This window comes from Paraburkholderia fungorum, assembly GCF_003610895.1.
GTDB classification, from domain to species: Bacteria; Pseudomonadota; Gammaproteobacteria; order Burkholderiales; family Burkholderiaceae; genus Paraburkholderia; species Paraburkholderia fungorum_B.
The window spans coordinates 56,845-107,119 of the sequence record NZ_MCAS01000022.1; the positions used below are offsets into that span (position 1 = coordinate 56,845).

At 61.5% G+C, this 50,275-nt stretch carries 35 protein-coding genes, 1 tRNA gene and 2 pseudogenes (1 of these 38 cut by a window edge); 13 read left to right on the forward strand and 25 right to left on the reverse strand.

Annotated features, from left to right (window positions below):
- Positions 1 to 755, reverse strand: the 5' portion of a protein-coding gene (gene map, locus BCY88_RS20645; protein WP_120346081.1) for a type I methionyl aminopeptidase. Its footprint begins 31 nt before the window's first position; only the first 755 of its 786 coding nucleotides appear in the window; it begins with the start codon at positions 753 to 755; its stop codon lies off the left edge, out of view.
- A gap of 402 nt (positions 756 to 1,157) precedes the next feature.
- Here map and BCY88_RS20650 point away from each other — a divergent pair, with 402 nt between their 5' ends.
- The 3 genes and pseudogenes from BCY88_RS20650 to BCY88_RS40810 all read left to right on the forward strand — a co-directional run.
- Positions 1,158 to 2,135 (forward strand): ferritin-like domain-containing protein, encoded by a 978-nt coding sequence (locus BCY88_RS20650; protein ID WP_120346048.1) that lies wholly within the window; start codon positions 1,158 to 1,160, stop codon positions 2,133 to 2,135.
- 122 nt (positions 2,136 to 2,257) lie between these two features.
- The gene (locus BCY88_RS20655; protein ID WP_120346049.1) at positions 2,258 to 3,562 is read left to right on the forward strand and encodes an Nramp family divalent metal transporter; all 1,305 of its coding nucleotides are present in this window, start codon (positions 2,258 to 2,260) and stop codon (positions 3,560 to 3,562) included.
- A 300-nt stretch (positions 3,563 to 3,862) separates the two neighbouring features.
- Positions 3,863 to 4,426 (forward strand): annotated as a pseudogene (locus BCY88_RS40810) (alpha/beta hydrolase); the annotation flags it as partial.
- 167 nt (positions 4,427 to 4,593) lie between these two features.
- On the opposite strand, the gene BCY88_RS40415 reads toward BCY88_RS40810, so the two are convergent.
- The 6 genes from BCY88_RS40415 to BCY88_RS20690 all read right to left on the reverse strand — a co-directional run bounded on the left by BCY88_RS40415 (position 4,594) and on the right by BCY88_RS20690 (position 10,713).
- Positions 4,594 to 5,106, reverse strand: coding sequence for a chalcone isomerase family protein (locus tag BCY88_RS40415; protein ID WP_120346050.1), 513 nt, complete (start codon positions 5,104 to 5,106; stop codon positions 4,594 to 4,596).
- 1 nt (position 5,107) lies between these two features.
- The gene (locus BCY88_RS20670; protein WP_120346051.1) at positions 5,108 to 6,319 is read right to left on the reverse strand and encodes an SAM-dependent methyltransferase; all 1,212 of its coding nucleotides are present in this window, start codon (positions 6,317 to 6,319) and stop codon (positions 5,108 to 5,110) included.
- 12 nt (positions 6,320 to 6,331) lie between these two features.
- Positions 6,332 to 7,189 carry a DUF1365 domain-containing protein gene (locus BCY88_RS20675; protein ID WP_120346052.1) on the reverse strand — a complete coding sequence of 286 codons (858 nt, stop codon included), beginning with the start codon at positions 7,187 to 7,189 and terminating at the stop codon, positions 6,332 to 6,334.
- Complete coding sequence (locus BCY88_RS20680; protein WP_120346053.1) at positions 7,186 to 8,490, reverse strand: NAD(P)/FAD-dependent oxidoreductase; 1,305 nt, start codon at positions 8,488 to 8,490, stop codon at positions 7,186 to 7,188. Before BCY88_RS20680 ends, BCY88_RS20675 begins: the two co-directional genes overlap by 4 nt.
- A 255-nt stretch (positions 8,491 to 8,745) precedes the next feature.
- Positions 8,746 to 9,912, reverse strand: a complete 1,167-nt coding sequence (locus tag BCY88_RS20685; RefSeq protein ID WP_120346054.1) for a transporter substrate-binding and LysM peptidoglycan-binding domain-containing protein — start codon at positions 9,910 to 9,912, stop codon at positions 8,746 to 8,748.
- Between the two features lie 42 nt (positions 9,913 to 9,954).
- Positions 9,955 to 10,713, reverse strand: a complete 759-nt coding sequence (locus tag BCY88_RS20690; RefSeq protein WP_120346055.1) for a hypothetical protein — start codon at positions 10,711 to 10,713, stop codon at positions 9,955 to 9,957.
- Positions 10,714 to 11,244: 531 nt separating this feature from the next.
- On the opposite strand from BCY88_RS20690, the gene BCY88_RS20695 reads away from it, so the two are divergent.
- Entirely contained in the window at positions 11,245 to 13,008 is a 1,764-nt protein-coding gene (locus BCY88_RS20695) for a winged helix-turn-helix domain-containing protein (protein WP_120346056.1), read from the forward strand.
- Positions 13,009 to 13,086: 78 nt separating this feature from the next.
- On the opposite strand, the gene BCY88_RS20700 is transcribed toward BCY88_RS20695, so the two are convergent.
- A complete protein-coding gene (locus BCY88_RS20700; protein WP_120346057.1) occupies positions 13,087 to 13,341 on the reverse strand; it encodes a DUF4148 domain-containing protein in 255 nt (84 codons plus the stop codon).
- 234 nt (positions 13,342 to 13,575) lie between these two features.
- Here BCY88_RS20700 and BCY88_RS20705 point away from each other — a divergent pair, with 234 nt between their 5' ends.
- Both BCY88_RS20705 and BCY88_RS20710 read left to right on the forward strand, forming a co-directional pair.
- Positions 13,576 to 14,844 carry an MFS transporter gene (locus tag BCY88_RS20705; protein WP_120346058.1) on the forward strand — a complete coding sequence of 423 codons (1,269 nt, stop codon included), beginning with the start codon at positions 13,576 to 13,578 and terminating at the stop codon, positions 14,842 to 14,844.
- A gap of 155 nt (positions 14,845 to 14,999) precedes the next feature.
- Entirely contained in the window at positions 15,000 to 15,407 is a 408-nt protein-coding gene (locus BCY88_RS20710) for a RidA family protein (protein ID WP_120346059.1), read from the forward strand.
- On the opposite strand, the gene BCY88_RS20715 is transcribed toward BCY88_RS20710, so the two are convergent.
- The 3 genes from BCY88_RS20715 to BCY88_RS20725 form a co-directional block, all read right to left on the reverse strand.
- On the reverse strand, positions 15,393 to 16,382 hold the full coding sequence (locus BCY88_RS20715) for a TraB/GumN family protein (RefSeq protein ID WP_120346060.1): 990 nt from the start codon (positions 16,380 to 16,382) through the stop codon (positions 15,393 to 15,395). The two genes, BCY88_RS20710 and BCY88_RS20715, sit on opposite strands and share 15 nt — an antisense overlap.
- Positions 16,383 to 16,660: 278 nt before the next feature.
- Complete coding sequence (locus BCY88_RS20720; protein ID WP_220669680.1) at positions 16,661 to 17,557, reverse strand: alpha/beta fold hydrolase; 897 nt, start codon at positions 17,555 to 17,557, stop codon at positions 16,661 to 16,663.
- A 61-nt stretch (positions 17,558 to 17,618) separates the two neighbouring features.
- Positions 17,619 to 17,762: a DUF3563 family protein gene (locus BCY88_RS20725; RefSeq protein ID WP_120346061.1), complete on the reverse strand. Its 144-nt coding sequence runs from the start codon at positions 17,760 to 17,762 to the stop codon at positions 17,619 to 17,621.
- A 212-nt stretch (positions 17,763 to 17,974) separates the two neighbouring features.
- Here BCY88_RS20725 and BCY88_RS20730 point away from each other — a divergent pair, with 212 nt between their 5' ends.
- Entirely contained in the window at positions 17,975 to 19,399 is a 1,425-nt protein-coding gene (locus BCY88_RS20730) for an aminotransferase-like domain-containing protein (RefSeq protein ID WP_183081413.1), read from the forward strand.
- Here BCY88_RS20730 and BCY88_RS20735 read toward each other — a convergent pair whose 3' ends face one another.
- From BCY88_RS20735 to BCY88_RS20755, 6 genes are all read right to left on the reverse strand, one after another.
- On the reverse strand, positions 19,400 to 20,281 hold the full coding sequence (locus BCY88_RS20735; protein WP_183081414.1) for a peptidylprolyl isomerase: 882 nt from the start codon (positions 20,279 to 20,281) through the stop codon (positions 19,400 to 19,402).
- A 2-nt stretch (positions 20,282 to 20,283) separates the two neighbouring features.
- The gene (locus BCY88_RS20740) at positions 20,284 to 22,026 is read right to left on the reverse strand and encodes a ShlB/FhaC/HecB family hemolysin secretion/activation protein (protein WP_120346083.1); all 1,743 of its coding nucleotides are present in this window, start codon (positions 22,024 to 22,026) and stop codon (positions 20,284 to 20,286) included.
- A gap of 68 nt (positions 22,027 to 22,094) precedes the next feature.
- Positions 22,095 to 24,098, reverse strand: coding sequence for a two-partner secretion domain-containing protein (locus tag BCY88_RS20745; RefSeq protein ID WP_404935710.1), 2,004 nt, complete (start codon positions 24,096 to 24,098; stop codon positions 22,095 to 22,097).
- A 329-nt stretch (positions 24,099 to 24,427) separates the two neighbouring features.
- On the reverse strand, positions 24,428 to 24,706 hold the full coding sequence (locus tag BCY88_RS39560; RefSeq protein WP_147408535.1) for a hypothetical protein: 279 nt from the start codon (positions 24,704 to 24,706) through the stop codon (positions 24,428 to 24,430).
- A 69-nt stretch (positions 24,707 to 24,775) separates the two neighbouring features.
- Positions 24,776 to 25,033, reverse strand: coding sequence for a hypothetical protein (locus BCY88_RS20750; RefSeq protein WP_147408536.1), 258 nt, complete (start codon positions 25,031 to 25,033; stop codon positions 24,776 to 24,778).
- Positions 25,034 to 33,166: a beta strand repeat-containing protein gene (locus BCY88_RS20755; RefSeq protein ID WP_259461464.1), complete on the reverse strand. Its 8,133-nt coding sequence runs from the start codon at positions 33,164 to 33,166 to the stop codon at positions 25,034 to 25,036.
- Between the two features lie 550 nt (positions 33,167 to 33,716).
- Here BCY88_RS20755 and BCY88_RS40420 point away from each other — a divergent pair.
- A pseudogene (locus BCY88_RS40420) lies at positions 33,717 to 33,942 on the forward strand (recombinase family protein); the annotation flags it as partial.
- A 118-nt stretch (positions 33,943 to 34,060) separates the two neighbouring features.
- Here BCY88_RS40420 and BCY88_RS20765 read toward each other — a convergent pair.
- The 3 genes from BCY88_RS20765 to BCY88_RS20775 all read right to left on the reverse strand — a co-directional run bounded on the left by BCY88_RS20765 (position 34,061) and on the right by BCY88_RS20775 (position 37,065).
- A tRNA-Ser gene (locus tag BCY88_RS20765) sits at positions 34,061 to 34,150 on the reverse strand.
- A 169-nt stretch (positions 34,151 to 34,319) separates the two neighbouring features.
- Positions 34,320 to 35,615, reverse strand: coding sequence for a serine--tRNA ligase (gene serS, locus BCY88_RS20770; RefSeq protein WP_120346067.1), 1,296 nt, complete (start codon positions 35,613 to 35,615; stop codon positions 34,320 to 34,322).
- A gap of 136 nt (positions 35,616 to 35,751) precedes the next feature.
- Positions 35,752 to 37,065, reverse strand: coding sequence for a replication-associated recombination protein A (locus BCY88_RS20775; RefSeq protein WP_120346068.1), 1,314 nt, complete (start codon positions 37,063 to 37,065; stop codon positions 35,752 to 35,754).
- Positions 37,066 to 37,475: 410 nt separating this feature from the next.
- Between BCY88_RS20775 and cytX the strand changes: the two genes are divergently transcribed.
- Positions 37,476 to 38,792: a putative hydroxymethylpyrimidine transporter CytX gene (gene cytX / locus BCY88_RS20785; protein WP_120346070.1), complete on the forward strand. Its 1,317-nt coding sequence runs from the start codon at positions 37,476 to 37,478 to the stop codon at positions 38,790 to 38,792.
- A 92-nt stretch (positions 38,793 to 38,884) separates the two neighbouring features.
- Here cytX and speB read toward each other — a convergent pair whose 3' ends face one another.
- Entirely contained in the window at positions 38,885 to 39,874 is a 990-nt protein-coding gene (gene speB, locus BCY88_RS20790; protein WP_120346071.1) for an agmatinase, read from the reverse strand.
- 170 nt (positions 39,875 to 40,044) lie between these two features.
- Here speB and BCY88_RS20795 point away from each other — a divergent pair, with 170 nt between their 5' ends.
- On the forward strand, positions 40,045 to 40,965 hold the full coding sequence (locus BCY88_RS20795) for a LysR family transcriptional regulator (RefSeq protein WP_120346072.1): 921 nt from the start codon (positions 40,045 to 40,047) through the stop codon (positions 40,963 to 40,965).
- 109 nt (positions 40,966 to 41,074) lie between these two features.
- Here the strand turns inward: BCY88_RS20795 and lolA are convergent, their stop codons facing one another.
- Both lolA and BCY88_RS20805 read right to left on the reverse strand, forming a co-directional pair.
- Entirely contained in the window at positions 41,075 to 41,803 is a 729-nt protein-coding gene (lolA, locus tag BCY88_RS20800; RefSeq protein ID WP_120346073.1) for an outer membrane lipoprotein chaperone LolA, read from the reverse strand.
- Between the two features lie 220 nt (positions 41,804 to 42,023).
- Positions 42,024 to 44,339, reverse strand: a complete 2,316-nt coding sequence (locus BCY88_RS20805; protein ID WP_120346074.1) for a DNA translocase FtsK — start codon at positions 44,337 to 44,339, stop codon at positions 42,024 to 42,026.
- A gap of 335 nt (positions 44,340 to 44,674) precedes the next feature.
- Here BCY88_RS20805 and trxB point away from each other — a divergent pair, with 335 nt between their 5' ends.
- The 3 genes from trxB to BCY88_RS20820 all read left to right on the forward strand — a co-directional run bounded on the left by trxB (position 44,675) and on the right by BCY88_RS20820 (position 47,256).
- Positions 44,675 to 45,673 carry a thioredoxin-disulfide reductase gene (gene trxB / locus BCY88_RS20810; RefSeq protein ID WP_120346075.1) on the forward strand — a complete coding sequence of 333 codons (999 nt, stop codon included), beginning with the start codon at positions 44,675 to 44,677 and terminating at the stop codon, positions 45,671 to 45,673.
- A 190-nt stretch (positions 45,674 to 45,863) separates the two neighbouring features.
- A complete protein-coding gene (locus BCY88_RS20815) occupies positions 45,864 to 46,622 on the forward strand; it encodes a Smr/MutS family protein (RefSeq protein WP_120346076.1) in 759 nt (252 codons plus the stop codon).
- Between the two features lie 13 nt (positions 46,623 to 46,635).
- Positions 46,636 to 47,256 (forward strand): trimeric intracellular cation channel family protein, encoded by a 621-nt coding sequence (locus BCY88_RS20820; RefSeq protein ID WP_120346084.1) that lies wholly within the window; start codon positions 46,636 to 46,638, stop codon positions 47,254 to 47,256.
- A gap of 109 nt (positions 47,257 to 47,365) precedes the next feature.
- Here BCY88_RS20820 and fliD read toward each other — a convergent pair whose 3' ends face one another.
- Complete coding sequence (gene fliD, locus BCY88_RS20825; protein ID WP_120346077.1) at positions 47,366 to 48,874, reverse strand: flagellar filament capping protein FliD; 1,509 nt, start codon at positions 48,872 to 48,874, stop codon at positions 47,366 to 47,368.
- Between the two features lie 360 nt (positions 48,875 to 49,234).
- Positions 49,235 to 50,275 (reverse strand): flagellin (locus BCY88_RS20830; RefSeq protein ID WP_120346078.1); only part of this gene is annotated, 1,041 nt, incomplete at its 5' end.

Below are 50,275 nucleotides of genomic sequence, written 5' to 3' on the forward strand. Positions count from 1 at the left end.
GGCCAGGGCGTCAACAGTTCGTAGCCCTCTTCGGTCACGGCAATCATGTGCTCCCATTGCGCCGACAGCGAGCGGTCTTTGGTCACGACCGTCCAGCCGTCACGCTGCACCGTGGTGCCGGCACGGCCCGCGTTGATCATGGGTTCGATCGTGAAGACCATACCCGGCTTCAGACGCACGCCCTGCCCCGGCTGACCGTAGTGCAGCACCTGCGGATCTTCGTGATAAACCTTGCCGATGCCGTGGCCGCAGTAGTCGCGCACGATCGAGAAGCCGTCGCGCTGCGCGACCTTCTGGATCGCGTAGCCAACGTCGCCTAGCGTGGCGCCCGGCTTCACCTCGCGGATACCGGCGAGCATCGCTTCATAGGTCGTGTCGATCAGCTGGCGCGCCACCGTGCTCGGGTGGCCGACGCAATACATGCGGCTGGTGTCACCGAAATAGCCGTCTTTGATAATCGCGACGTCGATATTGATGATGTCGCCATCTTCCAGGATTTCGCTACGGCTGGGAATGCCGTGGCACACCACCTGGTTGACGGACGTGCAGACGGTCTTCGGAAATCCCAGATAACCAACATTTGCCGGAATCGACTTTTGCGTCTTGACAATGTAGTCGTTGCACAGTGCGTCGAGCTCGTCGGTCGAGACGCCGGCCTTGACGTGCTCGCCGATCATCGCCAATACGTCGGCCGCGAGGCGGCCGGAGATGCGCAGCTTGGCGATGTCGTCGGGAGTCTTGTAGGTAATGGCCATGAATTCGGTCGAGGTGGGTCGATGATGACGATCGCCCAATTGTACAGAGGATCGCCAGACGGCCTCGGCAAACCGGGCCGGCCCTGGATCGCGGGCGGCTTTCCGCACGGCGCAAAGCGGTTCTCAGGGGCCATTCAGGGATCGGCTACGCCGAACCAGCCCGGCTCATGCTGCAAGCGCACACGGAAATCTTTTGTGATGTTTGCATCTGGCAGTCCATTCGCTCCGTAAAGGCGGTTGAGGACTCGGTTTCTTCCCCTGCATCGTTTGGTTCTTCGCGGAAGAACGGGGCCTCTTTTTGCTTGCGCGATTTGCGTTGGTGCATTGCCTGTGTAACTGCTTTCCGTGCGTGTGCGTCGCGAGTCCGTGGCATTGGCAGCGAACCATCTGAGGAGCATAGCCATGTCGGAGTCCAGCAATAAATCAGCAGAACTTATCGATGTATTTGACCGCCGGGTGGAACGGCGCCTGCAACGCAGACAATTTTTCCGCAACGCCGGCGGACTGGGACTGGGTTTGGTCGGCGGCACACTGATCAGTGCGTGCGGCGGTGGTTCCGGGTCGATCGCGTCGGCCCAGAGCGCGCCGACCGACCCGGAAATATTGAACTTCGCATTGAATCTGGAGTACCTCGAATCGCAGTTCTATACGTATGCGACGACAGGTTCGGGGCTGGCCGCGAGCATGACTGCCGGCGTCGGCACGATGGGCACCGTCATCCCAGGGCAGCAAGTGCCGTTCCAGGACCCCGTGGTGCAGGCCTACGCGAATGAGATCGCCAACGACGAACGCGAGCACGTCAACTTCCTGCGCAGCGCGCTCGGCAGCGCAGCGGTGGCGATGCCTTCGATCGACATCGGCGGCACCAATCCGAACGGCGCATTCTCCAACGCGGCGCGCGCTGCAGGGCTGGTCGGCGCGGGCGTCGCGTTCAACCCGTATGCGAGCGACAACAACTTCCTGCTCGGCGCGTTCATCTTCGAAGACGTCGGCGTGACGGCCTATAAAGGCGCCTCGCCGCTCATCAGCAACAAGACGTTCCTCGAAGCGGCAGCCGGGATTCTCGCGGCCGAGGCGTATCACGCGGGGCTCGTGCGTACGGTGCTGTTTGCGAAAGGCGTCGACACCGCGAGCATCTACACGGCCGCCAACGCGATCTCCGCCGCGCGCGACAGCCTCGACAACAACGGCCACGACGATCAGGGCATCACCGGGGCGACGGCCGGTTCCTCGAACATCGTGCCGCTCGACAGTAACGGGCTCGCTTTCAGCCGCGGCTATGGGAACGTCCTCAACATCGTCTATCTGACGAGTTCGGTGGCGACCAAGGGCGGCTTCTTCCCGAACGGCGTGAACGGTGTGCTCAATATGAGCGCCTGAAGCACGCACGCCGCAGTGCCCGCTGCACCGGCAACGGGGTCGCCGCGATGACGATCGCGCTCACCCGTTGGCGGGCCTTCACCTGCATTGCCTTGAACGCTTGATGCCGTACAGGAGCAGTCATGAACGAAGCGATGAGCCAGGCCGCCTTACCCCAGACCCTCACCGAGCAGACCTGTTTCGACATTCGCGAGACGCTGGCCGGACGCCGCCGCGGCCTGCGGGCGATGCTGCCATTCGCCGGACCGGCGGTGGTCGCTTCGATCGCCTATATGGACCCCGGCAACTTCGCCACCAACATTCAGGCGGGCGCCGGCTACGGCTATACGCTGCTGTGGGTAGTGGCGGTAGCGAACATCGTGGCAATGTTGTTTCAATCGCTATCGGCCAAGCTGGGGCTCGTGACCGGCAGCAATCTCGCCGAGTTGTGCCGCTCGGCGCTGCCGCGCCGTTGTGTGCTCGCCATGTGGGGCATCAGCGAAATCGCGGCGATGGCGACGGATCTGGCGGAATTCGTCGGCGGCGCCATCGGCGTTTCGTTGCTCACGCATCTGCCGATGATGCCGAGCATGCTGATTACGGCGGCCATTACCTATGGTCTGCTGCAGTTCGAGAAGCGCGGTTTCCGCCCGCTCGAACTGGCGATCGCGGCGCTGGTCGGCGTGATTGGCCTGTCGTATCTGGCGGAGTTGCTGATTGCACCGGTACATTGGGCGTCGGTTGTCAAGCACACGTTCACACCCGGCATACCCGACAGCAATGCGTTGACGATTTCGGTCGGCATTATCGGCGCAACCGTGATGCCGCATGTGATATTCCTGCATTCAGGACTCACACAGAATCGCGTGAAGCCGCGCAACGAAAGCGAGTGCACCAGGCTGCTGCGTTTTTCGAACATCGAAGTGGTGGCCGCGCTCGGCGTCGCGGGGCTCATCAACATGGCGATGGTAATCATGGCGTCGAGTGCGTTTCATGCCGGCCACGCCGAGATCGCCAGCATCGAAACCGCATGGCGCACGCTCACGCCGCTGCTGGGCGGCGCGGCGGCGGGTCTCTTTCTTGCGGCGTTGATCGCCTCCGGCATATCGAGTTCGGTCGTCGGCACGATGGCGGGGCAGATGATCATGCAGGGCTTCGTCGGCTTTCACATTCCCGTGTGGGCGCGGCGGCTGATTACGATGGTGCCGGCCTTCGTGGTGGTAGCTTGCGGCGTGGACGCGACGCGCGCGCTGGTGTTGAGCCAGGTGGTGCTGAGCGTGGCGCTGCCGGTGCCGATGATCGCGCTGGTGTGGTTCACGTCGCGGGGAGAGTTGATGGGCCGCTACCGGAACCGCCGTTCGACCACGATCGCGGCGGTGGCCGGCACGATCGCCGTGCTGGCGCTCAATTTCGTTCTGCTGCTGCAAATCGCCGGCATTTCGTCGTAGCCGCCGCTTCATGCGGATGCCTTGCCTGTTTTGATCGCGCCGCATGAACGCGTTCCCGCGTCTGCATCCGGTTGTGGGCTTATCGCGTACATTGTTCGAACGCTTATTGTTGAACAATTTCCGACGGATCCGCCCCTCATGCCTCGACGCCTGCTTACCCTGACCGCCGCCCTGGCGCTCGCTGCGCTGGGCGGTTGCAGCCCCGCCGGCGTGCTCAACGCCGCCGTATCGCACAAGAACTTCCGGGCCGAAAATGGTCTGGCTTACGGCAGCGCGCCGCGCCAGAAGCTCGATGTCTACATGCCCGGCGCCGCCAGTGCGCCACCCACGGGTTCGCACGGCAGACCCGTGGTCGTGTTCTTCTACGGCGGCAGCTGGCAGAGCGGTTCGCGTGACAGCTATCTGTTTGTCGGCGCGGCGCTGGCCTCGCGTGGCTTTGTCGCTGTGGTACCCGACTACCGGACGTGGCCGGAAATCACCTTCCCCGGCTTTATCGACGACGCCGCCGCGGCCGTGCGCTGGGCCCGCGATCACGCCGCCGAATTCGGCGGCGACCCGTCACGGATCTTCCTGATGGGGCATTCGGCCGGCGCGCATATCGTGATGCTGCTGGCCACCGATAATCGCTATCTCGCGGCGCAGCAGATGAGCAAACACGATCTGAGCGGCGTGATCGGCCTCGCCGGTCCGTATGATTTTCTGCCGCTGAAGGACGCAACGCTCGAAGAAATTTTCCCGCCCGAATTGCGCGCAGCGAGCCAGCCGATCAACTTCGTGAACGGTGACGAACCGCCTGCCTTCCTTGCAGCGGGCGAGCGCGATACGACAGTCGATCCGGGCAACACCGACCGGCTCGCGGCAAAGCTGCGCGCCGCCGGCGATACCGTTGAAGTGAAGCACTACCCGCGGATTGGACACGCGCTGCTGGTCGGCGCCATTGCGGGTCCGCTGCGCGGTTTTGCGCCCGTGCTCGACGATGCGAGCGCGTTTATCGACGCGCAAGTGAGTCACGCGGCGCAGCGCGACGCGCCCTACGGCGCGGTTCCGAGCAACTGCTTGCGTAAAGCCGGAGCACGCGTCGACGGATCGAGCCAGATGCCGAAGAACGCGCGCGCGAACGCGGGGTCGTCGAACTCGCCGGTCATCCGGTCGCCGGCATAAAAACGCACGCCCTTGTCCGGCAAATAGACCGCGCTGAGCTGATCGCCGGGACTGACATCCACGAACGCCTGCATCATGTCCGCGCGCCAGCGCGCCAACGTGTCGGCCGGAATCGGTGCGCTCGCGAGACGCTTGATCTCGTTCATGCCCGTATCGACGAACCGTTCGCGCTTGATGCCGCGCACATAGACGATATGCAGCGCGAAGCGTTCTTCATAGTCGATAGGTACGCGCTCGCTCCACATCTGCGCACGGTAGAGCCTGAAGCCGAACACGCTGAAATCGCCCTCGCCCACGAGCTTCGCGGACTGCACGTCGCCGAGCCAGTCAGCGCTGGCCGCAGTCGCCCACACCATTAGCACGAGAGCCGCGAGTGCGCGCATGTCAGTCCGCCGACGTGAGCACGAATTGCATCACGTCCGTGCGCCCTTCGTCGAAGCCGGCTTCACAGTAGGCCAGATAGAGTCGCCAGGTGCGCACAAAAATCTCGTCGAAGCCCTGTTTCTGGATCGCACCGAGTTGCGCTTCGAACGCACTGCGCCAACGGCGCAACGTCTCGGCATAGTCGGGCCCGAAAGCCAACGACGGGTACGCCGCGAGCTTGCCGCGCCGGGCTGCTTCAATAAAGCGCCGCGGACTCGGCAACATGCCGCCCGGGAAAATGAATTCGCGGATGAAGTCACTCGTCGCGCGATACGCGGCAAAGTGCGAGTCGTCGATCGTGATGGTTTGCACAAGCGCGCGTGCATCCGGCAGCAGACGTTCGCGCAAGATGCGAAAGTACGTCGGCCAGAATTTTTCCCCGACAGCTTCGAACATTTCGATCGACACGATGCCGTCGTACTGCCCGGTCAGCGTACGATAGTCCCGCAATTCGAGCTGCACGCGATCGCTCAATCCTGCTTCGCTTACCTGCTTCCGGGCGAATTCGAGCTGCGCCGCGGAAATCGTCACGCCATGCACGTGAATGCCCTGGCGCGCCGCATGCATCGCAAAGCCACCCCATCCGCAGCCGATTTCCAGAATGCGCATGCCTTCGCGCAAACCGAGCGTATCGATGATGCGCTGGTACTTCGCATGCTGTGCGTCTTCCAGCGATTGATGGAAGTTGCCGTGGAATACCGCGCTGGAATACGTGAAGGTCGGGTCCAGCCATTGCGCGTAAAACGCGTTGCCGATGTCGTAGTGCGCGTGAATATTGCGCCGGCTGCCCGAGCGCGTATTGGGCCTCAGCTTGTGACGCAGTCCGTACCAGAGTTGCGCAAGCCAGCCGCCATAAACCGTGCGTTGCAACGCGCGTTCGTTGCGAATGGCCACGCGCAGCAAAGCGGCCAGATCGGGCGTATCGACCCAGAAGGCGCGCCATGCATCGGCAAAGCCAATATCGCCCTTGCGCAGAATCGCGCCGCACGCACGCCAGTCGCGCAATTCCAGACGCGCGCCTGGCGCCGCGTGCGAATCGCCGAACACGCGCTGCTGACCGTCGGGCGTGATCAGCACCAGATGCCCGACCTGAATCCGTTCGAGCAGAGACAGAAACAAACGGCCTGACGCGGGGACGGTTCGAGGCCCGCTTAGGGTTCTTGAAAGCGCCATGGCTGGATCTCCTCAATCGGACGAAATGGGGCGCGCTGCGGTGGAGGGCTCGGCCTCGCCGGCAGCGGTGTGGTCGGTGGATGCGTCGGCCGTGCGGCCCGGCGCGGGATTCTTGCCGTAGAACGGCGCCTTTTTGATGGCGAGGCGCAACGCCTGCCAATGAATTCGCGCGACGACGCCGAGGGTCAGCATCGGTTGACGCATCAACGCGGCAAGTGCCGCCGAGCGCGTCAACGGCTTTAGACGGCCACCCACTGCGGTGCGGATCAGAAGCCCGTCAGCGTCCTTGTAATCGATCGAGACCGACACACTATTCGGCGTCTGCCTGACACGAAACTCGTAGCGCCCCTCCACGCGGCAAAACGGCGACACGTGCAGCACCTTGCGGCATTTGAGCTCCGTTTCAGCCGTGATCGGCGCATTCCCCGCGGCGCTCAACAGATAGCAATGGCGATCCCCGAAGGTGTTGCGCACCTCGGCCAGCAACGCGCGCAGACGATCGTCGCGGTCGTGGCAAAACCAGAAGCTGACCGGATTGAACGCATAGCCGAACACGCGCGGAAACGCTTGCAGCCAGATCTTGCCGTCCGCTTCGCCGATACCCGCAGCGGATAGTTGCGCGCGCATCCAGCTGGCGAGATCGCCGCCGTCACGCGGACCATGATCCCGTTGATGCAAGCTGAGCGGTCGCCAGCGGTCGATGCCGAACCAGCCGCTGTCGAGCGATGCCAGACGATCCAGATCGCAGCGCACATAAAACACCGGATACGAGAAGCGGTGATGCTTCGGCCGCAGGCGCTCGTGCATCACCTTGCCTGTCAGAAGCCAGGCGGCCGGATCAACTGCGGCTTTGACACGGGCGGGATTCATAGCCTGGCCCATGCCGGCGACACGTTGAAATCGGCCGCAACGCGCAGCGCCGATTTCAGACCGTCCTCATGAAAACCGTAACCCGTCCACGCGCCCGCGAACCACGTGCGACGCTTGCCTTGCAGCGACGGCAGCCGGTGCTGCGCGTCGATGGCGGCCAGATCAAACAGCGGATGGTCGTAGACAAAGCGGCGCAACTCCGTGCCCGGCGCGAGCTGCGCCACCGGATTTAGCGTGACGACGAGCGGCGTCCTGAACGGCAGCGGCTGCAACTGATTGACCAGATAGCTGACGCAGACCGGATGCGTGCCGTCGAGCGCGCGGCTCCCCAGGTAATTCCACGCCGACCACACGCGCTGACGGCGCGGCAGCAGATTCGCATCCGTATGCAACACGGCGACGTTCGGCTGGTAACGCACGGCGCTGAGCACGCTGCGCTCGTCCAGCCCGGCGTCGTTGCCAAGCAGGCGCAGCGAGGTTGGCGCGTGGGTGGCGAGCACCAGCGCGTCGAAACGCTCCGTGCCCGCGTCCGTGAACACGTCGACACCATCGGCATCGCGCCGCACGCCCCGGACGGCGGTACCGACGCGAACGTCGTCGAGCGTGCCGACAATGCGCCGCACATACTCGCGCCCTCCTCCAACCACCGTCTTCCATTGCGGCCGCCGATTCACCTGCAGCAGCGCGTGATTCAGGCAGAAGCGCAGGAACGTGGTGGCCGGGAAAGCGAGGATATCGGCGGTCGCGCTCGACCAGATCGCCGCCGCCATCGGCAGCAGGTAGTGCCGCTGGAACGCGGAACCATAGCCACCCGCCGTCAGCAGTTCGCCCATTGATGCGCGCGTTTCTGTCGCGAGTTCAAGATTGCGTTGCGCGCTGTCGTTGAAACGCATGATGTCGCGCAACATGCCGATAAAGGTCGGCGAGAACAGGTTGCGGCGTTGCGCGAACACGGTGTTCAGACTCGTGCCGGCCCATTCGAGACGGCCTTCGTCGAGCGAAACCGAGAAGGTCATGTCGCTCGGGTGCGACTCGACGCCCAATTCAGCGAACAGCGCGATCAGGTTCGGATAGGTGCGGTCGTTGAAAACCAGGAAACCCGTGTCGACAGGATGTGTGTGACCGTCGAGCGTGACGTCCACGGTGTTGGTGTGGCCACCCGCGTAGGCGGCCGATTCGAACAGCGTGACACGATGCTCGCGCGCCAGCAGCCAGGCACTGGCTAAACCCGAAATACCAGCGCCGATGACCGCGACCCGCGATCCGCGCGGTAGTGGAGGGGTCGGTGCGGGATGAGTCATGGGCGCGTCTCCAGGTCCAAAGAGCGCGCGGTCGGTTAGTTAGGTGTAGCGGGGGTGCGCGTCCTTGACGGGATTTACGCAGCGAGGAGTGAAATGGATGCAAACCGGGCGGTTTTTTGGGGGCAGACGCGCGCACGCGAACCCGGCACGACAGAGGAGACAGGAAATGGCAGGCGTGCGGCGTCTCCCGCCTGGCCGGTGAGGTGAGGTTTTTCCTGCCGGGTCGCAAGGGGCCCGGCAGGAACCTCTACCGCGTCAGCGCACCGGAATGATCAAGTGCTGGCCAATCAGGATGAGGTTGGGGTTCGGAAGGTTGTTGCGCTTCTGCACATCCACAAACCGCGCACCGCTGCCCAGCTGGCTCGCGGCAATGGCATTCAACGTATCGCCGGCGCGAACCACGTAGGTCTTCTCGCCGCCGGTCGCAGCGGTGGTCAGCACCTGGTCGCTGATGAAATATTTACGCAGCAGATCCAGATATGCGGGTGACTGCTTGACCTTCGCGATTGCGGAGTTCAGGTAGATCAGGAGCGCGCTGTCCTCCTTGCGTACGCCGATTTTGTACGCGAGGTTGGAGCCGTCCAGTTTGGTGACGGCGAACGTCAGGTCAGTACCCTTGATCTCCGACACGCCAAACGGATAGTCGTAGACAATGGCATCGACCTGATGCTCGTCCAGGAAGTGCGACATCCACGACCGCTGCCCCTCGATGCTCGCATCCGATAGTTCGACGATCTTGTTGTTCGGAAACGCTTTCTGAACAAACGCTTTCACGTCGGGATCGCCCTGCAGCACGCCGATCGTTTTGCCGGCCAGATCGGCCGCCGAGCGAACCGGCGAACCCTTGGCGACGATCAGCGAATAGCCGAAGTCCTCGACATAAGGAATTGAATAGACCACGCCGCTTGGGGTGTTGTCGGGGAAAGTCAAACCGTCCATGGCGACGTCGACAACCGCGTTGCCTTGCTTGTCGGTTTTGGTCAACTGATCGGGGACAGCCGGATACGTGTCCACGCCATGATGTGTGTCGACCGTGATGATCGAATGGTCGCCCGAGGTGAACTCTTTCTGTGCGAACAGCAGATTGGCGAAGTCGACGTTGAAGCCTTGCGGTTTGCCGTTGTCTTCCGAGTAGAACGGCCGCGACGGGTTTTCGACGCTGACGCGCACAACGCCGTTGCTCAGGATCGATTTCAGCGTGTCCTTGTTGGGCACGAATCCGTCCGGGTTGCCAGGGGGCGGCGTTTTTGCGTCGGTGTTGCCGGTGTTCGTGGCGTTGCCGATGTCCACCCCGTTCGCCGCGACGCCGTCTTTATCGGCGCTCTGGCTGCTGTTAAGAGGATTTTTCAGGCCACCCTCGTGGATATACCAACCGGCGGCCAGCAAGATCAGGAAAAGAACCGAACCCAGGATTTTCTTCATTATTTTTTGATCGAGTTGAATGGTCGAGTGGCGCGTGCCTGATTATTTGGGTGCGGCGGGCGAGCCGAGTTGCTGAGCGGGCGGATTGACCGTGCCCAACTCGGTGGCGGCCTTGGCTTGCTGCACTTCCGCGCTTTCCATCAGCGACGTTTCCATTTCGGAAAATGCCTTGTTGACCGAGTTCATCACGGAGTCGAGCGCGGCGTCCGTTTTGATTTGCGCGAAAGTATCGCTGGATTGCATCCCGGCAATCTTGTTCATCCGTTGCGCGGATTGCGACATATCCCAAAGTGCTTTGGCCCGATCGATCGCGTCGGAGAATCGCTTGAGTTCGTCCTGCACCTGCTTATAGCGCCCCTCACGAAACGCCAGCAGTTTCCGCATGGTTGCGAGCTGGGTTTCGAAACGCGCCGCGTCTTCCGGATACTGTTTTTTGAATTGCGCGGTCTTGTCTTCGAAGTTTTTCACTTCGGTGCGGAAGTCAGTGATGCTTTTCTTGAAGCGCTCCGCACCTTCCTGCTTTTCCGCCAGTTCGTTATAAAGCGTCTCGATCGGGTTCGACTTCGCCTCGTTCACGAACATCTTGACTTTCTGGTTCGCGAATTTCATGGCGAGCACGGGACCGAAGTTGATCGCCGCCAGCCCGATCACCGCGGCCAGGATCAGACCGACCAGGCCTTTGACCAGCAAGATCGCGAGCGGCGCGCCGATGGCGATGCACAGCCCGATAATCGACCACTTGATGACTTTGTATTTGGTGGAGTTCGTGGTCGTGCCTACGACCGAATTGCCAACTGACATGTGAATCCCCTTTTGAAACCTGTTTTACAAAACTGCTTTTGCAAACTATTCGGGACATCGTTGTGGCCATGCATTTGGCGCCGGTTTTTCGGACCGGCCGCGAAAACGCTGTATGACTTTACAGCCACTGAGGCGGCTCGGGAAGTGCCACTTATTTTCCACCGTCATTCAGCGGATCATGAACTCGAATCGGCCTGATGGCCCGGGATGGCCCATGTCGAATTCAGGCAGATTATTTATGACAAAAACATATCAAATTATTTTCTAATTGCTTTCAATTTGAACATCCGCTGTGAATGAATCGACGCATGCGCGAGAGAAAATACCTGTCGATTATGTGCGCGGCATGAGTCCGGGACACCGTATCGCAAAGACCGGCCTGATGGTTAAACGCTGCGACCCTGGCCGTTGCATTCGTCAAACTGACCGATCGCGCCTGGGTCAGGAAAGCGCGGATACCCTCAGACGCACTCCGCGTGAACTAATATAAAGTCCGAAGTCACCCGCGGGTTCAATCGCCCTGGAGCGCAGATGAAGACGTCCGGACTCGTCAGGTTCTCCGACTTCGAACTCGACATCGACCGCTACCAGCTGCGCCGGGCCGGGCAGGAAGTGCGTCTCGAACACAAACCCATGGAACTGCTCATCCTGCTGGCGACGCGCGGGGGGGAACTCGTCGCTCGCGCGGAAATCGTGCGCGCTTTGTGGGGAGCCAATTCATTTCGTGACACCGAGAACGGCCTGAACACCGTGGTGCGGAAAATCCGCATCGCGCTGGACGAAGATCCGGTGAGCCCGCAGTACGTCAAGACCGTCAAGGGCAAAGGCTATCGGCTGGATGGGATCGAGGCGCAATCGGCCGCCGAATCCCAACCCACCCCCGCGCCCGCCGTTCGCGTGATCGTGCTGCCTTTTGCGAATCTGACCGGCGACGCTACACAGGACAGCTTCTGCGACGCGCTGGCGGCTGAAACGTCCGCCACGCTCGGCGCGCTCAAACCCGGGCGACTGATGGTCATCGCAAGAACTACCGCCGCCCGGTACCGCCGCACCGAAAAAAGCATTGCCGAGATAGCACGCGAACTCGCGGTGGACTATGTGCTCGAGGGCTCCTTGACTCAGGAAGGTCAACGCTTTCGAATCCTCGCGCAGTTGATCCGTTGCGCCGACCAGGTACAAGTCTGGAGCCATGCTCACGAACCGACGTCGCGAGGCGCACTCGATATCCAGAAGGAGATCGGCGCGGCGCTGGTCACCGAAGTGACGCCGACACTCACCGAACAGCAGCAGACCATGCTGGCAAGACGCTTGCCCATCGAGCCCGCCGCGCACGACGCCTACTTGCGCGGCCGGTACTTCTGGTACCGGCGTGTGCACTTCGACGCCGGATTCTGCGCGCACCATGCCATCAGCGGCGAGGATTTTTTCCGGAGCCGAGCCTACTTCGAAAGCGCGGTCGAGCTCGATCCGACCTACGCGCTCGGTTACGTCGGCCTGTCGAATTTCCATGGCTCGACAGCGGTACACGGTCTTTTTCCACCCGAGCAAGGCTGGCCGCTCGCCCGCGCCACGGCCGAACGGGCGCTGGAACTCGACCCTGGGCTGCCCGAAGCGCATCACGCGATGGCGGCGGTTCACTACTTCTACGACTGGGACTGGCGAAAAGCCGAAGCAGAGTTTCTGGAAGCACTGCGCCTGAATCCCAGCTATCCCGAGGCCCGCAGGCTGTACGCGAGGCTTTTGCTCGCGATCGGGCGCGAGCCGGAAGGAGACGCGCAAATGAAGCGGGCCGAACAGATCGATCCGCTCGCTTTCAAAGGTTCGCGCGCCTTCGGCCTTGTGCTGTCTGGCCGTCACGACGAGGTGATGAAAGAGTATTTTTCCGGTGAGCGAAGCGAGCGCTCGCCGCTCATCTATCAGTTATTGGCCATTGCGTTCGAAATAAAAGGCTTGTTCAGGGAAGCGGTGGAAGCCACGACAGAAGCGCTGGCCTCATGCGGCGGACACGCCCGTGCGCAGTCTATCCGCACGCAGTGGGAAAACGGTGGCCACGATGCGGTCTTGCGCTGGCTTCTGGAAGATCTGCTGGCCAGGCATCGCACGAGCTACACGTCGCCGCTGGTGCTTGCCGAGATCTACGCCAGACTCGCCAGACCGCCCGAGATGTTTCATTGGCTCGAGGCGGCGCTGGCTGAACGCTCGTCACGCCTGTGCGAACTGCGCACCAATCCCTGGTTTCAGCGCTATCTGTCGGCCGGCCAGTTCAGAAGCGTGGTCAAACGGGCCGGCTTCTGAACACCATGATTTTCGATGAATCCCGCAGTCCGGTAATCCGGCGATCCGGCGATCGCGTAGCAATGCCGGATCCGGCCTTCAGTTGCCACCTTTGAAGAGATCGCGCATGCGGTCAGCTTCACCGTTGTGCTGCGATTGAATCAGTTCGTTGTAGACCTGATCGCGGCTTTTGCCGGTAGGCGATCCCATTTCTGTGCTCGTCGACGGCGTGCCGCCGACCGAGGTCGTGACCAGGTCCTGGGAAGGCTGCGTTTGAGTTGAAGCGTCTTGCGCATAAGCGCTGCCGACTGCGAAGACAACTGCGCTAGCGGCCACAATTCGAAGAGCTTTCATTTTGCTTTACTCCGGAAAGTTGAATCGGGGAGGCCTTCATGACGAGGCCAGGGCTGTGCTTCCCTGACCCCATGCATCAGGGGCCTGAAGGGCGTTGTAGTGCGAGACGCCTGACCCCATGCTGCTTGCGCGAGACCGTTTCGCCCATGGAGGCTGAATGAAGAAATCCTTAATTTTCGCGGCGAGGTGCGTAGGCCCAATGAACGATTCACGAGCGATGCCGGAGCATCGGCCATGACCGGCAGTCCGCTCCCAATGCGCACCGGAACGATGCGCGCCCACCAGCGCTGGACGATCCTGGTAACCAGCACAGCGGGCGCGCTCGAGACTTTCGACGTCGTCATCTACGGTTTTTTCGCGCAGGAGATCGGCCGGGCCTTCTTTCCGGCCAGCGCGGGGCTATCGACCGTGACGTTGTCGTTTGCCGTATTTGCGCTGGGATTTCTGGCGAGGCCCTTAGGCGGCATCTTCTTCGGTCATTTGGGTGACCGGTATGGGCGGCGCCGGGTTTTCGCGTGGTCGGCGATCATCGCGGCGCTCTCGACGCTGCTCATTGCAACGTTGCCGTCGTATCGCGCGTGGGGCGCAGCGGCCCCTTGTCTGTTGCTCGCACTGAGGCTCACGCAAGGATTCTGTGTCGGCGGAGAGCTGCCCGGTGCGATCGTCTATGCGGTTGAAACAGCGCGGATGAAACCAGGCTTCTCGTGCGGCATCGTGTTCTTCGCGGTCAACATGGCGTTACTGCTTGCTGCGGGCATCAACCTCGTTGAACAACGAACGCTTGCGCCGGCACAGATCGACGCGTTCGGGTGGCGCATCGGTTTTCTCGCAGGCGGTGCAATCGGACTGCTTAGCTTTCTGTTGCGCCGCACGTTGCCGGAAACCGATGCCTACGCGCAGGCTCAGGATGCACGTGAGCAAAAACCACTGTTCGTTCTCCTGCGCGACTATCGTGGACCTGTTGCCGTGGGAGTGTTTACGTCGATGCTGGTTGGGCTTAGCAACGGTTTGCTTGTTACGCACGCACCTGCCTGGCTGCGACTGCTTCACTATGAGCCGCAACGAATTGCCGCCGCGCAGACGCTGCATGTGGTGACGATCTCGGCATGCATGCTGCTGATTGCACGCATCGGCGACGCGTTGCCGCGACGTTATCTGTTTCGAACCGGCGCCGTGTTATGCGCCTTGTTCGCGCCGTTTTTTTATCTGACGCTGGCTCGTCATCAGGCTGATTTGCGCGTGGTCTTCCTGATCGCGGCGCTCGTCGCTTCGTTTGCGAACGGAACATTCGCCTGCGCGATTGCGGAGATGTTTCCCGTCGGCGTGCGCTATAGCGGTGTTGCGTTGACGATCAATATCGGGCTGGCGACGACAATGGGCTTCGCGCCGCTCGCCGCCAATCTGCTCATTGTGAAGACGGGCTGGATGGAGGCGCCGGCGCTTCTGCTTGTGTCCGGCGCGGGGCTCGCGTTTGTTGCTTCGTTTGGGATGAGGCGGAGTTGAGTAGCGCTGCGGCGATAGTCAAACGGCTGTGGTAGCGGCCACAATACGGTCCGTTGTCGTCTATGGCAAATCGTCATCAGGCCGAGTTCAGCCATCCGCGGTCATAATTCGCACCACGGCAAACCACCGACTCAATCCCGTAACGGAAAAATCACATGACAGATCGCGAATTGATCGTGCCACCGACAATGCAACCTATCGTAGAGCGTGCAGGCTATGTCCCCGCAGTGAAGGTCGGCACTACGATTTACTGTGCCGGGCAGGTCGGGCGTACGGCAGACCTTGGAGTAATCGCCGATCCCGAGGCGCAATTCCTGGCGTGCTGGGAAAATCTGCGCGTCGTGCTGCAAGCGGCCGGCTGTACTTTCGAGGATGTTGTCGATATGACGACGTACCACGTGCAGATGAGCACGCATATGCCGGTATTTCGCGAGGTGAAGAATCGGGTTTTCCCACGCGGCACCTGCGCATGGACCACGATAGGTGTGTCCGAGCTTGCGCATCCGGGCTTGCTGGTCGAGATCAAGTGCGTGGCAGTGAAGCGAGGTTCAACAGCGAGCTGACTGTCCACATGCAGTCTTGATGACGCCTGGCGGCGGCGTGATCGTATAGCCGTCCGCCTTGAGTCGCTCCAGCAGCGAGTCGTCACCGAAGAAGTGCGCAGCGCCGACCGCAATCAGAATCGGACCCTTGCCGTGAAAGTAACCGTAGCCCTCTATTGCGGCAGCAAAGATTTTTGTGCCGTCATGAACGATGTACTGGTTTGCGTCGTAAACCGATTGGCTCTCGTGCGGATCTCGGGTTGTCGAGATCTGCTCGATCCGCGCGGTATCCGAGTCCAGCCACGCCTGTTCGAGCTCGCTTAGATTCAACTCACCCGGCGCAGGACCAGTCAAACCGGCGCAACGATTCTTCAGATAGGCCTCCTGCTCATCTGCCGGCATGTCATCGAACATCTGCATTGCCTGTTCAATCGTTTCCAGATAGATCACCGGCATCATATTCCGCTGGGCGATCTTGAGCAGCCGTTCGTCGATGCCGGCCTTGAGCGGAGACGGCTTGCCATCCTTCGTTTGACCTGGAAGACGGCCGGCCATCCTGGCGCCATCCACCGCGAGTGCAGCAAGCCACGGCTTCAACTGAAAAAACCGAACAATGTTCTCATCGCTCTGCCGTGCACATCGCGCAAGTGCTTCAGCCGTCAGCGTGCTGACATGATTTGTGATGTTGTCCCGCGGACCGTATTGCCCGTAGCGAAGCACCATCGGCAACTCCTTTTTGCCAACAGTAAGAGGACCCTCCAACACCAGGGCCTCGGCACGGCTTGCCACTTGCGACAGCCGGTCGTCGATACGCGGATCGTCGGCGGGGAGCTTGTGGATGGTGGGAAGCAGCAGCAAGGTCGGCCGCCCAGGCGCAGTCGCCGTCCATAACGGCGCGGAGTCCGTAGCGGGTGGCGTGAGGGTCTGCGCGAACGGGATGCCGGCGAATAGCGCGCTGCCTGCAAGCGCGATCACTATGCCAATGATGAGCCGCATCCTTGTCTCCCCATTTTTTGTTTTCGATGTATTGATCGCGCGCGGGTATTAATTTGAATCCGGGTTTTCAATCCATGCATCCTGCCATCATGGAAATCGACGGCTCAGCGGCTGCCGTCGTATTCCCCGTTGCGCTCAAATCATAATAGACGTGCAGAACGTCCATGATGTAAGGGGAAACGCTCGATCTGGCAACGTCATGCGCACCGCATGGATATTTCTTCGCATCGGCAGGCGTCGGCGCCACGGGCGCGGTCGGCCTCCCCATCCCGACCAGGCTATTCCTCGCGGCCAGCGCAGCGGCTGATGAATTCCGTGAGCAGGTCCGTGATGTCCGCCGGTCGCTCCAGGCTCGGCAGATGCGCCGCGCCGGCCAATTCACGGTACGCTCCGTTCAGTAGCGTAGTTGCAACATGACGGCTTCGCTCCTGAGTGCTGGGGAGGTCGAGGTCGCCACAAATCACAAGCGACGGCACCGATATCTCCCCCAAACGATGATAGGCAGACTCGGCATCGAGGTTCGTCCCGGTCGGCGCAGACCTGAGCGCAACTGAGTTCATCTCGACGAACAGTTGACGAGCGTGGCCCATAACACGACCTTCTGGCTGCAGTGGGCCGTCCAGAGACAGGCGCGTTCTGATCGCGATCGTCTGATCTATATCGCCGATGTTTTCCGCTTCCTTCAGCCGCATCCGCAGGCCCTCGATTTCGGGCTGGCAGATTGCCTCAGGCGCGCCGCTCACGTTGGGCGCAATGAGAACAAGGGCACGGACACGTGACGGATGCCGAAGGGCCGCGTCGAGCACGATTCCCCCACCCTGTGAGCATCCGACGAGAATGACCGGCTCATCGTTCGCCACGGCATCAATCACTGCCATCAAGTCCGCGACGGCAGAAAAGTCCTCCGCGTCGGCGTGGGTCTCGCCGAAACCCCGACGATCGTAGGCGATAGCCTTATTGTGAGCGCCGACGCCATCCAGTTGTGCGCGCCACATGCGGCTATCAGCAACGCGGGCGTGTAGAAAGACGACCGGGTCGCCATGACCGACCACTTTCGCAGCCAACGTGGCACGGCCGGACGTAATCCGAAAATTGGAACTCATGGCCCATCCCAAGTGTTGGTCAAGATTTGATCTGAAATTCTGCGCCAGAATCCGCCCGGCGGTGACGGGCATTGATCCTTTCCAGTGTCTAGCCGGCGGACTTGGCGCGCTTGTATCATCGCCCTCTCCCGAGTCAGCTTTCTCCGTCTAGTTCCAGACATCGCATGCGCCTTTCAAGCTCCGCCAGGTCGACCGATGCGGCGAGATAGGCATTGCGACGGCTCAGTGCGGCAGACTCTACCAACCGCACGATCCCCCTGTAGAAATATCCAAGCATGAATCGTTTCCGTTGGTGCGCAGATAGGTCATGGGTGTCCGGATCAGGCGTGCAACGTAACGGAGCGCACCGCTACCGTCATGAACACGCTTGCCGGAAGAGCGCCCATGTTGGCACCTTGCCCATAACCCATCCATGCACAGGAAGGGCAAATCTGTTACATAACAGATTTGCCCTTGGGGATACGAAGCATGGAGACTGCCCGTTCCGCGATGCCGCTCTACCGGCAACTGGCTATGCGGCTGTGGGAAGGGATTGAACAGGCTGGGTCGCGTGAGGGCAGCCGCCTGCCGTCCGTACGCACACTCGCGGCCCAACACGGTGTCAGCCTGACGACGGCGCTCCAGGCTCTGCGCTGGCTGGAGACGCAGGGAAACATTCAGGCGCGTCCTCGCTCGGGATATTTCGTGGCGAAACAGACCGAGCGACGAAGCACTGCCGTTGCAGACAGGTGGCCTGGTCCGCTGCCGGAGCTGGATGCTCAGGCGCGAGATCACCTGGCTATGGTGGGCGCGCCATGTGAGGTACGCCTTGACCTCGCAGCCGGCGAAGAGTCCCTGTATCCGATCGACCGGTTCAGCGTCCTGTTCCGTCGTCTCGCATACCAGCATCCGAACCTGATCGGCGCCCATGTCCGAGGCACCGGGCATCCAGATCTGCGGCGGGAAATTGTGCGTCAGGCCATGCAGTACGCGTGCGATCTTGATCCTGAAGAGCTGGTCGTGACGAACGGCTGTTGCGAAGCGCTGAACCTTGCACTGCGGGCCGTCACTCGACCCGGCGACGTGATTGCCGTCGAGTCCCCAACGTATTTCGCGCTGTTGCGGATGTTGCGTGCGCTCGAATTGACGCCTCTGCCTGTTCCATGCAGGCCGGGCACAGGCATGGACCTCGCCGTTCTCAAAGATGCGCTCGATCAGGGACCGGTCAAGGCCGTCGTTACGATCGCCAACGCCAACAATCCTGTCGGCAGTGTGGCGTCGGATACCGCCAAGGCAGAACTCGTCCGGCTACTTCAGGAGCGGGACATTCCGTTGATCGAGGACGACATCTTCGGCGACGTCTGTTTCGCCGACGTACGGCCACCGCCCGTCAAAGCATTCGATACGCAGGGCAATGTCCTGCTGTGCAGCGCTTTTTCTAAAAGTCTTTGTCCAGGATTGCGTCTGGGCTGGATAGCGGCCGGCCGTTTCACGGACCGCGTCAAGGCGCTGAAGTACACGACCAGTATGGCGACGGCGGAACTGCAACAGGTCGCCGTAGCCGAAATGCTGTCCAGCGGCGGCTATGCGCTGCACCTGAGACGATTGAGAAAGCAGCTTCGTCAACAGCAGCAGGTGCTGCGAGATGCGGTGTTGCACTACTTTCCGGACGGCACCGAGGTGAGCCGCCCTGCCGGCGGATTCGTTCTCTGGGTCACACTGCCCGCATTCGAGGGCGTCTCTGCGAGCACTCGTCCGCTGTTCGAGCAGGCACGCACCGAGGGGATTGGCTTTGCCCCTGGACATCTGTTCGGCCGTGGCGATGCCTATGACAATTGCCTGCGTTTGAACGCCGGCTACCGCTGGACGAGTGGGATCGAAGCAGCAATCAAGCGTCTTGGCGAGTTGGCGAAGATATCGGCACGAGCGGATTGACTATTGCTGAATGCGTGCATCTTTTAACAGTCCAGCCACCAGATTTGCGGCTGCTTTTTCCAGCGCGACAGTCTGCAATTGCTGTCGGATCGCCGCCTTTGCCTGATCGAACGCAGGAACTTCCGTCGGTCGCTTTGCGTCCAGCTTTACGAGCGCGCGTGCATTGCCGACAACGATTGGCACCGGCGTAACGCCGCCAGGAGGCAGTTGCACCACCGCCTGTGCGATCGGTAACGGCACACCCTGAGTCTGTCCGTCGGTAAGTGGTGTTTTGAAGCCGACCCAGGCCAACTCGCCTCCGGCTGACTTGCTCGGCGCAATGCTGTACTCCCGGGCGAGCTGGTCGAAAGCCACGCCGGACTTCAGCTTTCCAAGGACGAGGGCGGCCGTTGCGTCGTCTGCGACCAGAATGATGCGAGGCTTGTATTCATCCTTGCCGAGCGACGCGACGATCCGATCGTACTGGGCCTTTACCTGCAAATCTGTGACCGGCTCCGGGTGTACGTTTTCTTTCAGGAAGAGCGCCGTTTCGGCGTTCGCCTTCGCCGCGTTCATCGCCTGCGTCACCTCGGGCTTCGTCCCATAGTGCTGTTTCTCAGCCTCCTGCCGGAACAACTCGAGCGCGACCAGTTGTGATGTCAGCGTCTTGCGCAGTTGCGGCGTGTCGGGCTGGCGCGACAGGAGGACTGCCTCGTCCAGCTTCGCCTGCGGGATAGCCATGTCGTTGACGATCGCCACCGTGCCAGCCGGCATCGGGGTCTGGGTTGCGGTCGACTGGGAATCAGCAATCGCTTGAGCTGAAACAGTTGCCGATGTCACAAGGCAAAACGCCAACACTGCACGCACCACCGTCCGAGACGTAAAAGAGGAGTTTCGTTTCATGCCTAGTAATTCCAGTTGAGTGTTGCAAGAACGAGTGTGGCCTTTGGGCCAAGCGCGGCCGGCTGCGTGAGCGCCCGCCCGACCAGCGCCTCAGTCGACAGCATCTGCTGATGCCACAACCACTGCACGCGCAACCCGGCGCCTGCACCCGCCAGTGTGGGGAACCCCGAGACCGCAATGAGGCTTGCCTTTCCCGCATCGACAAAGATGTACGGTTCAATCCGCCCGTCGTGCCACGCAGGCGCATTCACCCATGCGATCTCGTTGCGCGAATACAAACCCCGGTCACCCGATATCTCGCCGGAGCGAAAACCGCGAACCGTATCCATGCCGCCCAGATAGATCTGCTCGGAACCATACAGCGCGACATTCGTGAATTGACCACTCAAAACACCGCGATAAGCGAACGCGGTGCGGCCTGCCCTGGGAAGTGGCACGGTAAACGATGCCGTCGCGTCCAGCTTGGTGAACTGGCTATGGGCGTCGTCACGGTCGATTCCATGTGCGTCATGATCCGCCTCTAACCACGGCAATCCCTGTGAGACACCGGCGTCGAGCGTGAGATTGCCTGGCGCGTCGTTAAGCACGAACTTGCGCAACCAGTTACCGCCGATGCGAAGTACCGCAATATGCTGCGGGTTCAATTCGATGTCGTTGACTTCGCGGTCAGTGCGCCGCCACGACAGCGTGGCGTCGAGGTTTGCAATGCCGGCCTGCGTGCGATCCAGCGTGTAGTTCCAGCCCAGAATATGACTCAGCGTGCGCCCATACATCAACGCGCTCGTCCCAACCAGCTGCTGGTATTCCGAATCGGAGAACGTATAGCTGAATGTGTGACGGCCATACGGCATCGCAAACGAACCCACAAACGCATTGCTGTCCTCGCTGTCGAGGAAATTCAGGCTGATCGACTCCTGCAAGCCGATCAGATTGTCCGCCTCGACACCCGCACGGTAGCGGGTTATGCCAGTCGCAGCGCTTCCGTAGTTGTCGACACCCAGACTGTAGTAAAGGCGGTCGCCAGGCCGGTTGTTGATCGCGACGATCGAATCCCCCGGCGATTGGCCGGGCAGAATCTGAATTTCGGCCTGATTGCGCCGCAACCGGTTGATCTGCGACACCCCCTGATCGATGTCACCAAGGTTGAGCGCGTCGCCCGCCGCCGCAGGAAATGCCCACTCCGATCCCGCGTCAGTGAAGAGTCCACCACCGGCCGACTGCTCGTCCTTTTTGAGGCGCTGCCCTAACGGTTTGCCGTTCAATGTATAACCCGCTATGCGGCCTACCTGAACTCTGATTGTCAGCACACCTGACTCAAGATTCTGCGGACCCAGAAACGCCCGCGTCGTGATATAGCCGGACGACACGAACGCGTCGGTCAATCGCTTGAGCAGCACATTCAGACGATGCGAACCAAGCGTGTGAGCGACGAACGGTGCCACGATGGCGTCGATGCGCTTTTGCGCGAGTACCGTATTGCCGTCCACGGTGATGCGCTTGATCGTAAAGGCAGGTCCTGTCTCGACGATCTGATCGACCGGCGTGTCAGGTGGAACATCGAGTGAACCTTGCGAAGCCGGCTCCGGCAGCGCGATGGATGCGGGCGGCTGATTCAGTTGACGCTGCGTCGCCTGTTCGCGCTGTTGGTCGATGATCAACTGCGCGGGGTCCTGAATGGGACGCGCCAACGGTAAAGCCTGGGCGGGCGACGGTGGTGTCTGCGCATGGACGGCGACGCTATGCATGAAGACGAGCGTGACCGCACGCACTATCCCCGCGCACTTCAGGCGCGGTCTGGTCGATACGGATTGCATCAATGCCACCACCACGTCGTCATGCCGAGATGCTGGCCGATCTGAACCGGTGTCGTCGCGGGCGCGCGGATTGTTGTCACGCCACCGCTTGCCGAGACGCCGTTGTTACCCGTGATGTAACCGCCATCGATCACGGCGCTGCCGACCAGCGACACCGAGCCGTTGGCCGTGAAGCCTCCGCCGACATCGCTCGCGATGATCTGCGCCCACGTGCTGCCGAAGAATGCCTTGAAACCACGGTCCTGATTGATTGCCGAGTAACCGGTTACACCCTGTGCGTAGGTTACGGGTGCCGACACGTTGAGATTACCGCTCGCAAAAACGTTACCGCCGATGTTGCGCGCAACCGTTCCCGCGGAAATCGCGACGTCCGCGCCAGACTGGATCGTGCCGCCATTAGGCATCACATTGCTCGATGCACTCGCATGACAGAATATCCAGCAGACGCGCGAATAGCTGGCTTGGCCCGAGAATACCGCGGCGTTGGTAAAGGCCTGCTGCGCGGTAATCGATATGTCTCCCTTATTCGACTGGATCAGGCCGCCGGAGTTGGTGACGTTGTTCCCCGAGATCGTCACCGCGCCACCGGTCGAGGCGATATAGGCCAGTTGGGCCGGTTGCGCGACGGTGCCGTAGTCGACGTCGAAACCGCTGGTGTTATGCGTGAAGAACACGAAGCTGCCGCCCGTATGCGAGTACGCGAGCGGCTGGCCGCCGTTGGTGCCGTCGGTGTGATCGATGATGTTGGAAACGTCGCCTTGAGCGGTCACGCTGGTTTTATCGTTCGCGAGAATGCGAGCGTTCTCGTTGGTGATGTTGCCTTGTGCGCTTAGCGACGTTTGTCCATTCGCTGCGAAGACCACACCCAGATTCGCTGCACTCGAACGATTCAGGATGTTGCCAGTGGCGCTCAAGGTCACATCGCCGCCGACTGCTGCGCCGCTCGCGTTGATCGCGCCCGCCTGGATCAGGCTGCCGGTATTGGAGATGTCACCGGTGCTGGTCAGCTTGATCGCGCCGTTCTGCGCGCTGAGCGTTGAGCCGCCGGTAGCATCGTCGACCAGCGTGATGCCGTTCGCGCTGAGCGTCACACCGTTTGCGGCGGACATCTGCCCGCCCTGCAACGAGAACGCGCCAGGCGTGGTGATCTGAATATTGTTTTCCGCCTTGATTGATCCGTCATTCACGCCGATGTCGCCGAGCGACGACACCACCACGTCGCCCGCGCTTGCATAGATCGCGCCGAGATTGCGAACACCCGCGCCTTTGTCGGTGACGATGAGTTGAACACGGCCACCGGTCAGTCCACCCAGTGCGGTGATATCGACGGCCAATGCGGAATTAGCTGTGCCGGGTGAGGTCGTGTTGACGAGCCAGTCGTGGTTGTTGTCGCTGGGGGAGAGGCTGGTGTCGTAGGTATTCGTGCTGTCGCCGATGATCGCTCGCACGCCGCCTGTGGAGGTTGTGAAGTCGTTTTTTACGGGACCGTTCACCGATAGCTGCTTGGCGATCAGATCGAGATTGACGAGTGTGCCGCTCAGGCCGCCAGGGCCGATGGTGATTGCGCCGCGGTTGGTGGTTAGCACAACGTTGCGTTGGATCACGCCAGGGGCTGGTACGAGGTCGTTGAAACTCACCTGGCCGGTTGAAAGGACAACGTGACCTGCGTTGATGAAGCTGCCGCCGTCGATCGTGATGCCGTTCGGGTTCGCGAGAATCACGTTGGCGCGAGGGCCCAGCACGTTGATGTCGCCCTGGATCAGCGAGGGGTTCGTGCTGGTCACCTGATTGACGATCGTGCGCGCGTTAATGCCGATGTTGTTCAGATCGGCGCCGGCTTTTGACACGTTGAATGAGGTGTAGGTGTTGTTCGAGACGCCACCCGTCGCCGGCGCGATGCTCACGCTCTGGTGGCCATTCGCAGCGGATGACACCGACGTCGCAGTGTCGCCGGCGGCCACGATACCGGCAGCCAGCGCCGGCTCCGCCGTCGCGCACAGCATCGCGCCGATCGCGACGGCGATCCGCGTGGGAAGAGGCGCTTTCATTCGGTTTCCATGACCTTATCTTGAAATTTCAATATGCACTACCAACCAGCACATACAGAACAGGAACGTCTGCAGTGGCTGTTCGCCCGACTGTGCCTTCATGCAAGCAGAGTCAGCGCGACCTGTTAAACGTCTCGCGGGGAGACGGACAAATGATGAAATAAACGAAGCGGTAGCGCAGTTAGCGTCCCACTACCGGCGCGATCCTTATCCTGCCGCCGAATTAACACCACGGTGACAATGCTCGATCAAGGCAATCGTAAAGATATGTGAGGTTGGAATAATCAATGTGTCGGTAGTACTACAATGCGATAAAGCGCTGCAGCAACAACTAGCAAGCCGCCGATCGTAGCACTCCCCCACAGCCCCATTCTGAACCAGCAACGTTTTTCAAGCTCACGTCGATTAAAAAACGAAGCCACCATAACCATCATCAGCACTGCCTTCATGGCTTTTCCCGTCACGCCAAAGCTTTGGACCGTCCCGCCAATAATAACAAGTCCAAGATAGGCACAAATACGCAATCCCCACGTCTTCTTTGCTGTTTGGCTTTCCGTGTTCATACATAGTCGTTTTAAATTCATCGACGTGTTTTGCCAAAATTTTGTCCGATCCAAAAAATTGGATCACTTTCACTTAGTGTCTTGTTGCTCATCAAACTCCGCCGCTCGAAGTTCCTTCGTGAACTGGTAAGTGATGGCAACAAGTAAGACTATGTAAACCAACACCCCGCCCAAAAGACTCCGCGTGGCCACATACCAACTAGCTCCATTCAACTTCAAAACCATCATTGCCACCAGCGGAATGGCTGCCAATAGCGCGTAGCCTCGAATAAAACGGAAAATCACTGCCCTTTTTTTCAATCGGATCGAATCAGGTTCCCTTCTCATTTATTTACCTTGCCCTGACAGATGTTGGTACAACCCTTGAATTGGGCCTGCGGTAGATTGGATGAGTTGGTTCACAAATTCTCCAACCGCCGGGGGCAAGTACCCTTTAACGAGGTTACCCGCCACTGCCGTAGAGCCCCCTACTTGCGCCGCCAAGCCGGCACTGTTCGGATCAGCCATCGCCGCCCCACCGTAACTGGCCGCCGCCCCAACCGATCCATTGTAGATCGAAGCACCGATCTTGCCGCCCAGGCCAAGTTCGCCCATCTCACCAATCAGCAAAGGTGTCGCAGCGGCCTGGAACGCTCCGACAAAGTACGATTTCTGGAAATTGGGAGCCGACATACCAAAGGCGATATTGTTGAATAGATCACCGCCGTAATCGAACGCAAACCCGAGCGCTCCACCGAGCAACATGGCTGGTGACAGCACACCAAGTGCCGCAGCAGGCAGGCCATAGCCAATTGTCGCACCGATCATCGGCAGCGCCATTGCGGCGTTTTGCGCCTGTGCATTGACCAACGTCTGGACCATCGAGTCGCTGCACGGTGGGTTCGAAGCCCCACACACCTGCGCGACTAGTCCGCCGAGCGGCGTTAATCCCGCGTTATGCGTCAATTCCGAATTGTTCTGCGCCTCGTTTTCCGCAGCCGTCATCGCTGTCGTCGCGTTCTGACCCAACAGTCCGGCTGCTGTTCCGCCCGTCAGCATCGCAATCGCAGTAATCGTCGCCCGATCAGCGTCCGTCAAATTCGCCGCTCCGCCCGCCTGGTCAACCAGGAATGGCGAGATCAGCGCACTCGTTGACCCACCAATGGCCCCACCTGCGCATCCACTTCCCAGGGCCGCCGAACTCGCACAGCCTAAAGCCGCGTGAGCGAGTACATAGGCCGGATCGCTCGCATTCGGTGCCCCCAGACTGCCCGGCTGACCATTGAACGCCGTCCCGATATCGTACGCGCCAGCCGCTGCCACATCGGAGACCGCATCGTTTTTCAGGTTCGCCAGGAAACTGCCGCCGCCAATCGCGCTCTGCACGCCAGCCTGAAGGGTGGCTTCCGCGCCGATTGCCAGCGCCTGCTGCGGAAGATTGCCGGCAACTGAAGCCGCCGACTGCGCCACCGTAGTCCCCGCGCCTGGCGCGACGCCCGCGAGCTGGCCCAGCGTGCTCACCCCTTGAGGAAGCTGGCTGATGTTCTGGGTCAGATTGAAGCCCAGAGAACCAGTATTACTGTCGAACGTAACGCCATTGGTCAGCCCAGCCGTGACCGCCGCAATGGCCACCGATTCAGCTATGCTTTTCAGGCTGAACTGCCCGTTCATTGCCTGCCCGGCAAGCGAACTGACCAGTGCGGCGAACGCTGCATTCGCCGCAGCAGCTTCGGCGGTCCCCGCTGTAAAACCGGCGATCGCAGCGCCTGTCCCGGCCCCGGCCGTCACTACCGAAATGGCCACCAGCATCACCATCTGGAAAACCTGCAGCGGCCCCATGCCGCCGTCCGCAATCAGTGTGCTGTTCAGATTATTGCTGACCGTACTCTGCGTGAATTGATTGCCCAACTGGCTTTTCAGGTTCGCAAGCATCTGGGACGTCGCCGCCTGGTTGAGGCTGCCGTCCGCGTTGACCTGCTGGATCGCGCCACCAACGTTGTCGATCGCCTGCGCGTTCATGTCGTAGTTCATCGCCGACATGAAGCCGCCCTGCTGCACCACCGTGCCAGTGGTCTTTTCCACACCGACACCGACGTCCTGGTAGATCGTGCCGATGTTCGTCGAACGCTCTTCGTTCGTGAGCGTCCCGGTGTTAACCGTCAGGTTGTCCGCGCTAATCGAACCCGTGTTCAGGATGCTGTTCGCGTAATTCAACGAAACGTTCGTGCCGGTAATCTCGCCATCCGCACGCACGGACGCATAGTTCTGCGGCAGCAGCACTTCGGGCATTAGCGTCTGCACCGTCGGGCACGCGCCATTACCCGTAGCCGTGCATCCCGGCTCGGGCACCGTCTCCTCGGTGTACCAGAGCATCGGCGCGTCGATCAGTGCGAGTTGCGCCTGGCTCAACTGGGTGCCCAGCGCGACATTGTTCTGCTTGGCGTACTGAAGCGCCGCGCCGTAAAGCGCCGCCTTGTCCTGATTGTCGATCGACGTCTGACTCGTGCTATCCGCTGCACTCGTCGTACTGTAGAAACTACTCTTGCCTGTAGCCTGCAACGCGGCCTGCTCGATCTGCTGGTCTTCGGTGTAGGGGTCGTAGTAGAACGGCACACTGGCCGGTTGCAGGTTCGCCGGGAGATTGGCCAGCAGGCTCGCCGGGGTGATGTCACCCATCACCTGCGCGGCCGGATTGCTTGCGAGGTAGCTCACCGTCACCGTCTTTTGCCCGTTGGACGTCTGGACAGTCACGCTCTGCGGCGCGGGCGTCGTACCGGTTACCGGTGGAACGGGTTTGCCGACCGTCTGAACGCCGATCGGCGTATTCGACGGCAGGCCGGCCGCGCCTGTCACGGAGGTCGGCTGGCCGGCAAGCGTCGTCACAAGTCCGGCACCGTTGATGGTAGTCGTCGCGCTTGCAGGTACCGAAAGCGGCCCCAACGAAATGACCTGACCGGAAACAGCGGGCGGCGGTGTGTAGACGTGCGGGTTCGTCAGTCCATTCACGAGCTGCGAACCGCTCAGCGCAACGGTCTGGCCGATCACATTGCCTGTGTTCGTCAAGGTCGGCGAGTTCACCGACAGCGTGTTGCCCGCCTGAATCGTCGCCGGCACAAAGCCCGGAAGACCAACAGACGACGGCAGACCCGCCGGGTCCTGCGCGGCGCTGCTACTGTACGCACTGCCGTAAAGTGTGCCGCACAGCGACGGATTGTTCGCGCAGCCCCACGTTGCATACGGCGTACCGTAATGCGTGAAGCCGCTGCTCCAGTAAGCGTTCAGATACTGGTTGGCGCTGCTAGCGGAGCCGCTCGCGTTGATCGTGACGTTGTTCAGCGCGGTAATCAGACTGCCGGTATTGCTGAAGCTACCCGCTGTCAGGTTGACGTTGTGGTTCGCCGTGATCGTCGACGGAGCTGCCGACTGCACGTCGACGTACGCTTCGCAGTTGCTGGTACAACCTGTGAAAGGCGTCGCGCTGCCGTAGTTCTGGTGCACCTGCACGGGTGCCGCAATCGTGTTGGTGAGCGTGGCCGCGCTGATATTCGCGTCATTGCCCGCAGCGATCGAACCGGATGTGTTCGTCACGCTCGCGGCCTGCGTGAGATTCGTGGGCGTGGCCGAGGTGTCGCTCGCTGTGGTGCCTGCACCACCGATCACCACGTTGCGCCTGGCGGCCAGCGTGCCGTACGTGTTACTGACGGTGTTCGCTGCAATCACGATGTCGTTGCCCGCCGTCACCGTGCTGTTGGTCTGCTGGTAGCTGTAGGTCTGTGAATTCGGGTTGGTTGTCGACAGCGACGAGCACCCTGCGGAGTAGCCCGAGGCGCACCCCGCCGTGGTCGTCATTGTGCCGGTGTTCGCCCCCTGGTTTGTGAAGCTCGACGCAGTAATGTTGACGTCGTTGGCAGCAGCCAGTGTCCCGGCGTTCGTGAGATTACCGCCCGACAGGTTCAGGTTGTGTCCGGCGACAATCTGTCCTGTCGTTCCCTGTACGGTCACGGAGGACGACGTGGACAGCGGCGTCACCGTGCCCGGCGCGTTCAGCTGAATGCCGGCCGGATCGATGTAGGCGCCCACCGTGTACGGACCGAGCGCATTCGGGCCGTAAAAGTTGCTCCATATCTGGATCGTCGACGGCGCCTGCGACAGGAAACTGTTGATCGATGCTGTATCAACCGTATCGGTGACAGTTGAGCTATACGTCGATCCACCATTGGACAACGACTGTACATTCAGGTTGACATCGTTACCTGCGCTGACTGTGCCGCCCTGATTGCCCAGACTGTTTGCCGTAAGGTTAAGGTTATGGCCTGCTGCAATGACCGATGGGGCGGACGACGCTTGTCCTCCTGTCGTCGTGGTTGTCTCCGTTGCGACGGGCAGCGCAACGGTTCGGGTCGCCGTGCCCGTACCGGCATTCTGGGACGTTTGTACGAACCACTGGCCTCCGATCTCCACAAAGGTGACAGAACCAGATGTAGCAACCGGGGGGCTCCCAGTCAGATAGAAGGTACTTGTTGCGAGGCCGGCAGGTGACAGCGCATCTGCGAGCGTCACGGTCTGGGGGGTCTGGGTAATCGTGCAGCAGAAGCCATTCTCCCCACCGTAAAGAGAGGCAAGATCAGCCGTGTCGGTCCCGACGACGAGTGACATCACCAGCGCTGGGTTGTTGATCACCGTGGTCGTGGTAGTGGTTGTCGTCGTCGAGGACGACGCGGTCGAGTTGTTGACGTTATTCGCGGTAATCGCGATGTCATTCGTCGCCGCCAGCGTGCCGCCTGTATTCCCGAGGTCGCCGGTCAGGTTGATGTTCAGGTTACCGCTGCCAGACGGGCTGCTCGCGTTGCCAGCCTTCGTCGTACCGTTCGAATTGTTGTAGCTCGACCCGCTGATCGTCAGTGTATTGGCGGCTTCAACGATACCGGTGTTCGTTCCGGAGCCGTTGATCGTCAGCGCGTCGTTGGCCTGAACCGTCGCATTCGTCTGATTGACTACCGAGCCATTGATGGTCAGGTCCTTCGCTGTGACCGTACCGGAATTATTCACCGCGCCATTCAGCGCAAGCGTACCCGTGCCCTGGTTGATCGTCCCTGCGTTATTGATACCCTGCGATGCTGTCACCGTCACGGCGGTACCCGGCAACGTCCACGTGCCGGAGTTATTGACCGCCTGCACCGACAGGTTCAGCGCACTGCCGCCGTTGACCGTCCCGAACGAGCCCGCCGATGGGTCGATCATCTGATTCGGCAGGGTCAACGTCGTGTTCTGATACGCGAGAATCTGACCGTTTGTATTATTGAAACTGCCGTTACCACCGGTCACCGTGACGTTGGTGTTACCGGTCGCGCTGGCCGGATTCTTCACATCGCCTGAGAAAATCAGGCCATTGCTGTTGTTCAGTGAACCCGTCGTCAACGTCAGCGCATTCGTCGCCAGCAGCCCGCCCGTGTTGGTGGTATTGCCTGCGACATTGATGTTCGTGGTGGGCCCGTAGATTGAGCCGCTGTTGTTGAGATTGGCCGCGGTGACTGCCATCGTCTGCAGCGCCGAGAGGACGCCCTGATTCGCGATGGTCGAACCCGACACCGTGAGGTTGCCCGCCGCCTCCTGCGTGCCGACATTGGTCACCGTGCCGCCGGCGAGTGTCGCATTGCCCTGATAAGCCGCGGTACCGCCCGTTGTCAGGCTGGTTGTACCCGTGGCGCTATAGGTACCACTGATCGCCGCATTGGCGGTCGTCACGTTTGCTGCATTGAGCGTCGCGCTGCCCGTTACGCTCAGCGCGGGAGCGTTTGCGTTGAACGCTGCATTCAGTTGTCCGGCCGACGTGTCGAGGCTGTTCGTTGCCGTCGCGACCAGATTGCCGCCGACCGCCAGACCCTGCGTCGTGATGTTGTTGCCCGTAAGCGTCGCATCGCCGGACACCGTCGTCTGGCCACCCAGTGTCATGTTCTGGCCGGCATTCAGCGTGCCGCTGCCGGCTGCCTGGACGGCGGCCGCCGTAGTCAGATTGCCGCTGCTCGCATTGACGTTAAGATTGCCGAGGCTCTCGACCGTGCCTTGCGCACTCACGTTCGTGCCGGCGCTCACCGCCATATTGCCGCCCGACAGCGCATTACCGGTAAGCGTGGCGCTACCGTTCGTCGCCGTCAGCGTTTCAGTGCCAACTGCTGTCGTCGGGCCAACTGACAGACTGGTTCCCGCCGTAGCGCTCAGGTTGTTGCCAGTCTGGATGGCGCCTGACACGCCGATATTGCGGCCTGCCGACAGCGTGGCGTTATTCGCGACATTTACCGCGCCTGTGCCATTGATGTCGCGCCCCGCGCTGACGGTCGCATTGCCGGTGCCATCGACCTGCAGGCCGCCGTTCAGGTTCGCATCCCGTGTCGCCGTGATGATTGCACTCTGCCCGCCATGCACAAGTCCCGTGACGGTCGCATCCTGCGCCGCATTGATACCGATCGTGCCAGGGCTCGTCAGCGTGCCGCCAACAGCGACGCCTCCCGCACTTGAGCTGATCTGCGCGTTACCCTGACTGTAGACCGTGCCGCCCAGACTCACGCCCTGCTGGCCGCTGGCAGTCAACGCACCTGTCGTCGTCACGCTACCGGTTGTACCGAGCGTGCCGCCATTGGCGGATAGGCTCATATCGCCGACCGATGCGGCCGCTCCCTGCACCGTGGCGTTGCCGCCTGCGTTCACCGTCAGCGTTGATCCACTCGTCGCGTTGCCGCCGATCGTCGCATCCTGCCCGGTCGTCACGCTGATCGCACCCGGAGCCGTCAACGTGCCGCCAAGATTTGCATTTCCTCCAGCGGTCGCACTGAGCGTCGTCGCACTTTGCAGTGAACCCGTCAATCCGATGTTGCCGCCCGCATCGAGCGTCACCGAGCCCTGGGACGAAGCGATGTTGCCAGAGCCGTTGAGTGCTCCGTTCTGGGCGGTCACCGATACGGGGCCCTGTGCCTGAACTGTACCGCCCAGTGTTACGCCCTGAGCAGCGCTCACGGTGAACGTGCCATTGGTCTGCACATTGCCCGCGATACTGGCGTTGCCAGTCGTGGCGGTCACGGAGGTATTGCCTACTCCCGAGAGAATGCCATTCACATTCGCGTTGCGCGCCGCGCTCAACTGGACAGTACTGCCGCCCTGCACAGCGCCATTGACGGTGAGGTCCCGGCCAGCGTTCGCGGATATCGCACCAGGAGAACTTACGGTGGAATTCACCGTGAGATCACCCGTAGCCGTTTGCAGGGCGACGGATTGGGCAGACACTGTCCCGAGCGTCATCGAGCCGCCCGCGGTCAGGTTCGCACTGCCAGTGGCCGCGGTTGATGTCGCGCTCAGGTTACCGCCAGCGCCCAGCGAAACGTTCTGGCCTGCCGACACGGAACCGGATACGTTGATGTCACCGCCGGCGGTGACCGTGTAGTTCTGGTTCGCCAGCCCGGCGGCAGTGATCGTGGTGCTGCCCGCGCTGGCGATACCGATATTCTGATTCGCGACGGTCTGGCCAGCGGCAATGTCGCCGCTGGACGTCACACTTATATTGCCCGCCGTCGCCGTCAACGCGCCCTGGGTATTCACCCCCATGCCGGCGGCCGTCGAGACGATATAGATCTGCCCGCTCGTCACCGAGCCGAACTGGTTTGCGTCGATGGCTACCGCGTTGTTTCCGATCGCGGCCGCCGTATTGGCCGCGCCGTTGGCTGCGGTGCCATAGTTCGTGCCCGATGCGTCTGATGCCGTCGGGCTCACGAGCTGATTGCCCGTAACCAGATTAATGCGCTGGTCTGCCCGCAATGGTGCGTTCAGACTGATCGTCTGCGCGATCACATCGATATTGCCGACCGTGCCCTCGATGCCGACCCCAGGACCGTTTACACCGGCGGGACCGTTGATCGATACACTCCCCGACGTCACGTTGTAGGCAAGCGAGCCCGCATGAGCGAAGTCCGTCGACGCACCACCGACGCCAGTCAGGAATTGCGGCGTGCCGGTGGTCAGTACGAGACCCGTCGCGTTGGTCAACGAAAGTCCGTTGACGGAAACTCCGTTTGGATTACTGATGATGAGCGAAGCGGGACTGCCGAATACCTCGAGCGGACCGACCAGCGTTGAAGCAGGTCCTGTGGTGGTGACCTGATTCACGATCACGCTCGCCGCACGACCGGCAAGATTCGGGTTCGCGCCAAGCGTGCCGCCCAGCAGCGGCGTACCCGGTGTGAGGCTGTTGTTCAGCACCAGGCCGTTGCTGTCGATATTGAATGACTGGTAGCTATTGACGCTAATACCATTGGCATTCGGCGCGGCGATATTGACCGCCGGAATACCGGTACTCGTCTGGGTAATGGCGGGCTGAAACGGAATAGGTGCGCGCGGATCGACGATCGGCGCAGCATGCGCGACCTCGTCCAGTGTAAGCACGCCCGGCAGCAGGTAGGTCACCACCGCCATGACGCACGCGGTCGCTCTCATCCATAGCGGCCGTGTCTGCTCCGCCATGCCTTTTGACGCCGCCTCAAACATTTTTGCCTGCCGCGCCGCCTCTATCTGGGCGAGTCGCTGCCTGCTCCCACGAGCACCCCGTAGCATTATTTTCTTATCCGAATTGTTTTTTTCGGATTGGATCTTACCGAATCTTCCGACGAATGAATGTCATATATCTTTGCCTGTCTTTTTCAAGACACAGATTTAAAATACATTAATTCCAGATGCATAACCTTACATTTATATTTCTTTAAATTCAGTGACATATAGATGGCGTGCAGCAAGGCTTCCGTAATCGACAGAATCGCAGCGTGCTAATTGTCGATGAGGATGGGACCGAATTTTTCTTATTAACCGCAGTTGACCGCGCCATTCCCGAATCGGGTATTCGATGGTTTTCTTTATTCGCGTTCTAGCTCAGTGGGGTACACCATAATGCGCCAAACGTTAGAGCGGCAGCGGGTGGCTCGGCAGGATGAATCGTCAATTTGAGCCACGCCATAATTGATCTAGCTATCCTAACTATCCAACCGAAATCATGTGCAAGCTCTATTACGGGCGGATTTCGACCACGGACGGCCAGTCCTCCGTGAGCCAGTACGACGACCCCAAAAGCCCACTGAGTGCAGGACAAGAACGTTTTCATTGATGAGGGCGTCAGCGGCTACCACGTTGCTCCTGACGCGCGGGAACAGTGGCGCAAAGCAGAACACGATCTGCGGCACGGCGGCATTCTCATCGTGCGCTGGCTCGACCGGATTACCTACACGCTTGCTGCGCACTAAAGAATGCTGTGGCGCTGATCGTTTTGATAGTCGATTCGTGAGCCGCAAAACAAAAACCCCGCAAGTCATCGACTTTACGGGGTTTTTTGAACAAATTTGGCGGAAAGGGTGAGATTCGAACTCACGGTACCCCTAAAGGTACACTGGATTTCGAGTCCAGCGCATTCGACCACTCTGCCACCTTTCCGGGTCTTCCAACTCACCGCAACTTGGTTGCTAGCGAATCAGATCCAAGCGGGTCGTTGCTTGGGAGAGAAAGATTATAGAACAACTGAATCCGCTTTCCAAGCCCCTCGACCAAAAAATTTCGAGGGGACTCTGCAATCGGTAACAGTATCAAGCGGTATCAAGCAGCATCAAGCCGCCGGTACTTCCAGCCGCTCCACACCGCCGAGGTAAGGCCGTAGCGCCGCCGGCACCGTCACCGAACCATCCGCGTTCTGGAAGTTCTCGAGCACCGCCACGAGCGTGCGGCCCACTGCCAGGCCCGATCCGTTCAGCGTATGCACCAGTTCCGGCTTGCCTTGCGCATTGCGAAAGCGCGCCTGCATGCGACGAGCCTGGAAGGATTCCGTATTCGAACAGCTCGAAATCTCGCGATACGTATTTTGCGCAGGCACCCACACTTCCAGGTCATACGTCCTGGCTGCCGAGAAGCCCATGTCGCCCGTGCACAGCGTGATCACGCGGTACGGCAATTCGAGCTTCTGAAGAATCGTCTCGGCGTGGCCAACCATCTCCTCCAGCGCGTCATACGACGTTTCCGGCGCGACGATCTGCACCATCTCGACCTTGTCGAACTGATGCTGGCGGATCAAACCGCGCGTGTCGCGGCCGTACGAGCCCGCTTCCGAGCGGAAACACGGCGAATGCGCGGTCAGCTTGATCGGCAGCGTTTCCGCTTCGACGATGCTGTCGCGCACCGTGTTCGTCAGCGAAATTTCCGACGTCGAAATCAGATACTGCGTGATCGTGTTCTCGTCGCCGCCCTTCTCGACACGGAACATGTCGTCGGCGAATTTCGGCAATTGGCCGGTGCCGTACAAAATCTCCGGATTCACGATGTACGGCGTGTACACCTCGGTGTAGCCGTGGTGCAGCGTGTGCGTGTCGATCATGAACTGCGCCAGCGCGCGATGCAGCCGCGCAATCTGGCCGCGCAGCAACGTGAAACGCGCACCCGACAGTTTCGCGCCGGTTTCGAAATCGAGGCCGAGCGGCGTGCCGACGTCGACGTGATCCTTCACTTCGAAATCGAACTGGCGCGGCGTGCCCCAGCGGCGCACCTCGACATTCCCGGTTTCGTCCTTGCCCACCGGCACACCTTCGTGCGGCAGGTTCGGCACGCCCAGCAGCAGGTCGGACAGACGCTTCTGGATATCGTCGAGCTTAGCCGCCGACGCCTTCATCTCGTCGCCGATACCGCCCACTTCGGCCATCAGCGCCGAGGTGTCCTCGCCCCGCCCTTTCATCCCGCCGATCTGCTTCGACAGGGTGTTGCGGCGCGCCTGCATCTCTTCGGTACGGGTCTGGGTGTCGCGGCGTTCCGCTTCGAGCGCGGTAAAGGCCGCCACGTCGAGGGTATAGCCGCGGTCGGCGAGGCGCTTGGCGACGCCGTCGAGGTCTTTGCGCAGCAGCTGGATGTCGAGCATGGGATGGGGCGGGTGTTCGTTATATGAAATCGGGATTTTAGCGCACCGGCGCGGGCGGCCGGTACGTTAGATGGTCAACGTGTGCGCAATGGCGACACGGCATCTGAACCGGCCGCGCCGGCCCGGGCGAAAACGCTCAGCCCTTCTTCGGCTTGTTTTCGCTGCGCCACTGCGCGTCGAGTTCGGCCAGCCGCGCCATCTTGTCGCCGATCTTGCCTTCAAGACCGCGCGGCGTCGGCTCGTACCAATGCGGGTCGCGCATATTGTCCGGCAGATAGGTTTCGCCGGCCGCGTATGCATCAGGTTCGTCGTGCGCATAGCGGTATTCGTGGCCGTAGCCGAGTTCCTTCATCAGCTTGGTCGGCGCATTGCGCAGATGCACCGGCACGCCGCGCGACTGGTCCTTGCTCACGAATCGCCGTGCCTCGTTATACGCGTTGTACCCCGCGTTCGACTTCGGCGCGACCGCCAGATAGATGATCGCCTGCGCCAGCGCCAGTTCGCCCTCGGGCGTACCGAGGCGCTCGTAGGTTTCGGATGCGTCGAGCGCGATGCGGGCCGCGCGCGGGTCGGCGAGACCGATGTCTTCCCACGCCATCCGCACGATGCGGCGCGCGAGATAACGCGGGTCCGCGCCGCCGTCGAGCATGCGGCAGAACCAGTAGAGCGCACCGTCCGGGCTGCTGCCGCGCACCGATTTATGCAGCGCGCTGATCTGGTCGTAGAATGCGTCGCCGCCTTTGTCGAAGCGGCGCAGATTCTCGGCGAGCGCGCTGCCGAGCAAGGCGCCGTCGATTTCGGTGCTCTTCTGCTGGGCCGCCGCACGCGCGACGATTTCCAGGTTGTTCAGCAGCTTGCGGCCGTCGCCATCGGCGGAACCGATCAGGGCGTCGCGGGCTTCGTCGGTAAACGTGAGACCGCCGAGTTCTTGCTGCGCACGGTCGAGCAATTCGCGTTGCTCTTCGTCGGTAAGGCTTTTCAGCACGTAGACAGCCGCTCGCGAAAGCAACGCGCTATTCACCTCGAACGACGGATTTTCGGTCGTCGCGCCGACGAACACGAACAGCCCCGACTCGACGTGCGGCAAGAACGCATCCTGCTGGCTCTTGTTGAAGCGATGCACTTCGTCGACGAACACCAGCGTCTGATGCCCGTTCGCGCGATGAATCTGCGCGGTCTCGACAGCTTCGCGGATATCCTTCACGCCCGAGAGCACCGCCGACAACGCGATGAACTCGGCGTGAAACGCGTCGGCCATGAGCCGCGCGAGCGTGGTTTTACCGACGCCGGGCGGGCCCCACAGGATCATCGAATGGGCTTCGCCGGATTCGAAGGCGACCCGCAGGGGCTTGTTCGGGCCGAGCAGGTGCTTCTGGCCGATCACTTCGTCGATATTGCGGGGCCGCAGGCGTTCGGCGAGCGGAACATTGGCACGGGTTTCTTCAAACATGGCGTTTTAGGGATAATCGAGGCTTTTCCGGACACGGTCCGTGTGAAGGCGGCGTGCTGCCGGTGAGCCACGCCCGCACGCAGGCGCGCGGGCAACGTCCTGCATTATGACAGTGACGGCGTTCGGGCGATGGCTGTGCACTGTGGCGAAGCAATTTGGGCAGCACCGTTCGGGCAGAATTCCGGCGCTGGACAACGCAAAAAAGTAGTCGAATTCACGGGCTAACGCGGCCGATAACTGAGCCGATCGCTCAGCGGGCAAAATCGCACGCCGATGAGCCTGCCGATTGAGCCTGCCAATTGGCCCGTAATCTCGCCGACAGCCTGACAGGCTAACATCGCGCGCGGCTTGGCCGGCAACGCCGGCGTCGCACGCGAACGTGCAAGCAACACCAACAGGACCAAGATTAGATGGCACAAGACCCACTCGCCGGCGACGCCGGCTCCACCTACGCACCGCTCACCCCGGTGCCCGACGCGCGCCGCGCGTTCCGCACCGGCGACGCTTTCGCGCTCTGGTTCTCGCTCGGTATCGGCCTGCTGGTCGCGCAAGCGGGCGCGCTGCTGGTGCCGGGGCTGTCGTTGCCGCATGCCTTGCTGGCGATCCTGATCGGCAGCATGATCGGCGTCCTGTTGCTGGCGTTAGCCGGCGTGGTCGGCACGGATACGGGCCTCGCGGCCATGTCGTCGTTGCGGCCAACGCTCGGCGTGCGCGGCGCTTCGGTGCCCGCGATACTGAACGCGGTGCAACTGGTCGGCTGGGGTTCCTTCGAAGTCATCGTGATGCGCGATTCCGCCGACGCGCTCGCCAAGCAGGCCTTCGGTTTCTCGATGCCTCTGATCTGGACCGTGGTCTTCGGTTTGCTCGCGACGCTGCTGGCCATTAGCGGGCCGCTGTCGTTCGTGCGCCGGTTTCTGCGCACCTGGGGCATCTGGCTGCTGCTGGCAGGTGCCGCGTGGCTGTCGTGGAATCTGCTCGCGAAGCACGATCTGGCCGCGTTGATGCGCCGTCCGGGCACCGGCGAGATGTCGTTCGGCGGCGCCATCGATCTGGTGGTCGCGATGCCGCTCTCGTGGCTGCCGCTGATCGCCGACTACACGCGTTTCGGCCGGCGCTCCGGCGAAACCTTCCGAGGCACGCTGCTCGGCTACGGCATTGCAAACATCTGGTTTTACGCGCTCGGCGCGATCTACGGCCTCGCGGCAGGCGGTGGCGATGCACTGCTGACCGGCGCGTTGGCTCAAGCGGGCGGCGGCCTCGCCCTGCTGCTGATCCTGATCGACGAAGTGGACAACGCATTCGCCGACATCCACTCGGCCGCGGTCTCGACCGGCACATTCTGGACGCGCGGCAGCGTGCCGTTGTTGTCGGCGGCATTCGGCGCGCTGTGCACGGCGATCGCCTTGCTGGTGCCGATGGCGAAGTATCAGAACTTCCTGCTGTTGATCGGCTCCGTGTTCGCACCGCTGTTCGGCGTGATGCTGGTGGATCACTTCATCGTACGCAAGCGTCGCATTGAAGCCGCCGCGCTCGGCGACGTGCGCGGCCGTTACGGCTTCTCGGGCGGCTGGCATCTGAGCGCATTCGCGTCGTGGGCCATCGGCATCGTGGCGTATCAGGCGATCAATCAATGGCTGCCGGATCTGGGCGCGACGCTGCCCTCGCTGGCGATCGGCGCGCTGTGTTATCTCGCCCTCGTCTCGGCTCGGAAAACTGCTTACGCCTGAGCTGCATCAGCATCCCAAAGTACAGAAAAGGCCTGCATTTGCAGGCCTTTTCTGTTCATGCGCCGTCAACTTCAATCAGTCAAACCCGCAACTCACCGCTTCGCCGCCCGATACTCGACACCGGGCAACACACACAGCAATTCGAACGCGAGATTCGCGCCGAGCAAGGCGGTCGTGCCGAACGGATCGTACGGCGGCGCAACCTCCACCAGATCGCAGCCGACGATGTTCAACCCGTGCGAGCCGCGAATGATTTCCAGCGCCTGTGGCACCGTCAACCCGGCGATTTCGGGCGTGCCCGTGCCCGGCGCGAACGCAGGGTCGATCCCGTCGATATCGAAGGTGATGTAAACCGGAGCGTCGCCCATGCGTTCACGCACACGCGCCATCAGCGGCACCAGCGACTGATTCCAGCACGCCTCGGCCTGCACCACTTCAAAGCCCTGATCACGGCACCAATCGAAATCTTCCGCCGCATAGCCGGTGCCGCGCAGACCAATCTGCACGACGCGGTCGCAGTCGAGCAAACCCTCTTCCACCGCGCGGCGGAACGGCGTGCCGTGCGCGATCTTCTCGCCCATCATCGTGTCGTTGACGTCGGCATGCGCGTCGACGTGAATCAGACCGACCTTGCCGTGCTTGCGATGAATCGCGCGCAGGATCGGCAGCGCGATCGTGTGGTCGCCGCCCAGCGTGATCGGCTTGCAGTCGTGCTGGAGGATTTCGTCGTAGGCGGTTTCGATACGCTTGATCGAATCGTGCAGGTTGTACGGATTGATCGCGACGTCGCCGAGATCGGCCACGCGCAGCGAATCGAACGGCGCGGCGCGCGTTGCCATGTTGTAAGGACGCAGCAGCACTGACTCGCTGCGGATCTGGCGCGGCCCGAAGCGCGCGCCGGTGCGGTTCGACGTGCCGAGATCGAACGGCACGCCGACGAAGCAGGCGTCGAACCCTTCGGCCGAGCCGACGTTGGGCAGCCGCATCATCGTCGCAATGCCGCCGCAGCGGGGCATGGCGTTGCCGGACAGCGGCTGCGGCCGTTCGCCGGCCTCGGGGGAAATGAAGGAAGAAGTATTCATCGTGTCTCGGCAATGAAAAGAGGGCAGTAAGCAAATCTGTGCAACCGGCCGGTGGATCAATGAAAAAACCGCACCTTGCCGGGCGAGTCTCGATTCTTGAGCAGTTTCCCGCAAGTTAAAATACGAACAGAATAAACTTCACATTGATTTCAAGCGATGTATCCTGACGTATGTTCTCCCAACTCACCGATCTCGACCTGCGGCTGATCCGCGTCTTCCTCGCCATCGTCGACGCCGGCGGCGTATCGCCAGCCCAAGCCACGCTCAACGTCGGCCAGTCGACCATCAGCACGCAGCTCGCCACACTGGAAACACGCCTCGGTTACCGGCTGTGCGAACGCGGCCGCGGCGGCTTCAGCCTGACCGCGCGCGGCGAGCAATTCATCGACGCGGCGCGCGCCCTGTTGTCCGCCGTCGATACCTTCGGCATGCAGGCACGTAATGTCGGCCGCAAGCTGGTCGGCACGCTCGATATCGGCATGATCGGCCACACGCCGGTGTCGGCAAGCGCGCGTATCAGCGACGCGATCGGCCGGTTCCGGGCACGCGATCAGTCGGTGCGATTTTCGATTCTGGTGCGCTCGCCAGGCGAGCTCGAGGAACTGCTGCTGAACGGCCGGATTCAGGTTGGCATCGGCTATTTCTGGCACCGCGTGCCGTCGCTCGAGTACACCGAGGTGTTCGCCGAAGATCAGTTCGCGTATTGCGCGAAGGGGCATCCGCTCTTCGCTTCGGCCGGCGAGGTGTCGCCCGTCGAAGCCGCGGCTCACGAATGGGCGTGGCGCAGCTATCCGCTCCCCGAGGCCGAAAGTTCGACCACGCCGCAGAACGTCACCGCCGTCGCGGACAACATGGAAGCGGTCGCGATGCTGGTGCTGTCAGGGCATCATCTCGGCTATTTGCCGGGGCATTTCGCGGCGCCGTTCGTCAAACAGGGTTTGCTGGCCGCGTTGAATCCGGCACAGATGCGCTACCGCGTGGCGTTTCATATGGTCACGCGCGCTCGGCAGCATCGAACGGATATTGTCGAAGCGTTTATCGACGATATGAAGGCCGCGCATCCGGCGCAAGTGCTGGAAGTGGATGACTAGTGGTTCGACGTTGCGTACACCGCTTGCGTACACCGCCATAGGCCGCAAAAAAGAGAAAGCCGCGCAATCGATGCGCGGCTTTTTTATTTCACAGGCAAACCAAAGCGGCTTAACCGTTGATCACGTCCGCGCCCTTCGGCACCGTGAACTTGAATGCATCGGCCGGCAGCGGCGGGTTTTTCTGAATGTTCGAGAAGGTCAGCAGCGTCACGTTGCCGAATACATCATGCAGTTCCATCGCTTCAAGATTGCCATCCTTGAAGCCGATGCCGACGCTCTGAAACTGCGTGTCTTTCGCCTTGGGCGTCAGTTCGAGCCAGTCGATGCCGGCCTTCACGCCCGCATCGCGCAGCGTGAAGTTCTTGTCCAGATCGTTGCTGCCGAACAGAATCGCCGCCGGACTCGCACCAAGCGCGCCGCCGAGGCTGCGCACCGTTACCTGGTTCAGATCCTTGTCGTACACGTAGAGCTTGTCGCCGTCGGCCTGCAGCAGTTGTGCATAGGGCTTCTCGTATTGCCAGATGAACTTGCCCGGACGCGCGAAGGTGAACGTGCCGCTCGAGGTGCCGGTCTTGCCGGCCGTGGACAGCACGCCGCTCGCACCCTGCGCCTTGCTCGGCGCGCGCACTTCCTGCTGCACGAAGGTACCGCGCGCGGAATGCACCTGCGCGACGAATGCCTTCAGTTGCTCGGTGCCGCTCGCGAATGCCTGCGACGCGACGAGCATCGACGCGCCGATGGCCACGCTGCCAACGCCACGTACGATCGTGCGAGCGAGTTGGCCGAAACGGCCCGGTTGAGCACGCTCCCGAGCGTGCTGCTGCGCGAATAGTTGCATGGTGTTTTTCTCCCTTGATTGAATTTGTCGAGCGCTCGTGGCGGCGGGCGTTGCGGGTAGCGGCCGCGTGAGCGCGGCGATCAGCTTGACCCGCGCCGCCGGGGCAGAACCCCCAGCCTTGAGTCGCAGCTTAAGCAACGAGCCTTAAACAGGGCTTATGAGCCGGCCTTACACGCGGTGCGTTGCGGCCCCAGTTCGGTGAAATGGCCACGTGAGTCGCCTATTCCGCTTCCCGCGCCGGGGCAAGAATCTCGCGATTGCCGTTCGACGACATTGCCGAGACCACGCCCGAGTTCTCCATCTGCTCGAGCAGGCGCGCCGCGCGGTTATAGCCGATGCGCAAATGCCGCTGCACCAGCGAGATCGACGCGCGGCGGTTCTTCAGCACCACGTCGACCGCCTGGTCGTATAACGGGTCTGCCTCGCCGTCGCCCGAGCCGGATCCTCCTGCGCCCGCGGAGCCTTCGTCGCCCTCGCCTGTTACGCCGCCTTCGAGAATGCCCTCGATATAGTTCGGCTCGCCCTGTTCCTTCAGCTTGTCGACGACGCGATGCACTTCTTCGTCCGACACGAACGCGCCGTGCACACGCACGGGCAAGCCACTGCCCGGCGGCAGGTACAACATGTCGCCCATGCCGAGCAGCGATTCCGCGCCCTGCTGGTCGAGAATCGTGCGCGAGTCGATCTTCGACGACACCTGGAAGGCCATGCGCGTCGGCACGTTGGCCTTGATCAGGCCGGTAATCACGTCGACCGACGGACGCTGCGTGGCCAGAATCAGATGGATGCCTGCCGCGCGCGCCTTCTGCGCGATCCGCGCGATCAGTTCCTCGACCTTCTTGCCGACCACCATCATCAGGTCGGCCAATTCGTCGATCACGACGACGATGTTCGGCAGGCGCGTTAGCGGCTCCGGATCGTCCGGCGTCAGGCTGAACGGATTCGGCAGCTTCTCTTCGCGCTTCGCGGCTTCGTCGATCTTGTTGTTGTAGCCGGCCAGGTTACGCACGCCGAGCTTGCTCATCAGCTTGTAGCGGCGCTCCATTTCGGCGACCGCCCAGTTGAGCGCGTGACCGGCCTGGCGCATGTCCGTGACCACCGGGCACAGCAGATGCGGAATCCCCTCGTAGACGCTCATTTCGAGCATCTTCGGGTCGATCAGGATCATGCGGACCTGCTCGGCGCTCGCCTTGTAGAGCAGCGAGAGGATCATTGCGTTGATACCCACCGATTTGCCCGAACCGGTCGTGCCGGCCACCAGCAAGTGCGGCATCTTTGCGAGATCGGCGCACACCGGCTTGCCACCGATGTCCTTACCGAGACCCATGGTGAGCGGCGAAGCCGCATCCGCATAAACCGCCGAGCCGAGAATCTCCGAAAGACTCACGGTCTGACGGCGCTGGTTCGGCAACTCCAGCGCCATGAAATTCTTGCCAGGAATCGTCTCGACCACGCGAATCGACACCAGCGACAGCGAACGCGCCAGGTCTTTCGCCAGCCCGACGATCTGGCTGCCCTTCACGCCGGTAGCCGGCTCGATTTCGTAGCGCGTGACAACCGGACCCGGATACGCGGCGACCACGCTCACGTCGACGCCGAAGTCCTTGAGCTTTTTCTCGATCAGGCGCGAAGTGAATTCGAGCGTGTCGGCAGAAATGGTTTCCTGCGTGGCTGGCGCCGCGTCGAGCAGCGAGATGGGCGGCAGCGTGGAGTCGCCCGGCAGGTCGGTGAACAGCGGCACTTGCCGTTCTTTCTCGACACGCTCCGATTTGGCGGGCGTCACGATTGGCGGCACGATCATCACCGGCTCGTGCTCCTCGATCCGCACGCGGCCCTTTTCGACCTTGCCCTCGCGCTTCACCGCGGCGGCTTCGCCCAACTTACGGTCGCGGCCGGCTTCGCGGCGCAGCTTGGCGAAAGTGACCGCCGAAATGATCGATTCGCCGACCTTTTCCGACACCGACAACCACGAAAAACGGAAATACAGCGACAAGCCGATGCCGAGCACGACCAGCAGCGCCAGGGTGCCGCCCGTGAAGCCCAGCGCATGCGAAATGCCGCGCGCGACCGCTTCGCCGACCACGCCGCCCGGCGCACGCGGCAATTGCACTTTCAGCGACCACATGCGCAACGCTTCGATACCGTCGCAAGCGAGCAACACCAGCATGAACGCGAAAGCGTCCGCGAGCCAGCCGGCATCGCGCGGCGCGTCTTCCTGCAGATCCTCGTGACGGGTGATACGGCGGTAATTGGCGGAGATATGGCGGCCGAGCAACACGATCCACCAGTAGGCGGACAGCCCGAACAGCAGCAACAGGATGTCGGACGTCCACGCGCCGACGCGCCCGGCCCAGTTGGCAATGTGATCGACCTGCGCGGCGTGCGTCCAGCTCGGATCGTGCCGGCTGTAGCTGACGAGCGCCATGAGCAGAAACACGCCGAGCGCGACCTGCAAGATCCAGCGGATTTCGGTGAAAAGGCGCGACATGCGGTGCGGCAATGCCTGCGCGCTCGCGGAATAGGGAGCTTTTGCCATTGATCCTGTTGCTAGTGTGGCCGATTTGCCGCCGGAGTCGCGGTCCGCAGCGGCCTTGAGGCGGCTCCAGACCCGGTCCCGGCTGCCGGGTCCATCGATTCAACCTATTGTAAACGCAGTGCCTCACGCAAGGCTGTAAATGACGGTAACTTAGCCGATTGGCGCCATGGCCGGCCGCCGGGACTCGCGGACACGCTATCGCCGCGATCGGAAAGCTTCATGGAGCAGGCCGGCGTGCCGCCCTTTATAATGCCGCTCTGATACCCATCTATAGTTTCAGCTCAAGTCGCGCGGCCTCGCATGGGCGAGCCGGGCGCCGTAAAAGGATTTCGATCATGCCCGCAACTTCCACGAAACACGCCAAAGTTCTGATTCTCGGTTCTGGTCCCGCCGGCTATACGGCAGCGGTCTACGCGGCACGCGCCAACCTGTCGCCGGTGCTCGTCACGGGTCTCGCCCAGGGCGGCCAGCTGATGACCACGACCGACGTCGAAAACTGGCCCGCCGACGCCCACGGCGTGCAAGGCCCGGAATTGATGGCGCGTTTCCTGGAACACGCGGAACGCTTCAACACCGAAATCATTTTCGACCACATCCATACGGCCAAGCTGGATGAGAAGCCGATTCGCCTGATCGGCGATTCGGGTGAATACACCTGCGACTCGCTGATCATCTCGACCGGCGCATCGGCGCAGTATCTCGGCCTGCCGTCGGAAGAAGCGTTCATGGGCAAGGGCGTATCGGCTTGCGCCACCTGCGACGGCTTTTTCTACAAGCAACAACATGTGGCCGTGATCGGCGGCGGCAATACCGCGGTGGAGGAAGCCCTCTACCTGGCCGGCATCGCCAAAAAAGTGACGGTGATTCATCGCCGCGACAAGTTCCGCGCCGAGCCGATCCTGATCGACCGCCTGCTGGCGAAAGAAAAGGAAGGCGTGGTCGAGATCAAGTGGAACAGCACGCTCGACGAAGTCACCGGCGACCAATCCGGCGTGACCGGCCTGCGCATCAAGAACACGAAAACCGGCGACACCACCGACATCGCGCTGCAAGGCATTTTCGTCGCGATCGGCCACAAGCCGAACACGGACATTTTCGCCGGCCAGTTGGAGATGAAGAACGGCTACATCATCACCAAGGGCGGCCTGAACGGTTTCGCAACGGCAACCAATGTGCCGGGCGTGTTCGCGGCGGGCGACGTGCAGGATCACGTCTATCGTCAGGCAATCACCAGCGCGGGCACGGGCTGTATGGCCGCGCTCGACGCACAGCGTTATCTGGAAAGCATCGAAGAAATTGGCGAGCACGTGATGAGCGCCGAAGCCGACCGTTGATCGGGCTGTGAATCCGTGCCCCGCGAATCTGCGCGGTGGGTACGGGCAGGCGCAACGGTAAAATGGCGGTTGGGCATGACCCGGCCGCCTGTTTGAAAGAAGGCCGCGGCTCACAAGCCGGCGGCCTTTTTTGCGCCCTGGCGAATGTCAGATGCGTCGCACGACCGATCTACTTTTCTGTGTATCAGCTATGCCGAAAAATCAGCCCCACCCTAGCGAACCGAAGCGCACCCGTGCCGTTGCGAGATCCGCGCCAGAGGCGGCCGCTCCCGTCGCCAAACCAAAAATCGAGCCGGCCGCCGGTCTCGCCGGACTCGGTGCGTTGCGCGACGCGCTAAAGGGCGACACGCAACGGCGTGAACGCGAGCGCGCGGCAGCAGCGGCTGCGCAGCGCGAAGTCGCCGCGGACGCCGATCTGTTTCGCCGCGAAATCGGCGCCGTTGCGCCGCTGGCGGTCCCGCCGCGCGCCTCTTTGCCACGCAACCCTCCTTCGCCGCTGCCCGTGCAGACCCGGCTCGACGAAGAAGCCGTGCTGCACGAAGCCATCTCCGACGAGTTCGATCCCGAGGTCCTGCTCGACACCGACGAAACGCTCTCCTATTGCCGGCCCGGCATCAGCCAGGAAGTGGTGCGAAAACTGCGGCGCGGCGACTGGATCGTGCAGGCGCAAATCGACCTGCACGGCATGCGCCGCGAGGAAGCGCGCGAGGCGTTGGCCGAATTCATTCGCGAATCGGTGAAACGCGGTCTGCGGTGTTTGCGCGTAATTCACGGCAAGGGCCTCGGATCGATCGGCAAAGAGCCCGTGCTGAAGGGCAAGGTACGCGCATGGCTCGTACAGAAGGCCGAGGTCATCGCGTTCTGTCAGGCGCGTGCGCATGACGGCGGCGCAGGTGCGGTACTCGTGCTGTTGCAGCCGGGCGCCATGCCGGCTCAGCCCAAGTCCTGACGGAGTCCCGGTGATCCACCCGAGGCTGACGCTGGCGCTGACCGTGATGGAGGCGCTGGCCATTTTCGCGTACGCGGTTTCCGGGTTTATCGAAGCCCGAACCCGCCGGCTCGACGCCGTGGGGACTTTTCTCGTGGCGATTGCGACTGCCTTCGGCGGCGGTACCCTGCGCGACGTGCTGCTGGAGCGGCGGCCTTTCTATTGGGTCGAGCATCAGGCCTATCTGATTGCGATCTTCGTGATGTCGCTGTTCGCGCCGACGCTGCTGAAGATGACCTCGCGCCTGCTTTCCGAGCGGGTTTTGCTGGTGGCCGATGCCGTGGGACTGGGCCTGTTCAGCGTGGCCGGCACGTCGATCGCGCTCGACGCACAAATGCCGTGGTTCACGTCGGTGATGATGGGGGTGTTGACAGGCGTGTTCGGCGGCGTGATCCGCGACGTGCTGTGCAACGAAGTGCCGCTGATTCTGCGCGATTCGCGGCCGTACGCGACATGCGCTTTTGCAGGGTGTTGGCTGTACGTGCTGCTGGACTACCTGAGCGTCGATACGGTCTATAGCGTGTTGATCGCCACTGCCTTCATCCTGCTCTCGAGACTGGTGACGTTCAGGTTCAACGTCCGTCTGCCTCATTAGATCGGTTCACCAGATCCTCTCCCCTGCGGCAACTTCCAACCCGCAAGCACGCTTCGCAAAAAAAAAACGCCGCCCGGAACCCGGGCGGCGCATGCGCTTTGCTACGGCCTTACTTGTTGGTCGCCAACGCGCCCGCACTCTGCGAGCCGCCGAACAGCGCCGTCAGGTACTTGGAGTTGTTGTTCATCGTCGACATCAGCGTGTTGAGCGCGGTGAACTGATTCTGGTACTGCTTCGTCAACTGCGTGCTGTAGTTGGCGAGGTTAGTCTGTTGCGCGGTGATGCTCTTCAGGTCGGCGTTCAACGCGGTGTTGCGCGTATCGATGATGCCGCCCGTCTTCACGAAATCGGTAATGCTCTTGTTCAGCTTGGCGCCGATACCGTCGGTCGAGTTGAACAACGTGGCCACCTGTGCCGGATTGCTGGTAAGCGACGTGCTCAGCTTCTTGCTGTCGATCACCAGAGTGCCGTCCGCCGGATCGCCCTTCAGCGAAATGCCGATCGCACCGAGCGTGGCCATCGAACCGCGCGGGCCGACGCCGCCGCCGACAATCGATGCCAGCGAGTTCTTGATCGTCATCAACGTCGAGTCGCCGAGCAACGCGCCGCCGGTCTTCGACGTTTTGTCGTACGAGGACAGCGAGTTAATGGTCGTGACAACGGTGTTGTAGAGATTGGCGAAGTTCGTGATGGCCGTGTTCTGCGCGGTCGTATCCGGCGCGATCGACAGTGTCTGCGTGGTGCCGACCGAAGCGCTCGACAGATTCAGCGTGACGCCTGAAATCGCCGACGTGACGGTGTTCGTCGAACTGCTTGCCTCGATGCCGCCGACGGTGAAGAGCGCGTCCTGAGCGGCCTCGCTTTGCCGCCATGCCTTGTTGGTATCCGACGACACGATCGTGGACGCCGCGCCATTCGCGCCGGGCGTCGAGCTCACGCCGAGGCTCGACAGACCGGCGTCGTTCGCGACATTGCTGGTGGACACGTTGATCGTGTTGGCCGCGCCGGTGGCGGACGTGCGCAGCACCAGGTGGGCGCCGCCCGTGCCGGTCACGATCGTGGCCGTGACGCCCGGATTGTTGGCCGCTTTGTTGATCGCGTTGGCGATGCCGCTCAAGGTGTTGTTGCTGCTGTCGACCGTGACGTCCATCGACTTGCCGCCGACCTGAACGGTCAGCTTGCCGGTGCCCAGCTTGGCGGCGCCGTCGAACGCCGCCGACGACAGGCTTTGCGACGCAGCGATCTGCTTGACTTCAATCGTGTAGCTGCCGGCCACTGCACCGGCGCCGGCTGTCGGGTCAAGGCCCTTGCCGCTCGCGGTAGCGCCGAAAGTCGACAGCGTGGTGCCGTCCGACAGATTCTTGATGGCTGCCTGCAAGGCGTTCAGCGCGGAACTCAGGGCGCCGAAGGCGGACAGGGTCGTGGTATCGCTCGTCTGCTTGGCCTTGAGCGCCGCCGTCTGGCCGGCCGTCTTCGCGTTCACGAGCGCCGATACCAGCGACGCCACGTCCATCGTCGAATTGCCGGTCGAACCGCTGATAATCGATTGCGCCGCTTGCTGCACCAGGCTCTGCGCGTTAGCCGTCGCGCTATTCACAGACGTAGTGATCGTTGACATGCAAAGACTCCGTGCGTCGAATTATTCGTTGTTTATTGCGTGACGCCCGGTGGTCATGCTCATTACGGCGGCAAACCGGCTGCGTCGTGGTCACATCAGTTTTATTACAATTTTTTCAAATGTTACACTATCTTTCTTGAAAGTTTGTGACGTTTTTCCGGCGATGATCCGGTGTGATCCGATTCGCATTTATCGCCACGGGAAACGAGCGTTTTTCGCTCAGCACCCGGTATGGTGCGACGCAACATTATTTGTCAGAAAGATACGCACACCCGAACTCATGGCGCGTCCGTTCGGACGCTTGAAACCCGGCGATGCGCCGCACTCACGCGCGGTGCATCGCCGTTACTGCATCAGCCCTTACTGCAAGAGCTTCAGAACTTGCTGCGGGTTCGAGTTAGCTTGCGCCAACACCGAGATACCAGCTTGTTGCAGCACTTGTGCCTTGCTCAGATTCGCCGTTTCCTGTGCGAAGTTGGCGTCCGTGATTTGCGACTGTGCCGACGACAGATCGGTCGATTCAGCTTGCTGCGACGTGGCGATTGCCGTGAAGCGGTTTTGCGCGGCACCCAGCGACGCCTGCAGGTTGTTGACGGTCTGCAGTGCGTTGTCGATGGAGACCATTGCTTCGTTCGCGCCGGTAACCGTGCTGATGTTCAGGTTCGAAACCGTCGGCGGGCTGTTGATCGCGTTGATCTGCGCAACTGCCGAAACCTGAGCGGCGGAACCTGCGCCTGCCGTCGTCGTTGCACCGGCCTGAAGTGCCAGAGCCGTACCCTGCGTACCCGTACCTGCCGTTGCGCCTGCGCCGAACACCGCGGATGCGACTGTCTGTGTGATCGCCTGGTTGTTCTGGTCGGTGAAGGTGTAGCCGCCCTTGCCGTCCGACAGCACGTTGATTGCCGTGATGGCCGGGCTGGCAGCCGTCGTGTAAGCACCCGACGCGTCCACGCTGACGTTGACCGTGCCCAGCGTTTGACCCGTTTGCACCAGGCCGCCGCCGATCTTCGCCGACGACATCGATTGGTTCAGGTTCAGGCTGATGGTCTGGCCAACGTTCGCGCCGACCTGGAACGTCACGCTGCCTGCCGAGCCGTCCAGAATGTTCGTGCCGTTGTACGTCGTTTGCGACGCGATACGGTTCACTTCCGAGATCTGTGCCGAAACTTCCTTCTGCAGTGCAGCCTGATCGCTCGGCGACAGCGTGCCGGTCGATGCCTGCACAGCCAGCTGACGAATACGTTGCAGGCTGGAGGTGAGCGAGGACAGTGCGCTCGATGCGGTTTGAATCATCGACACGCCGTCATTCGCATTCGACACGCCCTGGTTCAGGCCGTTGATCTGCGTTTGCATACGCGTCGAGATCGCCAGACCTGCTGCGTCGTCCGCTGCGCTGTTGAT

Excerpts from the sequence above, each read along its gene's own strand:
- BCY88_RS20650 (WP_120346048.1), top strand. The coding sequence starts at position 1,158 with ATGTCGGAGTCCAGCAATAAATCAGCAGAACTTATCGATGTATTTGAC.
- BCY88_RS20655 (WP_120346049.1), top strand. The coding sequence starts at position 2,258 with ATGAACGAAGCGATGAGCCAGGCCGCCTTACCCCAGACCCTCACCGAG.
- BCY88_RS40415 (WP_120346050.1), bottom strand. The coding sequence starts at position 5,106 with ATGCGCGCACTCGCGGCTCTCGTGCTAATGGTGTGGGCGACTGCGGCC.
- BCY88_RS20670 (WP_120346051.1), bottom strand. The coding sequence starts at position 6,319 with ATGGCGCTTTCAAGAACCCTAAGCGGGCCTCGAACCGTCCCCGCGTCA.
- BCY88_RS20675 (WP_120346052.1), bottom strand. The coding sequence starts at position 7,189 with ATGAATCCCGCCCGTGTCAAAGCCGCAGTTGATCCGGCCGCCTGGCTT.
- BCY88_RS20680 (WP_120346053.1), bottom strand. The coding sequence starts at position 8,490 with ATGACTCATCCCGCACCGACCCCTCCACTACCGCGCGGATCGCGGGTC.
- BCY88_RS20685 (WP_120346054.1), bottom strand. The coding sequence starts at position 9,912 with ATGAAGAAAATCCTGGGTTCGGTTCTTTTCCTGATCTTGCTGGCCGCC.
- BCY88_RS20690 (WP_120346055.1), bottom strand. The coding sequence starts at position 10,713 with ATGTCAGTTGGCAATTCGGTCGTAGGCACGACCACGAACTCCACCAAA.
- BCY88_RS20695 (WP_120346056.1), top strand. The coding sequence starts at position 11,245 with ATGAAGACGTCCGGACTCGTCAGGTTCTCCGACTTCGAACTCGACATC.
- BCY88_RS20700 (WP_120346057.1), bottom strand. The coding sequence starts at position 13,341 with ATGAAAGCTCTTCGAATTGTGGCCGCTAGCGCAGTTGTCTTCGCAGTC.
- BCY88_RS20705 (WP_120346058.1), top strand. The coding sequence starts at position 13,576 with ATGACCGGCAGTCCGCTCCCAATGCGCACCGGAACGATGCGCGCCCAC.
- BCY88_RS20710 (WP_120346059.1), top strand. The coding sequence starts at position 15,000 with ATGACAGATCGCGAATTGATCGTGCCACCGACAATGCAACCTATCGTA.
- BCY88_RS20715 (WP_120346060.1), bottom strand. The coding sequence starts at position 16,382 with ATGCGGCTCATCATTGGCATAGTGATCGCGCTTGCAGGCAGCGCGCTA.
- BCY88_RS20720 (WP_220669680.1), bottom strand. The coding sequence starts at position 17,557 with ATGCCCGTCACCGCCGGGCGGATTCTGGCGCAGAATTTCAGATCAAAT.
- BCY88_RS20725 (WP_120346061.1), bottom strand. The coding sequence starts at position 17,762 with ATGCTTGGATATTTCTACAGGGGGATCGTGCGGTTGGTAGAGTCTGCC.
- BCY88_RS20730 (WP_183081413.1), top strand. The coding sequence starts at position 17,975 with ATGCCGCTCTACCGGCAACTGGCTATGCGGCTGTGGGAAGGGATTGAA.
- BCY88_RS20735 (WP_183081414.1), bottom strand. The coding sequence starts at position 20,281 with ATGAAACGAAACTCCTCTTTTACGTCTCGGACGGTGGTGCGTGCAGTG.
- BCY88_RS20740 (WP_120346083.1), bottom strand. The coding sequence starts at position 22,026 with ATGCATAGCGTCGCCGTCCATGCGCAGACACCACCGTCGCCCGCCCAG.
- BCY88_RS20745 (WP_404935710.1), bottom strand. The coding sequence starts at position 24,098 with ATGCTGTGCGCGACGGCGGAGCCGGCGCTGGCTGCCGGTATCGTGGCC.
- BCY88_RS39560 (WP_147408535.1), bottom strand. The coding sequence starts at position 24,706 with ATGAACACGGAAAGCCAAACAGCAAAGAAGACGTGGGGATTGCGTATT.
- BCY88_RS20750 (WP_147408536.1), bottom strand. The coding sequence starts at position 25,033 with ATGAGAAGGGAACCTGATTCGATCCGATTGAAAAAAAGGGCAGTGATT.
- BCY88_RS20755 (WP_259461464.1), bottom strand. The coding sequence starts at position 33,166 with ATGAGAGCGACCGCGTGCGTCATGGCGGTGGTGACCTACCTGCTGCCG.
- serS (WP_120346067.1), bottom strand. The coding sequence starts at position 35,615 with ATGCTCGACATCCAGCTGCTGCGCAAAGACCTCGACGGCGTCGCCAAG.
- BCY88_RS20775 (WP_120346068.1), bottom strand. The coding sequence starts at position 37,065 with ATGTTTGAAGAAACCCGTGCCAATGTTCCGCTCGCCGAACGCCTGCGG.
- cytX (WP_120346070.1), top strand. The coding sequence starts at position 37,476 with ATGGCACAAGACCCACTCGCCGGCGACGCCGGCTCCACCTACGCACCG.
- speB (WP_120346071.1), bottom strand. The coding sequence starts at position 39,874 with ATGAATACTTCTTCCTTCATTTCCCCCGAGGCCGGCGAACGGCCGCAG.
- BCY88_RS20795 (WP_120346072.1), top strand. The coding sequence starts at position 40,045 with ATGTTCTCCCAACTCACCGATCTCGACCTGCGGCTGATCCGCGTCTTC.
- lolA (WP_120346073.1), bottom strand. The coding sequence starts at position 41,803 with ATGCAACTATTCGCGCAGCAGCACGCTCGGGAGCGTGCTCAACCGGGC.
- BCY88_RS20805 (WP_120346074.1), bottom strand. The coding sequence starts at position 44,339 with ATGGCAAAAGCTCCCTATTCCGCGAGCGCGCAGGCATTGCCGCACCGC.
- trxB (WP_120346075.1), top strand. The coding sequence starts at position 44,675 with ATGCCCGCAACTTCCACGAAACACGCCAAAGTTCTGATTCTCGGTTCT.
- BCY88_RS20815 (WP_120346076.1), top strand. The coding sequence starts at position 45,864 with ATGCCGAAAAATCAGCCCCACCCTAGCGAACCGAAGCGCACCCGTGCC.
- fliD (WP_120346077.1), bottom strand. The coding sequence starts at position 48,874 with ATGTCAACGATCACTACGTCTGTGAATAGCGCGACGGCTAACGCGCAG.